The following is a 56,421-nucleotide window of genomic DNA, read 5'->3' as shown; positions in this document are numbered from 1 at the left end:
TACGATGTCAAAGGACACGAACGGCAGAAGGCGGCAGATTAAAATCGTATTTCTCCCGTATTTGTCAAAAAAGCCGTCGATCTGTTCCAGTCCGGCCTTGCTGGTGAGCTTTTCCGCCGCGTCGCGCCCCAGTACTCTGGCGATAAAAAAGCAGACGGCGGCTCCCGCCATGGCGCTCGTCCAGGAAAGGATTGCGCCCTGCCACCAGCCAAAGAGATTGGCGTTTGCAAAGGTGATTAAAAAGGCAGGCAGGGGCGCCGCTACGGACTGAAAAATCATCAGTGCAAAGGAAACGGCGGCCGCATAGCTCCCGTAGGAAGCCACAAACTCCCTGACGACGGTGAAATCCCCGGTGGCAAACATCGCTGCGATCTGTCCGCAGAGTGCTTTTACGGACGGGATAAAGAGATAGCTGAAAACTGCCGCAGCAATGCAGGCAATCACAATCCCTTTCCCGAGCCAGTTTTTCTGTTTCTTTTCCATTCTGTTCTCCCTCTTTTTCTATGTGATCATGTATTTTAAGCCCGCTTCAGGACGCCTTCCACATAATTTAAAAAGTCCCAGGACAGATATGCCTTTAACTTTTCAAAGGTGGACTGATTGAATAAGAGCCTATCCGGCCTCTGGTATTCCACCCAGGCCATGGCACACCAGGTCACACCCCGCAGGCAGGTGATGGGAATATACGTGTACGTCCGTTCCCGGATCCCTTCCGTGTCAAAGCGGCCGGAAACCTGCTTTTCGTACTGACGGATGAATTCGGCGGTCTCCTCCTCGCCAAGGATCACGTCGGTCTTCCAGAAGGTGGTGGTTGGCGCCAGGAAATGCCCAAGGTCCTGGGCCGGTTCGCCGTACAGGGGCTTTTCCCAGTCGATCAGAAAGTTTCCGCCCTGCTCCCCGCCTATCAGGAAGTTGGTGGAATTGAGCTCCGTGTTGATGCAGCAGGCATAGTCTGCCTTTTTTCCGCTTTTTAAAAGCCGCTCCCATCCCATGTCTAAGAGGCGGCGCAGCATGTCCTTTTTCTTCGCATCTTCTCCCGGCGCGTCCATGTAGACCTTTACCATGGCCTCGCACTCCTCAAGGACGGCCCTAAGAGGATCCTCCGGCCGCAGCAGGTGGGTGTCATCCCCCACCGGGACGCTGTGGATGTCCGCCAGGCAGCCGGCAGCAAAAGACAGTTCCGTCCGGTAATTTAATTCATGTCCCGGCAGAAATTCCATCACCAGGACGCCGTGGGGCAGCTTCTTCAGACTCCCGTCCGCATAGTACGCCCGCGGCGTGCGGCCGGAGTTCTCCAGAAGCTTTAAGGTGTCGTACTCGTACTGAATCTGGTTTTCCAGGTGCATCTGGCTCCCGCAGTTGACGCGAAGGAGCAGCTTTTTTCCTGTCACCGGATGGGTGAACAGGTAGTTTCGGTTATATTCCCCCTGGGCCAAGAGCCTGTACTGTTCCGTAACCTCTCCCGGAAGCCCCAGGGCCTTTCGGTACGGCTCCCAGGCCACATATTCTTTTAAGCCTTTGATTTCTTCCATTTCCCGCTCACCTCACATCCCGGTACAGCCGGTCGATTTTTTCAATGGGAACCTGATCCCGGTACATTTTCCGCATCCGGTTCATCTTCCACATAAACTTAAGCTTCGGAACCGTCCCCGCGGGGTAGCGCCTGTCCGACGTATAGATGCGGCGCTTCGCCATGCCGAGCCGGACGCCCATCTCCTTTAAGGTCAGGGAAAACTGATAATCCTCCATGATGGGGATCTCCGGGAACATGCCGGCCTCAAAGAACAGCTCCCGCTCCAAAAAAATCCCCTGATCCCCGAACATGACCTTCCGGTCCTTGATCCGGTGGTTGGAAATGACGCGGCAGGTGAACATGAAAAAGTTCCAAGAGTGATAGGCGATACCGAAGCACCCGGCCCTGTAATCGCGCATGACGCGGCGGATCTCCGCCAGGGGTTTTGACGGCAGCTCGCTGTCACAGTGGAGGAAAAACAGGATGTCCCCATGGCTTTTCATGGCTCCCGCATTCATCTGCTTCGCCCGTCCTTTTTCCGAATGAAGGAGCGAAAAACCAGGCCGGATAAGCTCTGTCGTCTCGTCGGTACTCCCGCCGTCCACAAACAGGATCTCGCACTTGTCACGCAATGGATCAAGCTGATCCTGGAGGGCTTCGATGGTTTTCGCCTCGTTGTAGATGGGGACGATGACGGAAATGGGGCTGGTTCTTGCCAGGTATTTTCCGGTGGCCGTCCCCTTTAATCGTTTATCCGCCCGCATTCTTCGCCGGTACGCCCGAAGATCTTCCGGCTCGTCCATGTCCGAAAGAGTTTTGATAAAGCCGGTGGAAAGGCCGGCCTCTTGGATGCTTTTTACCGTATCCTTGAGCACGGAGCCTGTTCCGTAGGTTTGATTCCGGAACATGCCGGGCGTCGGCTTTTTCATGCCGGCCAGGTAATAGCCGCCGTCCGTCGTCGGCCCTAAAACCACGTCGTGATGCTCCAAGAGGGAAAATGCCTGTTTCAAATCCTCTGCCTGCACCTCCGGCACGTCGGAGCCAAGAAGCAAGCAGGCGTCATACCCCTTTTCAAACACACGGCAGAAGGCGCGGTGCATCCGCTCCCCGAGGCCGTCGCCCTCCTGCGGGAAATATGACGCCCTGGCGGGAAGAAGCGGGCGCAGGATTTCTTCTTTTCCCACCGGCGTATAACAGATAAAAAGGTCTGCGCCGGTTTTTTCCGTCTCCCGCCCGATGTCCTTTAAAAAGCAGGCATGGAGTCTCGCGCACGCCTTTGGGGACAGCTCCGGCATCATCCTGGTTTTCGTCTTTCCGGGCAGGGGCGCCCTCGTAAATAAAATAATGGCTTTCTTCATTTACACCATGTTCTCCAGAATTTTTATGACGTCCTTCACGATCCGCGGACAGAGATCGAACATCAGGCCCTTTTCCAGCACCTTCTCCATCTCCCCGGGCTTTGAAATGTCATGGCCGAGAAGCTCCCTGCACATGCAGGACGGATATTTTTTCCCAAACTCTGCCTTAAATTCGGAGACGGCCTGGGACATCCGGCTTTTCTGCTCCTGATCGCCGTCTATGAAATGGCCGTACTTTAAGCCCAGCACCATCAGCGCCCCGGTCACGGCCCCGCAGGTCTCGCCGCACTGCATGCCGCCGCCGAAGCAGGCCGCCATTTTCCGCATGGTTTCTTTATCAAGCCCCGTCTGTTCTGCGAACGCTCCTGTCACCACCTGGGAACAGTCGATTCCGGCCAGAAAGGCCTGTTTGATTTCTTCCGTTGTCATACTCATCCTGATTCTCCTTTTGGTTCTCAATAAAATTTCATCGCCGCCCTGTTGAGCAGGGACTTTTTTGTATCCGGCTTTTCGCCGGTGTTAAGGATTTCCGTCAGCACATGGACGGCCTCACCGCAGCCGTTCCTTGAAAGGTTTCCGGCGCAGGAAGCGCAGTAGGTATAAACGCGCGCATATCCCCGTTCCCCGATTTTACGGGCCATGGCCCTGGAAAGCTCCGGCTCTTTTTTCCCGGCACAGCCGCCGAGGCCGCAGCACTGGGTATTTGCAAGGATTTCCGGCTCCTCCTCCAAAAACGGGGAAATCCAGGAGAGCCAGCGGCGCTTTTCCCTGTCCGGGCATGGGAGAAAGAATGCGGCCTTCCCCCTGATGGTTGTTCCCAGACCAAGGCTCTTAAGCTTTTCATAAATGCTCACCACCGGCACCGAAAGCCGCCCGTTTAAATAGTCATAGCAGTTGGGGCACACCATGACAACTTCCCTTGCCCCGCTTTCCTTTATGCTTTTTTCCAGCCGGCGCAAAATCGTTTCTTCTTTATTTTTAAGGCCCAGCTCTCCCACCGGCTTTCCGCAGCAGTCAAACAAGACGCCCATTCCGGCCTGTTCGCGCAGAAGCCGGATCATGACCTTTGTGGTTTCCGGATAAAAGGACGGAAAGTTGCAGCCAGGAAACAAAAGGCTTTCGCACTTTTTATGCCGCCCGTTCCGAAACATGTAATTTTCCTTTTCCATCAGAAGAAAGCCGTACCCTTTTTCCGCCGCCTTTCCATGGTTCTTCTCCGCCCGCTCCCGGCGCATCGTAAGCACGATGCCGCGCCCGTCGATGCCCAGGGGGCAGACCTCGGAGCAGACGCCGCAGAGGAAGCAGTGGTAGGACAGCTCCCGCAGTTTTTCCGTGTCTCCGATGTCCATCTGATATTTGGAAAGGAAGGCGCAGTGTTTCTGACAGAGATGGCAGTGTACACACCGGTCTGCGTCCAAAATTCCAGTCGTTTTTTCCATCGCTCTCCCCTTTTCTTAACAGGCAACGCTAGTTTTCCGTCTCACAAGCCGCGGCCCCATATTTTTTCTTAAAAAGCACGCCGAAGACCGTGACTGCCGCCGCAGTAAGAACGGCAATCCCAAAATACAGCGCCCGGTTCGTCTTATCCGCAATGCCTGCGGCGCCCACCGTGTACATGGCCGTCCCCGGCAGCATGAACACAAACGACCACAGGGAATAGGCCCCAAAGGAAATGTCCGTCACACCGTAGGCGAAATTCTGGAGATTATAGGGAAATAACGGAACAAGCCGCGTAATCATGAGCACAAACAGTTCATTTTTCCCCGTCTCGTCAAACAGCCACTTTTTTATGTGCCGGTTCTTCATCACCACCGGCTTGATACTGTCCTTTAAAAAGTACCGGCCTGCCAGAAAGGAAGCCATGGCGCCGGCTGTTGCCGCCGCCGCACAGCAGACAGTTCCTAAAACAGGCCCAAAAAGAAGCCCGGCCAAGATGGCAAAGGTGACGCCCGGCAGCGTTAAAAACACGCAGCCGATGACCGTGCAGGCCATATAAATTACAATTGCCGCCGCCAGATGCTCGTTTCGCAGCTCCATGAGCTCTTCCCAGAACCTTCCGCCGGCAAAGAACGAGGCCCAGCCGAACAGGTGGCTGCATGCGAGAACCGCAAGAACAGCGGCAAGAAATAGATAGACTTTTTTATGTTTCATCGTTGCTCTCTCATAAATTGTCATACGGTTTACGGATTTTGTCCCCGTTCATTATAGTGGAGGCCCGATTCGTTTGTCCAATCGATGAAAGCAATACTTAGATGTTCTGTTATTGTATTTTTCTATGCAAAATAGCCGCCCGGATTTCTCCGAAGCGGCCATACGCTGTTTTTCTTTCTTAATTTTAATAATGATATTTCCTGCGGTTTGCGATTAAAAAGAGCAGGGAGACGAAAAATGCAAGCACTTCCGCAACGGTAATCGAGTACCAGATGCCGTCCAGTCCCAGGAATACCGGGAGGACAAGAACGGACGCCACCTGGAACACCAGCGTCCGCAGGAACGAAATCGCCGCCGACACGCCGCCGTTATTGAGCGCCGTAAAAAATGAAGACGCAAAAATGTTCACACCGGCCAGGAGAAAAGAAAATGCGAACATGCGGAAGGCATGCTTTGTCAGTTCATAAAGCTCCATATCGTAGCCAACAAACACTCCCGAGAGCGGGCCTGCAAGCCCCCATGCGGCCGCCGTCATCAGCACCCCTGCGATGCTTACGACCGTAAAGCTCTTTTTCAGCAGGTTTCTCAACTCCATGTGGTTTCCCGCGCCATAATGGTAGCCGATGACCGGCGCCGTCCCGATGGTGTAGCCGATGAACATGGCAATAAAAATAAACTGGACATACATGATTGTGCCGTATGCGGCAACGCCGTTCTCCCCTGCGAACCGCAGAAGCTGCAAATTGTAAATCACGCTGATTAGCGAGGATGAGATGTTGCTCATTAACTCGGAGGAACCGTTGGCGCATGCCCGGAGCATGGCTCTGACGTCAAATTTCGCTTTTACCATCCGAAGCCGGCTGCTGTTGGGCCGCATGAAGTAAAGAAGCGGCAGAATGCCTCCGATGCACTGCCCGATTCCCGTTGCGATGGCCGCTCCCGCAACGCCCCACCGGAAGCCGGCGATGAACAGCGCATCAAGAACCATGTTTGCAATACCGGCCGCCGCCGTCACCGCCAGGCCAAGGTTCGGTTTTTCTGCCGCAGCTAAAAACGTCTGGAATACATTTTGCAGCATGAAGGCTGTGTTGAACAGCAGGACGATCCGCCCGTAGACGACGCAGTCCCCGATCATGGCCTCCGTCGCGCCAAGCAGATAAGAAATCGGCCGTATGAATACAATTCCAATCAGGGAAAGCAGCACGCCAAACACCGCCGTCAGCTTAATTAACATGGTAAAGTATCTGTTTGCCTTTTCCTCGTCTCCCTCTCCCAGGGTTTTTGCGATCAGGGCGCTGCCGCCGGTTCCGATCATGAACCCGACGCCGCCCAGGATCATGATAAAGGGCATCACGAGATTGACGGCCGCAAATGGTATTTTCCCGACGTAATTTGACACGAAAAAGCCGTCCACCACCCCGTAGATCGAGGTGAAAATCATCATGATAATCGGCGGAAGGCAGAATTTAAACAACTTTTTATAGGTAAAATGGCTGGATAATCGAATGCTCATGTCCCGTTCCTCTCAAACTCGTCAAAGCCTGCCCGCAGGCGATGGCTGAAATATTCCAGGGCCGAAACAAATTCTGGGGAGAACTTTTCCAGCGTGTCCATGATCGCCTGCTCTTCCGCAAGGTAAATGCCCTTTAAAAGCGTACCGATATATTCACGCCCTTTATCTGTCAGCACAATCATCTTTTCCTTGGCATGCTGTTCCCCGGTAAACGCAATGTACCCGTCAGTAAGCAGGTTTTTGACGATGGAATTGATCGTGGTGCGCGGGATAAGCCATTCGTCGCTGATTTCCTTCTGGGAATGGGGCTTCCAGTCATCCAGGGCGTAGAGGAAAGCCAGCGTGTTTTCGTTGATGCCGTAGTGCCTGGCTAAAAGGTAATAGACGCCGTCGATTTTATTTGTGGCGAGCATGATGCGCCGCACAGTTTCGTAATTGCTGTCCAAAATGGGGAGCCTCCTTTTTGATACGAAATCGTATTGAGTATTGTAGTACGATTTCGGATTGTTGTCAATGGGAGAATTTTTTGGATATGTAAAAAGTGCCGTTCCAAAATAAAAACTACCCTTCCGCACATAACTGAACTGCTTCCCGTCAAGTAGACAATCAAAAAAATATAATTTTTTTCTGCCAGTAGGTATCACCTGCTGGCAGATTTTTACGCTGCCTGTAAATATTTTTCGTGTTTCTCCATTGGTGTTACTATACCAAGCTTCCTCTGCAAACGTCTGTTGTTATAGTAATTGATATATTTCTCTATCATGACCACCAGTGATTCTCTGTCCATAAATCGTTTACCATAATAACGCTCCCGTTTTAGAATTCCCCAGAATCCTTCCATTGGTCCATTATCGATACACTTTGCTACTCTGGACATGCTCTGCATCATCCCTGCTGCTTCAAGTTTTGCATGAAAGGCTCTATTGGTGTATTGAAAGCCTCTGTCACTGTGAAACATCGGATGTGCATCAGGATTATCTTTGACTGCATCATCAAAGGTATCAAACACTAATGCATTACTATTACTGTCTCCAATACGGTAGGATACGATTCTTCGGTCATACAGGTCAAGAATTGCACTTAAATATACCTTGTGCTTTTCATTTCCGATATAGTAATGAAATTCCGTTACATCGGTCAACCACTTTTCATTCGGAGCTTCTGCCGTAAATTCACGATTCAGGATATTTTCGGCTATGTACTGTGGATTTGCAGCCTGTCTTGTACAGCTATCGTTTGCATATTTAATGGTGGATTTGATACCAAGTTTCCGGCAGATGCGCAAAACACGTTTATCATTTACATCAATGTCATGGTAACGCTCCAACTCATCACGGATTCTGCGATAACCCTTATCAGGTGATTCTATGTGGATTTTTTCTATCAGTTCCGCAATTTTTCGGTTTTCCTGTTCATTCTCTGACATTTCATGGTTCAGCCATTTGTAATAAGCCGCCCTTGAAACACCGCCAATCTTACAAAGCTCCTGTATCGGATAATCGTGTTCTTTCTGTTCTTCTTTGACAGCCTGATAGATATGCTCGTGGCGGATCAGGCTCAGCCCCGCCTCCTTTCGATTTCCTCTAATTTTTTTAAGAATGATAACTCCATTTCTGCACGTTGCCGTTTGGCTTTTTCCAGTTTCAACTCCGCTTGAAGCTTTTCCACCTCTGTAAGAGAATCTTCCGATTTTCTTTTGCCGCGGTTATCCTGTAATGCAGGAACTCCGCCTGTTTCGTATTTGATAGTGTAATTTCGTGCCTGCTGATAGGACACCTTAAAGTTTTCTGATGTTTCAGCATAGTTATGGCCATGGGAAATGCAGTAGGATGCAATTTCCACTCTTTCTTCAAACGTTGTTTTTCTTCCTTTGGTCATAAGACTACATCCTCCTGTTCTGGAAGCCTTCAGTTCCTTATGACCATTATACAGCGCAATCCATTGCCTGAGTGTACGAGTACTGGAAATTTTATATTTTTTACAAATATCACGTAGTGAACCAAGACCAGAAAGATACTCTTGTACGGCAATCTCTTTCTCGGCAGAAGTTCTTTTGGTCCATCCTTTGTTGTAAAAGGTTTCTGAACCCATAGACTGATAATTACGAATCCATTCTTCTAAAGTAGTAGGATGAATTCCTTCGCCTGTTGATACAGATGTAATACTATGTTTAGCTTCCAAAATAAGCTTTACCATTCGTAATTTATCTTCAGCAGAATATTTACGCATAAGAAATGCTCCCTCCTTGATAAACAGTTTTATTATTTCAACTGTCTACCTAGAAGGGAGCATATCAAACGGCCAAAAGGGTAGTTTTTGATTCTGCGTCTCAAATATAACGCCAATAACAGCAACTTTATTTATCTTTTTCTGAACCACAGACGGATTCCACACAATACTGCATCCGACGATTTTTCATAGCCTCCATACAGATCCCGCAGTCAAAACCAATAATGAAGCACCGGACTCCCATCGCGTAAAGTCTGTGAAACCTTTCCGGTGTTTCTGCATACAAAGTTGGAACCTTCCCATATTTTAAGGCAGTTTTCACGATCCGTTCCTCGGCAGAGGCGATTTCAGGCGATGTTGTCTCTCCTGGCATCCCCAACGCCTGAGACAAATCTGCTTTTCCGGAGGATATCATATCAATTCCCGGTACCTGCACAATCGCTTCCAGATTGTCAAGCCCTTCCCGGCTTTCGATCTGGACAATGGTATGAAGATGCTGGTTAGCCGCCTCCATATATTCTTTTCTGGAAAGGCCGTCGAACCGGATCCGGTCTGAAAATCCGTACATTCCCCTGTGGCCCAGAGGCAGGAACTTCGTCCTCCGTACAAAGGCTTCCGCCTCTTTCTTTTTTCCAATTCCCGGCATCATAACCGCCGCCGGCTCCAGAGCCAGCAGGGCATCCAAGTTTTCCATGGAGCCAAGCCGAATTTGCAGGGGAAAATCCAGAAGCCTCGCTGTCCGGAACATATTTTCCAGTGTTCCGGCACTGAAATTGACATGCTCTCCGTCCAGCCTTGCAAAATCATATCCCGCGGATTTCACCATTTCAAGAATCTGAGGTTCCGGTATGGTTATATAGAGTCCCCTGCTGACATGTCCCTGGCGTGCACGTTCTGCCAAATCTATCATAGCGTTCCCTCTTTTCTGTCCAGGGTTTTCAGATAGTTCTCCAGAATGAGACAGGCTTCCCGATAGGCCGGTACTCCGCCAAGGCTCATGGCCGCGGACAGAACTGCAAACAGTTCTTCTTTTGTCGCTCCATACTTCTCTACACAGTTTTTCCCGTGCGTTTCTATTGCAGGCGCAGACCGAAGCACGCATGCCATACCGAATATCAGAAGCTCCCGGTACTTCGGAGGGAGAATATTTCCCTGGTTTCCCATTTCGGAAAATTTCATGTACGCGTCCTTCATTCCCGGCCTCATCTCTTCCATTAGTTCCCAATGGTATGCCAATTAAATTCCCTCCTTCTTTTTTCCAAGCCAGCCAATCACCAATACAAGAATCAGTCCGGCCAGACCAATGATATCCGTAATCGTCTCCGGGATCAGCATCGCCACCGCACATACTACTGCCAGTACCCGCACTGGCATCTTAAGTGTCGAAAATATATACCCTTGTGTTCCAATCGCACAGAGAAATGTTCCCAACAGCGTTGTACAGCAGACCTGGAAAATTTCCATACCGGTTCCTACCATCAGAAGTGCCGGTTGATACACGAAAACAAACGGAACGAAGAATACAGGAAGTGCCAGAATACACGACGTCACTCCAACTTTCATTGGGCTGCATTTGGCAATTCCTGCTCCTACAAAAGCTGCAATCGCAACTGGCGGCGTAATGGCAGAAATAATTCCGAAATAAAATACAAACATATGTGCCGCAATCGGCAGGACGCCGAAATCAATCATCGCAGGAGCCACAAGAGCTGCCAAAAGCAGATAGCAGGCCACTGTCGGCATCCCCATACCCAGAATCAGCGAGGATACTGCTGCTAAAACGCAAAGCATCATAAGGTTTTCGCCGGCCATATTGACAATATAGGACGACAGAGTAATTCCAAGCCCGGTTGCGTTAAAAATGCCTACAATCAGGCCAGCCGCCGCGCACACCACTGAAATCGGCACAATGGCTTTCCCGCTGAAAACCAGTGCATCCACCAGCTTTTTCGGTGTAATCCGTGTATCCTTATTGAGCCAGGAAAGCGCAATTACCGCAATGGTACTGACAAGAGCCGACCACTGTGCCGATTTGTTGAAAACTGCTACCAGCACAAATAGTAGGACAATAGGGAGCAGAAGATACCCGCTTTTAAACAGCAGCTCTTTTAGCGGAGGCAGATTTGGATCTCTGTCCACACCTTTAATTCCCTTTCGGCGGCTGTACAGATCAACGGATATAAAAATGGAAAGATAGAATACGGCCGCCGGTATAATTGCTGCCTTCATGACTTCAAAATATGGCTTGCTTAACATCTCTGCGATGATAAATGCTGCCGCCCCCATGATCGGCGGCATGATCTGCCCGCCGGAGGACGCGGTCGCTTCTACCGCACCTGCGTAATGCGGCTCGAACCCGGTCTTCTTCATGAGCGGAATGGTAATAATACCAGTACCTGCCACATTTGCAGCCGCACTTCCTGAGATTGTTCCAAAAAGTGAACTGGACACAACCGCAATTTTCGCGGCACCTCCCGTAAACCGCCCAAATGCCAGAATCGTCAGATCCATAAATACCTTAGAAGCTCCGGATATTTCCAGAAATCCGGCAAATACAAGGACGGCGCCCACGGTTGAAACAATCGCACCCAAGGCAGTTCCCATTACGCCCTCCGTATAAAGGCCAAGAGTCCCTATCATCCGTTTAAAGGAAATCGGCGGATGGGCAATGGCCTGCGGAAGATATTGGCCGAACAGCAGGTACAGAAGGAACGCCCCGACCACACAGGTCAATGCCATTCCATACTCCAGCCACGTTGCTACCAGCACCGAAACTATCAGAAAAAAACCTGCCACGTAGTCCCACTGAATATACATTCCAAGCCGCTCTCTTGAAAGCGGTGTGGAATTGACATCAATATAGATCATGGAAAATGCTGTCAAGAGACAGAGAATGATATAAAAAATGGTACGGAATTTCTGCCCTTTCTTTTCTTCTAAAATCCCTTTTGCTAGAAAACACATGGGCAGCACCATTAAAAGATGGCGGCTTCGCCCTGTCAGCAGGTCATATCCAAAAAATGCATAGCTGATGGAGTACAGGGAAAGAAGGGCAGACAATACGTTTAAAACGGTCTGTGCAGGTTTTCCCTTCGTCTGCTTTTCTTCCATCTCGTTTCCCCCCCTTCTCTTATTCTTTAATCAGTCCCTCTTCCTTTAACCACGCAAGTGCACCGGGATGGAATGGGAATTCGTCATTGTTTGCATATGCCGCTTCGTAGTTGTCGTTGTTGTATCCCCAACTGTCCCCATAGGCATATAAGGTCGTCAGATCCATTCCGAAAACAATATCAAGAAATTCCTGTACATCCTCATCCGGTATATCCTTCCGGCAGATAATACAGCTGAAATTTCCAAAGGAGAGTACATCTTCTTCTACCCCTTCATAAGTTCCCGCAGGAATCGTTGCACGAATCCATTCCGGATGGGCATCCAGAATGGTCTGAAGTGTCTCCTCCGTCTGTCCCAGAATCCGAATCGGCTTCGCACTGATCATTTCCATGATATAGGACGATGGGTTCGGGCCGTGGGCATTGACTACGTCGATAATTCCATCTTTAATAGCCTGGGCCATTTCACCATATCCCATAGTCGTCACGTTCTCGAGGATTTCCACTCCCCATGCTCCATATGCTGCCTCATCCAGGGCATGTGCCGATGTTCCGGATGCCGTAGCAAGTTTGGCCCCTTTTAAATCAGCAATGGTCTGATAGGGGGAATCTGCCCATACAACAATCGTCTTCACTCCTGTATGGCCCAACATTACCACTTCGATATTGTCATACTTCGCACTTTCTGAATACTCCCTCTGGTTTGTGGCTGCCATATATCCTGTGTCATACGTGATAAATCCGAAATCTGCTTCGTTGCTCTGCACCATATTGATAACCTCTGATACGCCGTTGGCTGTCAGGGCTGTCACTGTGATTTTCTCAGACTCATTGTTAATCTCATTAGCCATAGCTGTACCAAATGTGAAATACTGAGCTCCGGAAGAACCTGTAAGCATGGTGTAGCTGTTCTTTTTGCCTTCCGCTTTTTCTCCTCCTGAATTTCCGGCTGTCTGGCCGGTGTTGCCGCAGGCTGTTAAAACTACCGATGCGGCAAGCAATACTGCCAAAAATCGCTTCATAAAATAACCCCTCCTTGAATCTTGCATTTATGGACATTCCCTTCGGCCGTTTCCCGGCCAGACTCAGGCATGCCCGCATACCCCTGTAACCTCATACTACCTTATACGGTACTCAAAGTAAAATATGAAAATACAATGCTTCCATAGGTATCTTGAATATAAAAAGGCATGCCGGATTCTTTTTTCGCATCCGTCATGCCTTCTCTTCTTACTTCATATTAGCCTTTTATTTCCCGCGCCTCTTTCAGGGAACCTCCGTTTCGGATGACTTCCGTCATCCTCTCTTCCCGTATCTGAATTCTCTTCGCCGCTTCCAGAACATCAATAAGCCTCTCCTTCGGCACGGAAACCACTCCGGTTCGGTCCATCACCACCATATCTCCCGGACAGATCTGAACATTCCCAATAAAGACTGGAACATTCACCCCAATGGTTTCAATATCCATGGCACTTTTAACCGGCGACGTACCGGCGCAGTACACGGGAAACCCCATCTCTGCAATCTCATCGGCGTCCCGGACACAGCCATTAGTCAGCTCTCCCACAGTGCCGCGCATGGATGCCCGGAGAGCCAGGATCGCCCCGCCTGTACATACATCCGTAATCCCATTCATATCAATCACAAGAAGATCCCCCGGCTGGCTTTCCTGATCAATGATCCCGCCCTGCCTTGCCAGATTTTTCCCGTCATAGGCCGTCCGGCGCCGCATCTGCTTTACCGTAAGGGCAAAACCTGCCGCCCTGGGCTGTGAGGGTTCCAAAGGATGAAAGCCTAAAACCGACCCCCGCCTGAGCCCCAGGCTGTCCATGGCATCGGAAAGATTCCCGGTTGGAATTTTTTCGTACTCCTTCCGCAGCCTTTCTTTTTCGTCTGCTGTCATACTTTTCTCCCGCCTTCCTATAAAAATCTGCTCAGCTCTTTTGCGGAGCCCAGGGTTTCCATAGTCATCACAGCCTTCTTTATGTCCTCCGCCCGGCTCTTTCCGATCCGTGGAATCATAATTTCATCATATTTGCCGTCCACATCTTTTGAAGCTTCCTCCAGATCCAGCTCATGCCCAAGAAGGTAGGTGGCGTTTGACTCACTCGTCCCATCCTTAAAATAAATCGTGGCGCGGCCGCCGCGGGACGGCGTGAATTCTTCATTCGGCACCATCTCCATCCTGTCGAGAAGATAAAGGACATCCGGATTTTTTACATTCTCATCCGTAAATGTCTCTATCGTCACCTGCCCAAAGACAATCTGTGCCGCAGCTGTAAACGGGATGCTGAATTTCCCCTGAAGCCCTGTCTCCGGGTGCGTCACACCTACAAGGCGGATGGCACGCGGATACGGCTCAAACACAATTTTTTCAATCTCCCTCACCGCAGCCGGATGCCTTTCCAAAATCTTCTTGCAGTTTAAGATCCCGCTGTGGGTCGGTGCACCGCAGGGATATCTTTTAAACCGCAGTTCGTGGACTGCCTGTGTCCCCAAAAGCCGTTCCACGATTTTTTCCGGCTCCGTCTTCTTTGCAGAGACATTATCCAGAAAATCCGTATCAAAAATATCCGCCCTTCCGGTAAAGCCCTTTTTCGCCAAAAGTGCCGCCATTAAGCCATGTTTCGCCGCCATCCCGGCCGCCATCGGTTTTGCCATCGTGCCGAAGTTAAGCTGGATTCCGCCCATAAGCCCGGCGCAGATTCCAAAACCATTGCACATTTCCCCGACAGACAGCCCCAGAATGGATCCGGCTGCGGCCATGGCTCCAAAAACGCCGATGGTACCGGTTGCATGCCATCTTGCAAGATTGTAGTGCTCCGGCATCATGGCAGCAGAAAGGGCCGCCATCACCTGCATGCCGCATATTGCTCCGCGAATCATCTGTTTTCCGTCTGCATCGACAGCCTCAGCAGCTGAAAGCACTGCCGGCAGCACAGGCGAACAAAGATGCAGGGACAAAAAGTCATGGATATCATCAAAATCAATGGCATGGGACTGGGTTCCATTGATGAGGGCTGCCGTGGGCGCAGAGGTCTTCTTTCCCTGTCCGATCATGACGCAGTCTCCATGAATGCCTTCCTCTTCAGAAAGTTCCAAAAGCTTTTTTACACTGTCCTCCGTAACCCCTGTCTCCGCGGCCGCCAGCCAATCCAAAAATGCAAGCTTTGTCATCCGGATATCTTTTTCCGAATATTCTGCCTGACGGCTGGACACAGCATATTCCGCCAGCTGTCTTGTAATTGCCATATCTCCCATAAACGCTCCTCTATCCATTTCTATTCAAAAAATCTGGCTCCCTGTGTCTTCGTCTTCAGCCGGTAGATCGTCTCGCATGCAAAATACAGCTCCGAACGATCCGGCCCGCCGAAGCAGAAATTGCGGCACTGTCCTGGTACATGGATTTCTCCGAGTTTTACACCGTTTTTGTCAAAAACGAAAACGTCTCCTGTGGCTGTCGTAAAGATATTGCCGTCCTTATCAATTTTCGTTCCGTCCGGCCGTCCGCCCACCTGGCAGACCACCTCTCCGCCGCTTAAAGTCCCGTCTTCTTCTACCTGGAACCTGCGGATTTCCTGCCTCGGCGTATCATTTACCAGCATGGTTTTTTCTCCGATTTCCATGCAGAGTCCGTTGGGCTGTTCAAAATCCTTTCTTGAAAGGACGAGCTCCCCGTTTTCCAGAATGCAGTACACTCCCTGGAATCCCATTTCCGGCTCTCTGGCAATTCCTGCCACCTTACTGGTACGTCCGTATAAAGGATCCGTAAACCAGATGCGCCCCCGGGAATCCACAATCACATCGTTGGGGCTGTTAAGCTGTTTTCCGTCATAATGGCTTGCCAGCGTAGACATATAGCGCCCGTCCGGTTCCATACGCGTGATAGAACTTGTCGCATGCTCGCAGGTGACAATCCGGCCCTCTCTGTCGATGAAATTTCCGTTGGAAATATTGCTCGGGAATTTGATCACCGTTGTCTCGTAGGTTTCTGGATCCCACTTATAAACTTTCCCCACTCCCATATCAGAAAAAATCAGACAATTCTTCTGAGGCCACCACATGATGCCCTCTGTAACCTTGTGTCCGACGGAGACAGGCTCTAACATCGCCTCGGTATCAATCAATTCATAAAATCTTGGATCATCTGCCTGAAATAACATGTCATTTCCTCCTCTTTATTTTTCATACAATTCACAGTAAATTTTATAAACCCGTGCCTCATCAAACGGGACAAAATTGTTCTTTAACAGACGTTCCTGCCCTGTCATAACTTCCTTTGCCCAGGATTTCAGCATCTCTTTGTCTGCACCGTATTCCTTTAACGTTCTCCGCACAAGGATTTTGTCCAGAAGCTCAAACATCCGGCTGTAAGCCTCGTTTGCCGGGCATCCCAAAACCGTGCTGATATGTTCCGCCAGATCGGCAATGGCGCCGTCGCTTTTTATTTCCAGATAATTTTCGATGACACCGCGAAACAGCGCGTAGTTGGACTCCCCATGGGGTACATGGAACGTACCGCCCAGCGGATAGCTCATGGCATGCACCGCCGCACAGCCGGCAGTTCCGAAGGCCAGACCGGCATAATTCGATGCAAGCAGGAAATCATCAAGCAGTTCTGTCCTGGCGCCCTGCCCTTCTTTTGCAATGATCTCATAGCCCTTCAAAATCAGCTCCACCGCACGGTATCCGAAAAGCTTTGTATAAGGCGTTGCCTTTGGAGACAGGCTGGACTCTGCGGCATGGACGAGGGCGTCGATAGAGCTGGCAGCAAATACGGGATAAGGCAGATTCTTTAAAAATTCCGGAATCAAGACAGCCTGATCGGCGTACATGGCGTCGTCCGCCAGTCCAAACTTTGTATTGCGCTTTAAAAATGCAAGAATGGCAATGTTTGTGACCTCGGAACCAGTTCCGCAGGTGGTTGGAACCAGGATCAGCTTCTTATCCTTTATGACCGGCAGTTCCCGGTCGTAAAGCTTCTCTACCGGATGGAGATGTTTTAAGGCAAACAGCTTTGAAATATCCAAAACCGTACCTCCCCCGATTCCAATCACTCGCTTGTATGTGCCGGGCATGGACTGTACATCTGCGGCCATCGCTTCCACCATCTCGTCGGTGGGCTCCCCGCTTCCGTACCTCTCCTGGTAAAGGACTTTACAAGTTAATCCCAAACCGCCAAAATACGGCTCATAAATATACTGATTCGTAATTACCAGATCTGTTTCCCCAAGGGAAAATTCTTCGGCAAACTGCCGTACCGTCTCAAACCTGTGAAGTTCCGGACGGAAAATAAGCTGAAGCATGGCAAAACTCCTTTCCGGCGGGATCGCCTTTTATTCATGCAGAAGCTCGTCCAGCGTAAGCATGGCGCAGCGGAAGGATGGAAAACCTCCCATCGTCAGCACCTGTTCGACGGTTCCGAGAACCTCTGCCTTTGTTGCCCCGTTTTCCAGAGCCAGCTTTGCGTGTGCCAGGATTACCGGTTCCTGCTTTAGAATACAGGCCATTGCTACATTCACCAGTTCCCGGTACTTTCTCTCAAGCTTATCATTGTCGTTTACCAAGTGCGTTCTCCACGAAGCAATCTTGTCATTTAATTCCGGGTCAAGTTCCCCCAGAATTGTCCAGTGGTTTCTTGCCATAGTGATTCTCCTTTTTCGTTTTTTCGGGTATGCGGACATTGACTGCCCTTATCTGGCTTTATTCTAACGAATTCACTAATTGCTGTAAAATATGGAATTCCAATAAAGCCATAGGGATTACCTATGGAAAAGGATTCGTGTGCCGGAGACTTTCATGCAGTAGGGAACGCGGTTTCCTATGAAACAAAAAATGCGCCCGGATGTTTCACCTGGGCGCACATGCGATAAGTTCTTTTATAAAGGCATCCACAGCCACATCCGGCTTTCGCTTCCTGCTTGTGAGGATGCCGAACTGAATTCTGGATGCATCTGTAATCTCCAACGGAAAAATAGCGCCGGATTTCACGTAAATGTCGTCAGCAAGGGAAAGATCCGGGCCAAACCCGACGGCTTCTGTCTGCATGACAAACCGCTTTATAGACTCCGGATTGTGGGTCGTCGAAAGTACATTTGGCGTTCCGTACTGACTGATCTGCTCCAGACAATACCGATGCAGAGAAAACTCATCGCCGTATAAAAACAACTGGAACGGCAATAATTCCCGAAAGGTAATCGTTTTCCGTTTCCGCAGCAGGGAACCGGCCCCAACATAGGCCATGAGCTTTCCATCGAGAAGATGTTTAAACTGAAATTCGCTGTCATCAAAGGAATTTTTGCCGTGCAGGGATACCAGCCCCAGACTGGTTTCGCCTTTCTGACAGTCTTTTAAGATTTTTTCCGTCCCCTCTTCCCGGATCCGGATCACGACGTTGGGAAAGGTCTTTCTGAAATTAGAGATCACTTTTGGAAGAAGGACTGTGCTCAGGGTTGGGATCGTACCAATGGTAATTCTGGTATTGATTTCGGAATTGTCCCCGGCTGTCAGTTTTTCAATTTCTCCGACACTCCGCATAATATCCCTGGCATGGCTGATCACCTGAAGCCCGAGAGGCGTCGGAACAGCCCCCGTCCGGTAACGGGTAAATAACGTCGCATTCAGCTCTTTTTCAAGGGCTGTCACCGCCTGGCTGATGCTGGGCTGTGCAATAAACAGCCGTTCGCTTGCCAGGGTGAACGAACCTGTATCTGCAATTTCTATAATATACCTTAGCTGTTCCAAGCGCATATCCCTACCTCCTGTGCTCTCACAAATACAATTTTAATCGTTTCGCAGTAAAATTTCAAGAAATTTTATCTGGCAATTCCCGTCTAGAGATAGGTATTGCCTATGGAAATATCCAAATTGAATATTTTACACCTTACCTTTTGTCGGTTTATAATAATCTCATCAGAAGGACGCAATGGTTTTGAATTTCCGGAAATTTCAAACGCATTGAATGACTTATCACAAAACAAAGGAGAATGTATTATGCCAACCTTCATCACAGCGCCATCCCTTCTGGCACTTATTCCAATGGTTTTGTTCCTGATCCTGACTTTGAAAGGCATGAACTATACCTTCAGTGTCGGCATCGCGGCAATCCTGGGCTGTCTTCTGATGGGACAGGGACCCGCACAGTTCGCGGGAATCCTCGTTGACAACCTGGGCGGAACTTTAGGCCAGGTCGGCCTCATCATCATGTTCGGCAGCGGGCTTGGACTCGTCATGGATGCCGCCGGAATCAACCAGGTCATCGTAAACTTTGTTGTTAAAAAAATCGGTGTAGACAGCGAACGCAAGGGGATTTTCGCCTGCTACCTTGTCTCTCTGATTATGGTATGCCTGATCGGCACCTTAAACGGCGGAAACGCCGTCGTTGCGCCGATTATCCTTCCGATTGTGGCTGCGGCCGGTTTGACTCCCACCACCGTCTGCTTCTTAATGTTCAACGCAGGGCTCGTAGGCGTTACCATCGGTCCCTTCTGTTCGGCTGTGGCTGCGGCTCTTGGCGTAAGCGGCTTAAGCTATCAGGACTACATGCTTTATGCGGCTCTTCCGTATTCTATTGCGTGGGCCATCGTCAGCATCGTCATGTCCTTCTACATTCAGAAGAGTACGAAAAAAGCCGGCGAAAAATATGATTCTGTGGAAATCCCTGAAGAATTTCACGCAACGCCGCGCCAGCGGAACGCATGTATCGCCTTCCTGGCCGCTTTTGCCGTCTGCCTCGTCTACGGCCTGATCGTCGGAAGCGATATGAAATACGTGATGTTTGTTATCATGTTCTTAAGCGTCATTGTCGGGCTCTTCATCGACCAGAAATTTGACAAAACCATCGGCCTCTTTGGCCGCGGCATGGGCAAAATGGGCGGCATGTTCCTCTCTTTCCTGCTGACAGGCGTTATGATTGATACCATTACCCTCGGAGGCGGCTGGGAAGCTCTTTCCAATGTCATCCTGCATGTGGTCGGCTCCAATGGAAAATATCTCCTGATGGTAATTGCCTCTTTTGTCGGCGGCTTTGGCGTCGAGGGTGCAGTCGTCACGCAGATGCAGATTATCCAGAGTGCCTTCTGGGACATTGCTTCCAGCATGGGTATCCCGATGACGGCATGGGCAAGCGTATTGATTGCGGCAGTCCGCATCACCTCCATCGTTTATCCATCCGCCAATTATGCAGCCCATCTGGGCTTCTCCCGCTCCACCAACATGAAGACCCTGCTGGTGGCCGGCTGGATTACTTCCGTTATCATGCTGGCGTTCGTACCAATCTGGGGATTCGTTGTTATGAATATTCTTCCTTAACATTGGTTTTTGATTTTCCCGCGGCACGTTTTAGGCCCCCTGAAAACGTGCCGCGGAATTTTTTAATTTTTGCCCATTCTCCCGCTCGCAAGCAGTTCTTTTGCCAGGCGGAGAAGTTCTTCATCCGTCTGTGAAACGAGGATCACATCCTGAACTTCAGGCACCTCTTCCATCACTGCTTTTTTTATCAATTCTTCCGTCGTGATCCTGGCAGACGGGCAGCCGGAACATTGTCCGGTCAGGCTGATTTTCAAAATTCCATCTGAATAATCAGCAAGCCTCACATTACCCTCATGTCTTAAAAGTGCCGGCCGCACCTTCTTATCTAGAACTTTCTCGATATTTTCCAGCATATGTTCTTCTCCTTTGCTTCTTCGATTGATATCGTCTGTATAAGCAATCTTTGTGCCAGCCTTCCTTTTCCCTCTGCTCAGGCCTTTTTCCTCTGCTTTTCGTTCCATATTTGGAACTTTTTCGCTTTTTGTTCCGTTTTTGGAACGCTTTCCTATGGGGAAGCCATAAAGAAAGACTGATTTTTCCGCATTTTCCATCCTGTTTCATCGTTGGCACACTAGTTGCTGTATCATATGACATCATTATTTCAGAAAGGAAGATCAAGCTATGGCACTTATGACAGGAGAGCAATATGTAGAAAGCATGAGGAGATTAAACCTTCGGGTTTACATGTTTGGAGAAAAGATCGAAAATCCGGTGGATCACCCGATTCTTAAGCCGTCTTTAAATTCCGTAAAAGCCACCTATGATTTGGCCCAAATGCCGGAATACGAAGAGCTTATGACGGCTTTGTCGCCTTATACGGGAGAAAAAGTAAACCGTTTTACCCACATCCATGAAAATACCGGCGATCTGATAAAGAAAGTGAAAATGCAGCGTCTCTGCAGTCAGAAAACTGCTGCCTGTTTCCAACGCTGTGTCGGTATGGACGCCTTCAACGCCGTTTTCAGTACCACTTTTGAAACAGATGAAAAATACGGCACCCACTACCATGAAAATTTCAAAAAGTTCCTTCGCTATATACAGGAAAATGATCTGACCGTCGACGGAGCCATGACGGATCCCAAAGGAGACCGCTCCCTGCCGCCTCATGCACAGGCAGACCCAGATCTCTATCTGAGAGTTGTTGAACAGCGCGAGGACGGCATCGTCGTCCGCGGCGCCAAAGCACATCAGACCGGCTTTGTCAATTCCCATGAAGTCATTGTCATGCCGACGGTTTCCATGGGGCCTGATGACAAGGATTACGCCGTTTCCTTTGCCGTGCCCACGGATGCCGAGGGAATTTTCCTGATTGTCGGACGCCAGTCCTGCGATACGCGGAAACTGGAAGAAAGCGAGATTGATGTGGGAAATGCTGAATACGGCGGAATGGAAGCCCTTGTGGTTTTCAATGATGTCTTTGTCCCCAATGACCGCATCTTTTTAAATGGTGAACATGAATTTGCGGGCGTTCTTGTAGAGCGGTTTGCCGGATATCACAGGCAGTCCTACGGCGGCTGCAAGGTTGGTGTCGGAGATGTCCTGATTGGCGCCGCAGCCGTAGCCGCAGACTATAATGGCGTCCCGAAGGCCTCCCACATTAAGGACAAGTTGATTGAAATGACCCATTTAAACGAAACCCTGTACTGCTGCGGCATTGCATGTTCGGCAGAAGGGAGACCGACAAAATCCGGAAATTATCTGATTGACCTTCTTCTGGCCAATGTATGCAAGCAAAACGTGACAAGGTTCCCTTATGAAATCGCGCGTCTGGCCGAGGACATTGCCGGCGGCCTCATGGTAACGGCTCCTTCCGAAAAGGATTTAAAGGATCCGATCATTGGCCCGTATGTCGACAAATATTTCCGCGGGGTCAGCCATGTCTCCACGGAAAACCGGCTCCGCATCATGCGGCTGATTGAAAATCTGACCCTTGGCTCCGCAGCCGTCGGCTACCGCACGGAATCTCTCCACGGTGCCGGCTCACCCCAGGCACAGCGCATCATGATTGCCCGTCAGGGAAATCTGGCTATGAAAAAAGAGCTTGCTAAGGCCATTGCAAAAATTGAGGACTAGGATACAGAAGGGAGAGACTGCTGTGAATTGGGAACTCGATTATCAAAAGAAAAAAATGGATGCAGACAAGGCCCTTGATCTGATCCGCTCCAACGACCGCGTTGTCATCGGACATGCCTGCGGTGAACCGTCCTATCTGGTCGATACGCTGGTGAAAAAAGCTGCCCAGTATGAGAACGTGGAAATCATCCATATGGTGCCTATGGGAAAGGCTTTATATGTACAGCCTGGCATGGAACGGCATTTCCATCACAATGCTCTGTTCGCAGGCGGCCCGACCAGAAACGCCATTGCGGAGGGACGTGCCGGCTACACACCCTGCTTTTTTTACCGGGTACCTTCCCTCTTTGCAGACGGAACGCTCCCGGTGGACGCGGCACTGGTACAGGCGTCACCTCCGGATGAAAACGGCTGCATGAGCCTTGGAATTTCCGTTGATTACACACTTCCTGCTGCTACATGTGCAAAAAAACTGATCGTACAGGTCAATAAAAATTACCCTGTCACCGGCGGAAACAGCCATATCCATGTATCAGCCGGCAACCTTGCTGCGATTGTGGAACATGACGCTCCGGTGCTTGAGCTTTTATCTCCAAAAGTCGGCCCCACAGAGCAGGCTATCGGTTCCTACTGCGCGTCCTTGATCCATGATGGGGATACTCTTCAACTTGGAATTGGCGCGATTCCCGATGCGGTCCTCCTTTTCCTGGGAGATAAAAAGGATCTCGGCATTCACTCCGAAATGTTTTCGGACGGCGTCGTTAATCTGGCAGAACGCGGTGTTATCACAAACCGGCGAAAAAAGACACATCCAGGAAAATTTGTCGCTTCGTTTTTGATGGGGACAAGACGTCTTTATGACTTTGTCAACCACAATCCGGATGTGGAGCTGCATCCGGTGGACTATGTCAATCACCCGGTCACCATCATGAAAGAGGACAACCTTGTCTCCATCAATTCCTGCGTCCAGATGGATATTACCGGACAGGCCGCCTCGGAATCCATTGGCTGTACGCAGATTTCCGGCGTAGGCGGACAGGTGGACTTCATCCGCGGTGCTGCCATGGCAAAGAACGGAAGGTCAATCCTGGCCTTTCCATCTACGGCATTAGGCGGTACCGTCTCCAGGATTGTCCCATTTCTGACGGAAGGCGCCGCAGTTACCACTTCCCGCAATGATGTGGACTACGCGGTAACGGAATATGGAATTGCAAAGCTTTCCGGAAAAACGCTCAGGGAACGGGCCCGCGCCCTGGTGGAAATCGCCCATCCGGATTTCCGCGATTCTCTGAAAGATGCCTGCGAAGAGCGCTTTCACACACGCTTTTGAGGAAATGTAAGAAGTATCCTCATTGTATTATCAGGTGTGGTATGGTAAAATCGGATTCATCAGGCAGATGCCGCATATCGTCAGGGAGGGTCGATTATGACAAGAAAACGAATTTCATCCGAAGCCTTAAGCAGCGAATTTCTCGATGCTATTATCGAGCACTCCTTTGACGGTATCTATATCACAGACGGCCAGGCCAATACCATCAAGGTGAACCGTTCCTATCTCACCATCTCCGGGCTCAGGGAATCTGAGGTTCTCGGTCACAATATGCGGGATCTCGTCAAAAATAAGACGATTTCTGCTTCCGGCTCCCTTATGGCATTAGAGCAGAAAAAGCCTGTGACAATCCAGCAGGATTTTAAAACCGGAAAGCGCGCCTTAATTACCAGCAGCCCGATCTTCGGTGCGGACGGGGAAGTGCTGCTTGTCATCACCAATGTCCGGGATATCACAGAGCTTTACCGTCTGAAAGAGCAAACTACGAAATTAGAGCACGAGGAAAGGAAACTGCGGCAGGAGCTCCAACACATGAAATCCGGTCTTGGGATTCCCGAGGGCATCATCGCCAAGGATCCGAAAACTGCAAATGTCCTGTCTCTTTTAAATAAGGTGGCTCCGATGGATACCACTGTCATTCTTCTTGGGGAAACTGGTGTCGGAAAAGAAGTATTTGCAAAATACCTCTGTCAGAACAGTCAGAGAAAGGAAAAGCCTTATATTACCGTAAACTGCGGTTCTATTCCGGCAAACCTCGTGGAAAGCGAGCTTTTCGGCTATGAAGGCGGCGCATTCACCGGCGCAGACAAGAATGGAAAGATGGGACTCTTTGAACTTGCCAATCACGGAACAATTTTTCTTGACGAAATCGGAGAACTCCCCCTTGATATGCAGGTAAAACTTCTGCGTGTGCTTCAAGAACAGGAAATCGAACGTGTCGGCGGTCGGAAGCCGGTTAAAGTGGATGTGCGCGTCCTGGCTGCCACCAACCGCAATCTGGAAGAAATGGTAGAGCAAAAATTGTTCCGTCAGGATCTGTACTATCGCCTGATGATCTTTCCGGTCCATATCCCGCCTTTGAGGGAACGCCCCGGCGATATCCTCCCGCTTGCAAAGCTGTTCCTGGAACGTCTGAATAAAAAATATGACATGAGAAAATATTTCTCCCGCCTGTCCATCGGGATGATGGAACAGTATGCATGGCCGGGGAATATCCGCGAGCTGCGGAATATTGTAGAAAGGGCTGTCATCATCAGCACCAGTGACGAGATTTCCCCGGATGCTCTGCATCTGTATCCGTATAAAGCACTGCCCCGGGATTTTAAAACTTCTCTCCCACCGACGGCAGATCTCAAATCGACCCTTCGGAACATTGAGTTAGAATACCTAAACCAGGCCTACGAAACATATGGAAATGTCCGTGATGCCGCCGCCAGCCTCAACATGGCACCGTCAACCTTCGTCAGGAGGCGGCGGCCGGACTTATTCCCTATTCCTGAAGATCCAAAAGCGTAATCACAATCCCATCGGCTCCAACCTCCGTCTTCCGCTTCACGATATCCTCGATCTGCGCCCGCTCCGGGTCGGTGATGGAGGCGGCGTTGATGACGACATCCACCTTCCCGTCGGTGATGCTGACGACCGGGTCGGAAAAGCCTTTCGCCTTTAAGAGCGTTTCAGCCGCGTTTTCCTTTTCCACGATTTCCGTCATCTCGATCATGCTCTGGATGGCCGTCTGTTTTTCTGTCTCCGAGATCATGTCGCTGCTTATGATTTCCATTAACGTCTCTTTATTCTTGGCCCGGATCTGTTCTCTGTTGAGCTGGACGCCGGCTATGTACTCGGAAACGCTGGTGCCGCCTGTGAGGACAGCCTCGCCGGGATTTTCCATACCGGCTTCTTCTGCCGCTTCACCGGCCGCGCCGTTATCGGCAACTTCCGTGGGGGCGGCGTTTTCCGACGATACGGTCTCTCCGGCCTCCGGAACTGCCGAAACCTCGCCCTCGGTGTCACTGTCCAGGCTTGCAATCTCCTTTAACGTCCCGTCGTCTGCCATGGGCTGTGCCTGATTTTCTGCCAGAATGTCTTCATCGGAGATTTCCATCATCCCGGCCTCGTACACTTCGCTTCCGGCCACCTCCTTTTTGGCAGAATAGTTGAGATATCCGGCGGCCGCGATCATGACTGCCAGCGTCGTGATAATTACCTGGTTTCTCCTGAATATCCGTTTCATTCCCATCAGACTCCTTTTTTCACCCTCTTTAATACTTTTATCTTATGTGCAGGCAGGCCGAATAATGCTTCCATGGCCTCAGAAATTTCCGCTTTTACGGCCGTGCTTCCGCCGCCGTCGGCGCTTATGACGATGCCGGAAAGCTCCGGCTTAAGCTCTTTTTCCACGATGGGGCCGCCGTCTGTCCCGCTCCCGCCCATTACTGTGCTTTCTGCGCTCTCCTGCTGCCTGGATAACCTCTGTGTCCCGTCAGGCTCCGACTCCTCCGTCACCGACGAGGACATGGTTTTATCCACATGGAAGACTTTCTCCTCCGAGGACTTTAACACCACCATCACGTCCACTTCCCCGACGCCTTCCACCTGGCTTAAAATCGCGCGGATTCTGTCCTCCAACTCCTTTTCATACTCGCTGTCGCCGTCCGAAACGGCCGTGCCGGCTTCCTGCGTCTTTATCTCCTGCATCTGTCCGGCAGTTTTCTCCTCCTTTTCCCCATTTCCCGTCGGCAGGGCGATGATAAACAAAAGAAGCCCTGAACAGAACAGGAAAATTAACTTTTCTTTATTGAGCTTCCAGCCTGATTTCAATAAATCCTTCTTCCAGTCCATAATACTCTCCTATCCGTTTCCTGAGCCCGGCAATCTCCCGGTTCGCTTCCATGCGGTGGTTTTCCTCTTCTTCTCTTGATAGGCTTTCGCCGCCTCCCAAAAGAGCTGCTTTCATCTTCACTGACAAAAGGGCACCGAAGTTTTCGCTCTCCCCATCTTCATTGAGCGCAATCTCCACGCTTTTGCAGACAAGGCCGCTCCCCTCCGCCATGGTTTTTAAATCCAGCTCCACCGCGGCCTGAAAGCTCTCCGTAAGCTTTTTAAGCCGTACCTCTTCCGCCTCCATAATTTCCCGCTTTAAAAGCTTTGCGTCGTTTTGGAACGTGATCCGCTCAAAGGCTCCTGCCATGCGCGCCTCAAGCCCTGTGAGGTCGGCAAATGGCCGGAACACTAACAGGATAAAAACCATGCCGGTAAAGAGCCGCAGATACTTTTCATACGTCTTATCCGGCAGAAGGTTTAAAACCACTGTCATGAGGATCAGATAAAACGCAAGCCCCCGCACCCACTCCATGATCCATTCCATCCAATCACCCCGCATAATACGCTGCATTCGTGGAAATGCAGAGAATTGCTATGGTCAGCACGAATAAAACCAGGGAATAACCCACCATTTTAAGGAGAATCCCATGTCCCCCGGCTACCTCGGAAATGCAGGCGGAAAGCCGCTTGTCACAGACCGGCTGGATCACGGCCGCCGTCCCGTAATAGAGCGCCATCAAAACCGTGAGCTTGATGACCGGCACCGCCGCCAGCACGAGAAGGACGATGACGCCGGCGGCCCCGGCCGTATTTTTTATGAGGATCCCGGAGCCCATGACGATCTGGGAGACGGCGCCTGCGCCTGCCCCGACGCCGGGAATCAGCTCCACAAGCCGCATGGCAGAGGCATTTTTTAAGGCATCTGCCTGCGGAAGCACAAGCCCCTGGATCAGGTGGAATCCCAAAATCAGTCCAACCATGGTTTTTAGCGTCCACAAAATAAACTGCCTAAGAAGCGATGTCATCCTGGAAATCATATCTTCCTTATATAAATTTCCTGCCAGCGCCAGCATCATGTACACCTTCATGAGCGGGATTAAAAATCCGGAAAATACCGCCTGGACGGCGCCGATGGCCGCAAAGGTGACGGTGCACATGGCCGACGATGTGACGGCCCCGCCTGCCATGGCTGCCGCCATGAAATAGGCCGGCAGCAGCACCCGCATGAATTCCAGGATGTTTTCAAAAACCTGATCCGCCACGGAAACACTTGCAAAAAAGCTGGCCGATAAAAACGTCATGGCGAGCAGGTAAACCACATAAAATCCGGTTTCCGACACCTGCCCGGAGCCAAAAATCCCGGAAAAGTTGGAAAAAATGGCCCCGATCACCGCAAGGACGGCAAGCTTTGCCATGAGCCCCATGTTGGTGCGGATTTCGGAAAACAGCGCTCCTTTTCCATTTTCCAAAAGGCCGGACGCCGCCGTCTGAAAATCCCCGTCCATGAGGCTTTTCATCAGCTCCCCGAAGGAAATCCCGTTTTCCGCCCCCAGGCTCTCGTCCAGATATTCCTGGATTTCGGAAACATCGAAGTCCTCTAAGGAAAAGCCGATTTCTTCCCCGCGCACCTTCATGGGAGAGACGGCGATAAGAAAAACGAAAAACGTCATGCTCCATAAAAAAATCCATCGTCTCTTTTTCATTCCATAAACACCTTAAGAGTCTCTAAAAGAGCCAATAACACCGGCGCGCTGACGGCCAGAATCGAGAGCTTCCCGAACATCTGGATCTGCGTGCCGAGAGAAAAAAATCCGGCGTCCTTGCAGATCCCGGCCGCAAACTCGGCGATGTAGGTGATCCCCACCATCTTTAAAAGCGTCCCGAGATAGATGTTCTGCACCTGGATGTAGCTTCCGATCTCCCTTGCTGTCTCCAGGATGATGTCGAGTCTCGAAATACCCAAAAAGCCGATGACAAGGGCCGCCGTTAAAATCAGGTAGACCGAATACTCACCCTTTAACGGCTTAATCTGGACAGCCAGCACCACTGCCGCAATCCCCATGACTGCCGCCTGAACGATTGTCATGCACCCGCCTCCCTACAATGCAAACAAGGTTTTGATGGTTTCAAACAGCTCGTAAATATAGGGGACAATCCAGAACAGGACAAGCACAAGGCCTGCCAGGCTCGTGAGAAAGGCCTGGTCTTCCCGCCCGCTGTGCTTTAACACCTGGCAGATGACCGATACCAGAATCCCCACTGCCGCAATTTTAAAAATCAGGTTTACCCCCATGCCATCCTCCTTACAACATGATTACCGCCAGGAACAGCCCGGCGGCCGCCCCCAGGCTTTTTAAGAGCTTCATCCTGGCGTCCATTTCCTTTTTTAAATACGCCATGGAATCCTCAAGCTGCTCTAAATATAAAAGAAGCGTCCGCTCCTGCATGTCCCGGTCGGCGTACCCTAACGTCTCCCCCAGGCCGCAGAGCGCCTGCATGTCCGCTTTTTCCATGGGAAAATCTGCCGGAAACTTCCCCGCCTCCTCCTTCCATAGGACGAAAAACGGCGTTCCGCGCTCTTTTTCCATCCGCTCCTTCACCCGGAGAAAGAAAAGCCCCGGTTCCTTTAAGTGCCCGCTCCGTCCCTCCAAAAACCGTCTGCCGACCTCAAAAAGCGCCTCCGACAGGGTGGAATTGGAGTAGAGGATCTCCCCTTTTAAGGCGTATGCAAGCTTTTTAAACAGCAAAAGGATTTCAAACCGCTCCCGCAGGCGCCCTGCCGCGAGGAAACCTGCCCCGGTTAAGGACGCGGCCATCAGCGCAATCCCAAGATACCTCATCGTTTATCAGCTCCCTCCTGTTTTCATCATAAATCCCGATGACTGTTCCGGGATGCGGGTTTTTCCCGAGCACCACGTACCGCGCGAACACCTTTTCCCTCACCATCTCGGAAATCACCGGTTTGTTTGTCAGATCGAAGACGGAGCTCCCGTGAACCGTCGCCAGAATCCGGCAGCCGCAGTTTGACGCCTGGCGCAGGGCCTCAAGATCTTCCTTTGTCCCGATTTCATCGACAGCCACCGCGTAGGGCGCCATGGAACGGATCGCCATCATCATTCCCACGGCCTTCGGGCAGCCGTCCAGCACGTCCGTCCGCATGCCAAGGTCACACTGGGGCTGTCCCAAAAAGCAGGCCGCAAGCTCCGACCGCTCGTCCACAACGGCTACGGAACGGCCTGGCCCATACCGGCTCCCGTCGGAGACCTGACGGATCATGTCCCGGAGCATTGTCGTTTTCCCCGCGCCGGGCGGCGAGACGAGAAGCGTGTTCACAAGGCCGCCGTTTTCAAAAAGGTACGGAAACACCGCATCGGCACAGCCCTTTTTCTCATGGGCGATGCGGATGTTTAAGCTGGAAATCTCCTTGATGGTGCGAACCTTGTCCCCCTCCAGGACGGCCTTTCCGCAAAGCCCCACCCGGTGTCCGCCTTCGATGGTGAGAAAGCCCTGGCGGATTTCGTCCTCGTAGGCGTAGAGGGAATGCCTGGCAAAGATTTCCAAAAGCTCCTTAAGGATACGCTTTTCTGCTCTCGGTGCTGTTTTCGCCCCGCTTCCCGAAAGAAGCCCCTGTTCCCCGAGCACCCATTCGGCGCCGTCGATGATAAGAAAAACTGGCTGCCCTGCCCGGATCCGAATCTCCTGGAGCCCCGCCGTGCCTGCGGCGCGCTCAAGGTATTTTTTAAGGTCTGCTGCCTCCATTGTCCCACGCTCCTTTATCTCAATATATGAAGATGGGGCGGGGATATGAGTGGTTTTTGGGACAAAAAAAGCTGCCGCACCAGGATTTTCATTTCCTGGCACAGCAGCCCTGTTTCCTATATATAGCCCATCGTCTCGGCAGGCCGTAAACCTTCACTAAACTTCCTGGCTTTTGCATCGCGTCAGAAAGGCTGCAAAGGTCATACTTCTGCGCCCTCTTTTTCAAGAAATTGTGCGACAGTCATGCACTTTGGGTGCTCTATGTCCAGACTAAGGAAGTCTTTGTCGCCGGTGAGGATGATGTCAACATCCGATACGATAGCCGCATTCAAAATTGGTTGGTCTTTTGCATCGCGTATCAGCTTTTCCGCATGGTCGACCGCAGGAATCAATTCATAGGACATTTCCGCCAGAAGCACTTCCGCATCCGGCAGATATTCCGGTGCTTTCCGGCCCAGGATATCCCGCAACTCCGTAATATTACGGTCACACAAGACAATTTCATGATTATCTGCAACGTAAAGCAAAGTCTTTGCCGGTTTTGAATGCGGAAATACCAATGCAGAAAATAAAATGTTCGTATCAATCAGTATCCGCATTTTACCGTTCCTTTCCGTAACGAACCTCATCTACCAGCGCCTGAATATCCTCCTCGCTGGAAATTCCCATCGTCTCAGCGGCACCTGCAAAAGCAACCTGTGCTTTGCGGATCGCCGCAGCAGAAGCATTGCTGACAACGATTTCGCCGTTCTGTTTTTGAAGGAACAGAATTTTATCACCGGATTTTAAACCGAGCTGACGTCTTATTTCCACTGGTACAGTGATTTGACCATTCGCAGAGATTTTCGCCAAATTCATATGAGTTCTCCTTTCTATTCTTTAGATTTCAAGTTTTCTTTATCCCCATTATCATTATATCCCATGCATCAGGGAAAGTAAACTCATCTGAACAGAAATTAAGCCCTCTGCCGCATCCGACAGAGAGCTTAAAAGGACTGGCACCGGACATCCTTTCATCAAATTCCGGCCGTCGCCACCACAAACCGCATGATGAGCATCGCCGCAGCCGCGTCGATGAGCGGTAGAAGGAACAGGATCCCGTGATATTTTTTGTTTGCGCCTGCCACCAGGATGATCCTAGCATAGCCGCCGATCAGCGTTCCCATCAGCATGCAGGCCGGCATCAGAATCGCGCAGTGCCCAAGTGTCAGGGTACCCTCGGCGTACATGAGTGCCGCCATGGAACAGCCGGAGGCTTTTGCAAAAAAGGCCGCCACCAGGACTGCCACAGCCGCTCCCGGAAGCCCGAAAACGCCCATAAACGGCTGGAAAACAACGCTGATTACATCCATAAGCCCCGAAAGCTTTAAGAACTGGATCAGAACATAGCCCAAAATCATCGCCGGCATGATGGAGTTGATCGACATGTTAAAGCCTCTCCGGCAATAAGATTTATGGATAATAATGAAAGTGTTTCAGTCCTTCGTCTCTATTCTATACAATTTTTAAGCTCACTGTATAGAAACCTTTCTTTAATTGTTTTGCTGTCCCCTCCTAAAGCATCAACAACGGCGAATGAAAATGGAAGAACCGTACCAGGACCGCGGCTAGTAATCAGTCGTCCTTTTTCATCCACTACCACTGTGTCTGTCACATAATTGGCATCTGTAAACAATGATTCCAATTTAGGATCAGGATACGAAGTCAATGTTTTTCCCCTCGTCACGCCTGCAAAAGCTAATACACTAGGAGCTGCACACATCGCCGCAAGATATCGATCTGAAGCATCAGCATAAAACTGAAGTAGTTTTAGCAGCCTCTCATCTGCCTTCATATTGTCCGTTCCACTCCATCCACCTGGAAGTATTACGGCGTCATATGTCTCATATTCTTTTAAAGAATCTGTCAGCACCTGATCTGCAAGAAGTCTCATACCATGCTGACATCTGACAATCTCGCCACATATGCTGACTCCATCACACCGAAATCCGGCTCTTCGCATTACATCTATGATGGTGGCCGCCTCGCTTTCTTCGCATCCATCCGCAAGAATCACCATTACTTTTTTTGTCATTTTTTCCTTCTCCATTTCTTTAGCTCTTACCTTTGTCCTTCTCTTTGAGGTAGGGACGAAGTGCACCACAGATTGCAGTAAATGCTGCGAAAATGCACATAGGATCAATCAAAATATCGTAAACAGCCGCTGCCATAGCTCCGTTCAGTGTAAGAAGTGCAAACAGCTGTACTGCCAGCAAGATAAAGCCTAAAATGAACGTAACTGCAATTGTAACTGTAAAGATTTTCTGTAAAAAATCATAAATTTGTTTCTTCATGATGTTCTCCTTTCCTTCCTCAGCCGTTATGCAGCCACAAACCCTGGAATAATCCCAACACAGTAAAAATAGACTAAAATAAAGCTTGGTACCGCATAAAGAAAAATTAAATCTTTAAAGCACGATTTCACATCCTCTAATCCGGCGATACCCCCTGCTACATAAAGAGCAGGTGTAGACGGCGGAATACAGCTTCCCATAGTGGCAAGTCCTAAAATAGAAGCGCCTGCCGCATATGGATTCACACCCGCTGCGATGAGACCGGAAAAAGCAATCGGTCCAATGGAGTTCATAATAACGGTCGGGCTTAACGGACCAGCGGCCAGAAAAATAATGGCAAGAATCACAAAGATCAAAAGGAGTTTATTGACATTCATGGACGCAAACAATGTCCCCATCTCCTCGGCAAGTCCCATTTTGGAAAGCACTCTCGCCGCAAAATATCCAAGAAGCAGCGTACTTCCGAGTTCTTTAAAGCGGCCGATGGAACTTCCTAAAAGCTCTGCCCATCCAGATATGCTGTGCGGCAAATATGCCCAGCCTTCGATTATAATTACTACACAGATCATCATAGGAAGCCAAGTCATCAAAGAAACAGCACCGTTTCCGGCAGAACCCCAAGTCTCCTGCGCTTTCAACCAGGTATTGAATGCTCCGGTTGTCACCATAACCGGGATAATTGTCCCGAGAAACATTGTAAGGCCGGTCCAATTTTTTCGGAAAGTTGGCCCCAAGGCCGGAATTGATTCTTTTGATGGTTTTGGAATTCCTGCACGACGGACAATATAAGCCGACTGAACCAACCTCAGAATTACCAGATAAAACCCGCATATCAGGCCTGCCAGATACATCTTTCCTGAAGCCAGCCCCATGGATACAAAAATTGGCCAGGATAAAATTATTGCAAAGCTGGAACTTGGCGGAATCACCGAGGTAAGTCCGGCATTTCCTGTCGCAATAATACTGGAATCCTCTCTGCTGAAACCGGTTTCATTCATCCAGGGAATAGTTACTGCCCCTATGGTCGCACAACCTCCCATAACAGAGCCAGCACAGACCCCATAGGCCGCAGAACCAAGCACATTGACATATCCCGCACCTCCCCGCAGACGGCCAAAGATCGAATTCAGAATATTTACAATTCTGCCTACCATCCCAGTACGTTCCATTAAAAACCCCATTAAGCCAAACATAATCAATGCGAATTCATTTTCCTGGGTGAAACTGTACTTAACGGAATCCACTGCATATACTGCAAAATTTCTTCCTGACATAAATAAAAGGACGATCCATCCAGCTAAAAGACTCGTGATGATAGATTTTTTCAATGCCAGCATGCACAGAACCACAACCACAAGATATACACCAAAGCAAATAACCGAATATCCTATCTCCATACATACACTTCCTTTCATTTCCCGCATCTTTCTGCAATGCTTTAACCTTCTCTGTCAATGTAAAAATGACTCCCATAAGTTTCCAGCGTCCGTTTCAGTATTTCGTCGTCTGGATGACCGTAAACTTGAAGCTTTCTGGAAGCATGAATCCCGAATGGCTTTAAATCCACCAGCATCTCTGCTTGCTTTAAAGCAATGCTGACTGCATCCAGAACAGGCACCCCATCTACACCAGTCTTCGTCAGGCCTGAGGCGTACGCCATAGAGAGAACACCGTTTGAAAACGGAAGCAGTACTGATGCGCCATCTGCAATAGCCCGGCGTGCCGCAGGAATAAACTTTTCCTTAAATGCCTCTGTTTTGTCATATGAGTGGTAGGCTTCCTCCCGCGGAGCCGGAAACCAATAATTGTTTGAAAGATATCTGCTTCCAAAACCATACTGTTCTGCCATCTGCCGGTATCTTTCACACAGATATTCTGATCCAGTTATGGCAGTAAAACGATATCCCATCATCGCAGCCATTAAACATGCGGACTGAAAAATTCCCACAACCGGTATATCCAAAATTTCTCTTCCCTCTGCCAGACCTCCATCCATGGGAAAAGCAATGACAAACGCGTCAAACCCTTCCTTCTTTGCTCTGTACATATTATTTAGAATCTGGTTTTTGTGATAATACTCAATAAATTTGTACTGTGCTAGTTTAGGCTCCATTTTAGGAAGCCCTATCACATAAACCTCTGTATCTGGCCTTACAACCTGCCGACAGCGCTCCTCCACCCGCTGTCCAAATTCATTATAAAAGTCTTCGTAGCGGTATGTACCGCCCATCTGATACCAAATTTTCATACCGTTCCTCCTTTACATAACCGTTTTTTTCGCTTTTACCGGAAGACCTACTATATTTCTTCTCAGTTCCCCATCCAAAACATCAGTGTAGTAGGCCAAAAACGCCTCGATATTGGCTGCCGGAACGGAGTAAATTGGTGTATGCGCCATTATCATGTGTACAATTTCTTTTGGCATTCCTTTTTCATAGGCCTTATGAGCTGCATAAATGCTGTGGGTTAAGAGCTTTCCGAGTTTTGTTTTGCCCACTTCTTCATCTTTTTTCCAATATTCCAGAAACTTACTTGCATCATGCAGAAGATCTCCTGCTATCAGAAAATCCATATTGAGACGAACCCCGTATGCCTCCTGAACACATTTTGCAAGTCTCCATGCAGCTTCCGTGCAGACTGCCTCATGGTGTATCAGAAATGTATTTTTCTTTGTCGGATCTGCATGAATCATCGGGACATCGTTCACATGCTCAAAGCTGCTTTCTGACAGCATCTCCTGATAAATTTCCAAAACATCCTCCTTCAGCTTTTCATTATGAATTTGAGCCAGGAGCATTTCAAATTCATCAATTTTGAAAGTACCGTCCATCCTGTACTCCTTTCTCCTATTCGGTATGGGTAATTAAATAGTTTTTGTCCTTTGCCCGCAGTGGGAGGCCTGCCATCTTACTGCATATATCCTCGTCAATTCTCTCACAGAAATACAAAATTAAGGCTTCCGGAGTTGTTGGGATCCTTCCTGTTTTTTCCGAATTGCTGATGATCATATGAATGACCTCCACAGGAATTTCCTGACGAAACGCCTCATTGATTCCAAAAAACTGATCTGCGTAAAGACGTCCTTCTTCCGTCTTTTGTACTCCGCCAACAACCGGATGATATTCTAAAATTTTACCCACGTCATGAAGCAGGCAGCCGGCAATCAGACAATCTCTGTCTATATCCAGCTCTTTATATCCTTTTCCATAGACTTCAGCCAAATTAACCGCATATTCCGTCACATTACATGTATGCTTTACAAGACTGATGGCCGTACAATTAATCCCTGATGGAATATCATAAATACTGTTCCACTCACTTTTATTAAATAAATTTTCCCAGACTGCCTGCACTGCAAAGCGAAGCTTTTCATCCTGAATTTTGGACAGATATCTTTGAAATTCCAGCAAAAATCCTTGCTTTTTCATTTTTTCCCTCCGTTCTATTTCAGCACCTTACGGATAATTTCCTCCATTTCCCGGTCATCTGCGTATGTCTTTTTTCTGCAAATCTCCATCATATTTTCATAAATTTCATCACTCTGTGCATCCGTAGCTGTGAGCCCCATAGCTTCTATCTTCACCGGGATTGCTCCATGACGCCCGGGCGGTGTTGTACCGCCCCAAATAATTTCACGTTTCTGCCCCAATTCCTCTGCTACAATGTTTTCAAAGACCAACCAGTCCCCTCGCAGGCAAAACGGGATTTTTCTACCTAGATAGGAATAGGCATATTCTCCTGTAATTGGTGCATTCTTTGGAATCGGAATACCATACAGTTCTTCCACTAATTTACTCAAACCATACAGCTTACTCATGTCAATTCCTGTCTCTATATTACAGAGAACCTTCAGAGCTGCCGCTGCCTGCTCCAAAGGCGCATTGCCAGTCCGATGTCCTGTTCCATTAATTGTCACATCAGCGCCCGCAGCTCCAGCTTTAATCCCCATTACCGTATTGGCAACAGCCAGGCCGAAGTCATTATGACAATGTACGAAAACTTTAATATCAGGACCGACGATCTCTCTTACATATTTTACAAGAAACTGCATGGTATCCGGCGTAAACCATCCTCTTCCATCATATACAGTCACTCTGTCGGTTCCTGCTTCTGCAAAACTTTTGTATGCTGTCATAAAATGATCCAAGCGATTCGTCCCCCCGCCTACACATGTCAACATACCCTTCGATTTTGCATACTGGATTGCATCACAGGCTTGCTCAAGGACCCTCTTTTCTCCATCTTCACTGTTTCCACGCTCTGAATTTCCTCGGATTCTATTGATGGATCCAACCAGATTTACCATGTCAAACCCTTCATCTGCCGCAATATCGATATTGTGCCTGTAATCCTTGGCTCGCACATTGATATGGCCTCCCAGTTTTATTTTTATGCCGTTTCGTTTCGCTTCCCTTAAGAATTCCACATGTTCCTTTGTATGCGGATAACCAATCTCTGCCTCCTGGATTCCAGCTTCCTCAAGCTGTTCCAGTATTTTCAAGGTAGTGGAAACACTGGGAAAAACCCCGACAGTGTTAAATCCAGAGCGCAAATCTTCCCTGAGTATTGCCTGAGATGGTTTCTCACTGTTTCCTGGAATTAACGGCGAATCGCCAATTTTGCTGCGAATCCATCGTTTCTGCGGATCCAAGATGGAATCTTCCATCAATATTTTTTCAGATAAATTTGCCATAGTATCCCCTCCATTTTTCTAAATTCGACGTCGGATTTCTTTGATATTTCTACTATACATATTTTTATTTTTCTTTTCGACATTTTTTCAATTTCTGAAACCATTTTCATTTTTTGAAAATATCAAGGAATTGGCACGAAAGTTTACATACTTTTTGGGACAAAAAACTGCCATACATATACCTTCCCGATTTAAGGAGGCTATGTGTATGGCAGTTTGTCTGGCCTTTTCTATATTTCTTTCTTATCCTGAAACTGTTTCAAACGATAATGGGCATAAGCCTGAGCAATAATGTCTGCCGCCACTTGAAGTTGATACGGATGGGACGGCTGGTTCTGCCTGGAAGAAAAATGAATCACCTCATTTAAGAATGCATTCTTTTTTACATAAGGATTCCCTGTTATGAAATAAATTTTAGGCCGTTTTATATTCGGATGGATCCTGTTCTGCGAATATTCATAGTCGAAATAAATCCCCGTATAGCTGAAAATGATGATTAAGTCCTCTTCATCGGCCTGCTCCAGATATTCAATCTGCTGTGAAAAATGTACCTTAGAATTCACCTGCTTACCCAGCATCTGCAAATCTGTCTGAAGATTCATGGCTACGGTTTCCGCTTTAAGCAAACCAAAGACAGAAACCTTTTTATGCATGTGGATATCATTCACCAGCTTTTCCACCTGGACCATATCCAAACTGTTTCCAACCCTGGAAATTCCTTCCAAAACCTGATCTACATAATCTTTTTTCTGCTTCTCGCTGTCCTCAGCCTGAGATCCGACTTCAAATTTCAAATCCGTCTCAGCAATCAGCTCCCTTAGTTCCGCAAAGTCATTTAATCCCATATCACGACAGAATCGACTGATGGAACTAGGCGATACAAAACACTTCCTTGCCAACTCTTTAATTGAGGTATTTCTCACTTCATCCAAATGCTCAAGAAGATACGCTGCAATTTGACTGTTTGTTGAATTCATAGACTGACTGGACACTTCAGCCAGAAGCAAAATCGGAAGTTTCCCATAAAACATCGGGCTTCCCCCTTCCATCACTTATGATACGGCATCCCCAGGCTGATCCGGTAGCTCCTGTAAATCTGCTCCAAAAGAATCACCCGCATGAGCTGGTGGGGAAACGTCATCCTGGAAAAGCTCAAGGAAAAATCGGCCCGCCGCATGACGGCCTCCGAAAGCCCCAGTGAGCCGCCTATAATAAACTGAATATGGCTTACGCCGCCGATGCCGAGGCTGTCGATTTTGTCTGCCAGCTCCTCGGAGCTCATCATCTTTCCCTCCACCGCCAGAGCAATCACATAAGCGCCGTCCTTCACATGGGAGAGTATCCTGGCGCCTTCCTTTTCCTTTACCTGTTCCGCCAGGGCGCCGTCCAGCCTGTCCGGCGTCTTCTCGTCGGCCACCTGCACGATTTCCAGCTTGCAGTAGCTTCCAAGCCGCTTTCCGTATTCGGCCACGGCCTGCTCAAAGAACTTTTCCTTAATTTTCCCGACTGCGATTACCGTAATTTTCATCGTTTCCTGCGGCCCTTTCTAAAATTCCAGAAGCATGTCGTACCACACGGCGCCGCCGTGAACGGACTTCGACACGCCGAGATTCCGGTATCCGAAGGACTCATAATAATGAATCAAACGAGCCTTGCAGGTTAAGATCAGTCCTTTTCTCTCCTTCTTTCCGGCGTCCGCAATCAAATGCCGCATCAGCGCAGCCGCAATTCCCTGTCCTCGGAATTCCGGCATCACGTCCAGCCCGAAAATGCTCTGATAGCCGCCTTTGGGATTATGTAAATTGCTGTCCTCGAACATTTCGTCACGGATCGTCTGTTCGTCGGTGACGCATCCGTTGATGAAGCCGATGATTTTTCCGTCATGGACAGCCACAAAAAAGCTCTCCGGAAACGTCCCGATCCGGCTTTCAAGGGCCTTCTTTCCTGCCGCCTCTGCCGCCGGGAAGCAGGCCGCCTCCACGGCCGTCACTTCTTCCAGGTCTTCGCTCTTTACTCCGCGTATGATAAATTCCGTCATGGGATTCTCCTTTTCTTATGCTCTGAAATAATAGCCGACGCCCCATTTTGTATGAACGTATTTGGGGTCGCTGGGGCTTGGCTCGATCTTCTCTCTTAAACGCCTCACATGGACGTCCACGGTTCGCACATCGCCCGTATCCATGGCTTTATTTCCCCAGACGTATCCGAGAAGCGCCTCTCTGCTGTACACCTTGTTGGGGTTCGTCACCAAAAGCTCTAAAAGGTCGAATTCCTTCGCCGTCAGGTTGATCTCCCGCTCCTTTATGAAGACACGCCGCCCCTCCCGGTCAAGCTTCAAATCGCCGCAGACTACCGTGTGGGTCTCCTGCTTTGCGCCTCTCCCGGCTTTCTTGGAATTGCGCCGCATGATGGCCTTGATCCTGGCTTTCACCTCCAAAATGTTGAAGGGCTTTGTGATATAGTCGTCGGCGCCGTATTCCAGGCCCAGGATCTTATCCATGTCGCCGCCCTTGGCCGTCAGCATGATGATCGGCATCTCGGAAAACTCCCGGATGGTCTGGCACACCTCAAGCCCGTCATGCTTTGGAAGCATCACATCTAAAAGCACCACATCATACTCTTTTGCCTTTGCCATCTCTATGGCTTCCTCGCCGTCATAGGCGCAGTCCACCTCATATCCGTCCTGCTCCAGGCTGAACCGGATTCCTTTCACAATCAGTTTTTCATCGTCAACCACCAAAACTTTAGCCATCTCTTCCTCCCACTTCAAACTGTGATACTGTCCTTTATCTTCTGAAACATGGCATCCTTGATGCCTGGGACGTTTTTAATCTCTTCAATCTTTTTAAAACCGCCGTTTTCCGTGCGGTAGCGGATAATGTCGCCGGCCCGGGACTCGCCGATGCCGCTTAATGTCATCAGCTCTTCTTTTCCGGCTGTATTGATGTTTACGGGGGCCGGCCCATCGGAACTGCTGCTGGAGCCGGAAGCCTCCTGGCCCGTAAGACGGCCGATTTCTTCCATGGAAAGGCCTTCTGCCTCCGCCTGAGTCAGAACCCGAAGCTGCATCCCGTCGCTCACCACGGCCGCCAGGTTCAAACAGTCGGCCGCCGCCTGTTCGGTGAACCCGCCGGCCGCCTCCAGCGCCTCAAAGGCGCGGCTCCCCTCCGGAAGCTCATAGACGCCGGGATTTTCCACCTCTCCGCAGACATGGACGTAAATGACAGGCGGGGCCTCGGATTCCGCCGTGCTTTGGACTCCGGCCGTCCTGCCGTCCGATTCTTCATCCGCAGGCGCCTTAAAAGCTCCATCCGGCATGCCATCTGTTCCCGCGCCGTCCGCCGGCGAAACGCTGTCTTTTCCGCCCGAAACTCCGTTTAAAACTTCTGCCGCCGAATCACCATCTTCTGCGGAAAGGAGAATTTCCTCCCCGCTTCCCGCAAAAAGCCCCTGCCCGTCTCCGGCTCCCCGAAAAAAGCCGTAATAAAGACCGGCCGCGGTCATAAACACCGCAGCCGCCGCGATTTTCCAATATTTTTTTAAATTATCCAACATGCGGCACCTCCCAAAGCGTTTTTTCTCCCGCTTCGGATGCCCCTGTTTTGCCTACTTCTATTCTATCCAAACATCCGCCCAAACACAAGCCCTTATTTCAGAAAAATCCGGAGGCACCATGGGAATCTAGTAACGGAAGATCACGATGCCTGCAATGGCGATGAGCGCCCCGATGAGCTTTTTCCACTCAAAACCGGCCCGCTCCACGCCGAAAAGGCCGAAAAGCTCGATGCCGTAGGCCACAATGATCTGCGTCACCACGATGAGAAGTGTCGCTTTCGCAGGCCCCAGGCCGTCCATGCTCTTGATGACCGTCCAGGTAATAAACGCCCCCATGACGCCGCCAAGCAGCATGTATTTCCGGTCCACCGAAAACATGCCCATGATCTCCCCGCGGCCTGTGAAAAAGTATAAAAGGACGCAGGTTACAAAGGCGGAGAGCTGTACCCATCCGGCAGCCGCCCAAATGCTGCTCTGTTTTGTGACCTCCGTGTTAAAGACTCCCTGTATGCTCATGAGAGCGCCGGAAATCAGCGCCACAAGAATTCCCCACATAAAAAACCTCCTGAAAATGAATTACCATTAGTATCTCATTTCCAGGAGATTCTATACTTTTCCAGAAGAAAAACGGTGCCTGCGCGGCTGCGTACACCCGTTTTACAGAAAGAACACTTCCGTCACATAGACGGCGGCGATGGCCGCGCAGGCCACGGTCACAAGGCCTCGCCTGAAATAGCTTAAAACCAGGGCCACAGCCGTTCCCACGAGGGCCGAAACCAGGCTTCCGGTGGACGTGAACACGTCGGGGAAGGTCATGGCGCCCAGAACGGCATATGGCGTATAATCCAAAAACGACCGGATATACCGGGATTTGATCTGCTTTCTGAATACCGTTAACGGCACCACCCTCGGCACATAAGTCACAAGTGCCATGATAAAAATGCAGATAAGAATCCGCTTCGTCTCCATATCAGCCTTCCTCCCCTGTCACATATTCTTCTTCCGCCTTCGGGAACAGGACGGCGCCTGCCCCTGCCCCGATCACCGTCGCCAAAATAATCCGAAAACCCGAGGATATAAAGGAAAACGCCGGCACATAAAGGAGCAGGCAGTTGACTGCCACGGCAATCACAAGAATCCACAGCACATGGACGGAGTCCCTGGCCGCCGGGACGATCAAAGCGATAAACATGCCGTAGAGGGCGATGCCCATGGCGTTCTGGAGCGCCTCAGGCAGCATGGACGAAATGCAGGCGCCCATGACCGTCCCGAAATTCCAGCCGAAAACCGGCATGGCAATGAGCCCGAAAAGATACGCCGCCGAGAGCCGCCCTAGCTTTAAGGAGGCCACCACGAAGGTCTCGTCGGTGACGCCGAAGCCAAAGCCCATGCGCTTTAAGGTGCCGATGCCGCTCTCTAACTTCTGTCCCAGAGACAGCGACATCAGCATATATCGTAAGTTGATGACAAAGGTCGTCATCGCAAGTTCCATGTATCCCGCCCCCGCAAGAATCAGGTTCGTTCCCGCAAACTGCCCTGCGCTCGTCAGGTTCGTGAGGGAGATGAAGCATGCCGCCCAGACGGGAAGCCCGCCGGAGACGGCGATAAAGCCGAAGGTAAAGGCCACCGGCGCGTATCCAAGGCCAATGGGAAGCCCTGCCTTTAATCCCCTCTTAAATTCCATTTTCCAGTTCATCCTCTGGTGCCTCCAGGTTTCATTATTCTGTCGTTACGGCCGGAAGGGAAGAAAGATCCCGGGATATTCCCCGGTCATCCGGTTCTCTTCGCAGACGATTTTTCCGCCGGCAATCACGGCTTTGATGCCGGCAGAAAGCCGGTTGGAGCAGACGTAGTCCGCCTCGTCGGAAATATTCTTCTCATCGAACAGCACGAGATCCGCGTCCATGCCGTCGGCGATCCGTCCCTTTGAAGCCAGATGGTAGGTGTCCGCCGGAAGCCCCGTCATTTTATGGATCATTGTCTCCAGGGACATGAGCCGCTGTTCGCGGACAAAAAGCCGGATGGCCCGCGGGAACGTGCCCCAGCTTCTCGGGTGGGTCTTGCCGTCCATGCTGATGGTGAGCCCGTCGGTGCCGATCATCGTAAACGGCGCCGAAACGATACGGAAAAGGTCTTCATCACCCATGGAAAAATAGATGGCGCTGCACTGGCTCCCGTTTTCCTCTACCAGGTCGAAAAACACCTCGAATGGGTCTGCGCCAAGCTCCCGTGCATACTCCGAAATCCGCTTCCCGTCTGCCTCCGGCCGTTTCGGGCAGCCGCCGATTAAGATCCTGTCAAAGCCGCCGCACTGGCGGTAACGGCCGTCCTCATAGGCCTCCATCTTTTCCCGGATTTCCTTCCGTATCTTCTTATCCTTTAAGGCGGACATGAGCCATTCCGTCCCCTTTGTGAAATACTCCGCCGGGATGCAGGCCGCAAGCTTCGTCATGGAAGCCGTATAGGGGTACACGTCCGCGGTGACGGAGAGCCCCTCGCTTCTGGCTTCTTCTATCTTTTTAAGCGTCTGTCCGGAAAGCCCCCAGTTTTTCTTCCCGCAGACTTTATGATGGGAAATATTTAAGGAAACTCCCGTGCGCCGGGAAACTTCCAGCACCTCGTCCATGGATTCCAAAATCCCCGAGCCCTCGTTCCGCATGTGGGTCGTGTGGATTCCGCCGTACCGCTTCACGACGGCACACAGCCTGGACACCTCATCCACGTCCCCGTAAGCACTCGGCGGATAGAAAAGGCCGGTGCTGATACCGGCGCAGCCGTTTTCCATGGCCTCTGTGAGAAGCTCTTCCATCCGGCGAAGCTCTGCCTCCGACGCCTTTCTATCGGAATTTCCCATGACCGCCATCCGCAGGGTCGAATGTCCCATGAAAACCATCATGTTGGCTGACAGTTCCTGACGGCCCAAAAACGCGGCAAACTCCCTCATGTTCCGAAATTCGCCCATGTGCTCCCGTTCCAAATCGCCGAGCATCAGCGCGTTGGCTGCGACCATGTCCTTTGTTTCCTCTGTCACCGGGAAAAAGCTGCTGCCGCACTGGCCGGCAATCTCCGTGGTAATCCCCTGGGAAGTCTTGCAGAGCCTTGCGTAGTCATGTCCGGCCACCAGATCGCCGTGGGAATGGACGTCGATAAAGCCGGGGCAGAGAACCATCCCCCGGCCGTCTATGGTTTTAAGGGCCTCCGCCTCCGTTCCGGCAAAGAAAATCGTTCCATTCTTTACGGCCACGTTCTCCCGCCTTCGCGGCGCGCCTGTCCCATCGATCACTTCCGCATGCTGTATCAGTAAATCGTACATCATTCCGTTCCTCCTCTCCATATTATCTGCCCTTTTCCTTCTTTTGTCAACGGAAGCCGGCATGATGCATATTATTCATTTTTCATTTATAAAAATTCATTTTCTGCTTGACTTTTCCGGAAACGGGTTGTATATTGATTAAAGCATCGAACCTATTAAAAAGCTCTGGAGGAGAAAGTTATGAAGGAAAAAGTAATTCTTGCATATTCCGGCGGTCTTGATACCACCGTTCTGATTCCGTGGTTACAGGAAAACTACGATTATGAAGTCATCTGCGTCTGCATCGACGTGGGACAGGGAAATGAGCTGGACGGCCTTGAAGCGCGCGCAAAATACTGCGGCGCATCCAAGCTTTACATCGAGCACGTGACCGACGAGTTCTGCGAGGAGTACATCGCTCCCTGCGTAAAGGCCAACGCGACTTATGAATACAAATATCTGATCGGCACGGCCATGGCCCGTCCGCTGATCGCAAAAATCCTTGTGGACATCGCAAAGAAAGAGGGCGCTGTCGCCATCTGCCACGGCGCTACGGGAAAAGGAAACGATCAGGTGCGCTTCGAGCTTGGCATCAAGGCGCTGGCTCCGGAAATGAAGATCATCGCTCCCTGGAGGACATGGAACATCCAGTCCCGCGAGGAGGAGTTAGAATACTGTGCAAAGCACAACATCGACCTGCCGTTCAAGGCTGACAACAGTTACAGCCGCGACAGAAACATCTGGCACATCAGCCATGAGGGACTGGAGTTGGAAGACCCGGCTGCCGCTCCCAACTACGATCACATGCTCGTCCTCGGCGTGACGCCGGAGAAGGCGCCGGAGGAAGGCGCAGAGATTACCATCTCCTTTGAAAAGGGCGTCCCGGTTGCATTAAACGGTGAGAAGATGAAATACGCTGACCTGCTTACAAAGCTCAACGAGCTGGGCGGAAAGCACGGCATCGGCATCACCGATATCGTAGAAAACCGTATGGTCGGCATGAAGTCCCGCGGCGTCTATGAGACTCCCGGCGGCACCATCCTGATCGAGGCCCACAAGCAGCTTGAGGAGCTGATCCTCGACAAGGAAACCCTGAAATACAAGAAGAACATCGACAACGAGTTTGCCGATGTGGTTTATTCCGCAAAATGGTTCAGCCCCCTGCGTGAGGCGCTCCAGGCTTTCGTGGAGTCCACCCAGGAGTACGTGACCGGCGAATGCAAGATGAAGCTCTATAAGGGCAACATCATCAAGCAGGGCACCACGTCCCCGTATTCCCTCTACAATGAGAGCATCGCTTCCTTCACCACAGGCGACCTCTACGATCACCACGACGCCTCCGGCTTCATCAACCTCTACGGCCTTTCCACTAAGGTTCGGGCGATGAAGATGGCGGAAGTGGAGAAGAATCAGAAGTAAGAGAAAAATGAATCTGGCCGCCCGGCTCCCGCATTTCCACGGATGCCGGGCGGCCTTTTTTGTCCCTACTCTCTTAATAAGAAGGTTCCGAGCCGCTCTTTCGTCTGCTTTCCGTATAACAGCGCCGGTTTTCCGCCCATGAACACATGGACGATCCCCTCCGGCTTCTGGAACGGATTTTCGTAGGTGGCCTTGTCGGTCACGGTCTCCGGGTCAAAGACGGTCAGGTCTGCCGTCATGCCCTCTTTTATAAACCCGCGGTCTTTTAAGCCGATGTACTCGGCCGACTGCCCCGTCATCCGGCGCACGGCCGTCTCCAGGCTGCAAAGCTTTTTCTCCCTCGCCAGCCGCAGGAATCTCGGGAAGGTGCCGTAGTTTCTCGGATGGGGCTTTCCCTGGTTGTCCTCCGGGGACAGGGATAAGGAACGCCCGTCGCTTCCGATGGAGAAATCGTTTTGGCGCAGCATCAGATCCACGTCCTCCTCGCACATGGCAAAGGAGATGCAGACAGCCCCCGCATCAGTCTCCACGGCCACTTTTGCAGCCGCCTCCGCCATGGAACAGTGAAGCTCCTTACTGATCTGCCAGATCGTCTTCCCGTCGGCCTGTTCAAATCGGCCGTCCGTCGTCACCACGAGAAGGGACTCTCCGGCTGCCTGATCACAGAAGGTCTTTTCCAGCTCTGCCATCAGACGCCCTCTCTCTTTTTCATCCTTTAGCATTCGCACGGCCGTCTGCCTTCCGCCCTGGATTGACCATTTGGGGAACGAATTGGTGATGCCGGAGGAAGACGCCGTATAGGGGTAGACGTCTGCCGTCACATGGATGCCCGCTTTCTGGGCCTCATGGACATTTTCGATGTACTCGGCCGCATGTCCCCAGGCGGCGCGGCCGCTGGCTTTAAAGTGGGCAATGTGGACATGGGCGCCTGTCTGCCTGTAAATCTCATACATTTCCTCCAGGGACTTCGGCGTCCCGAGGCCCTGGTCACGCATATGGGAGGTGACGATGCCGCCGTACCTGGCGACGATCTCCCCGAGGGAGCAAAGTTCCTCCTGATCCGACGACACGCCCGGCGTGTATCCAAGTCCCAGAGAAAGGCCCCATGCACCGGCACGCATGTCTGCGTCAAGAAGCTCTCTCATGGCATCCAGCTCCGCCTTCGATGCCTTTCTGTCGTCATAGCCCATGACGCCGCCACGGAGCGCCCCATGGCCGATTAACGGGATCAGGTTCGTTCCCATCTTCTTTCCGTCCCGCTTCACCTTCTTTAAAAATTCCGAAAAGGACGGCGACGCGTATTCCGCGGCTTCCCGGCCGGCAAATTTCCGCATCCAGGAAAGGTTTTCTGCCGGGCATGGATAAATCGTGCTGCCGCACTGGCCGGCAAGCTCACTCGTCACACCCTGATAAATCCGGCTTTCTCCCCGGTCGTCCACGAGAAAATACGTGTCCGAGTGGGAATGGATGTCGATAAAGCCCGGCGCCGTCACAAGCCCCTCTCCGTCGATCACAAGCTCTGCCTCCTCATGGATTTCCGGCGCAATCGCTGCGATTTTCCCGTCCATGACGGCCAGGTCTGCCCGGTATGCCGGGGAGCCGGTTCCGTCGATGATACGGGTGTTTTTGATGATAAGCTGATACATAATAACCCCTCTTTCCCCTTTTATTTCGCACAAATCTATCCTTATTATATCGGCTTTCCCGCTATTTGTACAGAAGATTCCCCTTGACAATTCCTCGCTTTCATGCAACAATCGTTATGTAACATTTGTTTTTTATCGTATAAGATGAGGAAATGTAAAAATGCCGCCGAAAGCGAAAATAACAAAACCCATGATTTTAGATACGGTCCTTGCACTCACCCGCACGCTCGGCTTCGAGGCCGTGAACGCAAGGAGTATTGCAGACAGCCTGGGATGTTCCACGCGTCCTATTTTCACCTGCTGTGAAAATATGGAGGAATTAAAGAAAGAATTCCTGGATTTCGCCTTTGCTTTTTATGAGCAGTATGCCGATGACTATGGAAAGGCTTTTCCGGTTGCGCCATGTCTTCGCCTGCCGCTCTCCTATCTCGCTTTTGCGAAGGAAGAGCCCCATCTTTTCCGGCTTCTGTTCGTCGATGCCATGGAGCTTGACATGAAGGCGGCGGACGACTTTTATAGGGAGCTTGGAAACGAAAAAAAAGCCAGGGAGTTTTCGGGACTTCTCGGCCTGGAACCAGTGCGGGGGCGGGAAATTTTCCTCGACCTTTTCCTTTATTCCCACGGCATGGCTGTCCTGATGGCCGCCGGGAAGCTCTCGTGGAGTCTTAAGGAGGCCGAAATGCGGCTTGAAAATTTTCTGGATGCCATGATTTCACAGGAAAAGGAGATGGAAAAGCATGACGAACCGGTATCTGATTGATTTTTACCGCCATTACGACGAGGACGGCCGCCTTGCGTCCCGGCACGGCTCCGTGGAATTTCTCACCACCATGCACTATATCGAAAAATATTTAAGGCCGGGCTTCCGGATCCTTGAAATCGGCGCCGGAACCGGGCGTTATTCCCATGCGCTTGCAAGGCGCGGCTATGAGGTGTCGGCGGTGGAGCTGGTGGAACACAACATCGAAGTGCTGAAAGAGAATACGGAAGAAGGGGAAAATCTCTCTGTTTTCCATGGAAATGCCCTGGATCTTTCGTTTCTTTCGGAGGAACAGTACGATCTCACGCTCCTTTTGGGGCCGCTCTACCATCTTTACACCGACGCGGACAAACGGCAGGCCATCCGAGAAGCCCTGCGGGTGACAAAGACAGGCGGAATTCTTTTTGCCGCATACGTCATCTCCGACGGCTGCCTGATCGACGAGGGCTTTCTTCGCGGGAACATAAGCGTCGCCGATTATGTGAAAAACGGGCTTTTAGAGCCGGAGAGCTTTACCGCCAGGTCAGGGCCTGAGGATTTGTTTGAGCTGGTGCGGAAGGAGGACGTCGACCGTCTGATGGCCGGCTTTCCCGTCGAAAGGCTTCACTATGCCGCCTCCGACGGCTGCGCCCTGTTACTGCGGGAGGCCATCGACGCCATGGATGAGGAGACCTTTGCGCTTTATTTGAAGTATCATTTCGCCGTGTGTGAGCGGGAAGATCTGGTGGGGATTACGAGCCATGCGGTTGATGTTTTCAGGAAGGTGGGATGAGGGAGCTGCCTGACCGGGAACTGACGGTGATTGTTTACGGCAGGAAGATGTGCTATACTTGGACTGATAAATGGTTCTGTGTAGGAATTTTCATGTAAAAAAGGGGAATTTTAATGGCAAAAATGACGGTATATCATGGCAGTTATATGCCAGTTGAGCATCCTGAGATTCGTCTTGGGAGAAATACCAAGGATTTCGGAACAGGGTTCTACTGTACGGTTATCAAAGAACAGGCACAAAGATGGGCAAAACGCTATGACACAAAAATCGTATCCATTTATGAAGTACGATTGAATCCGGATTTGAAGATCAAAGAGTTTATAGATATGACGGATGAGTGGCTGGATTTTATTATCGCCTGCCGAAGCGGCAAAAGCCATGATTATGATATTGTAATCGGTGCCATGGCGAATGATCAGATTTACAATTACATTTCTGACTATGTGGACGGAGCGATTACCCGCGAGCAGTTTTGGGTATTGGCAAAATTCAAGTACCCCACTCACCAGATCAATTTCTGCACCAAAGAAGCATTAAAATGCCTGGAGTATCGCGGATTTGAGGAGGTTCAAACGCAATGGTAGGATATGGACGGGAAAATCCAAAAGACAACGATTTATTTTTCACATGCAGTCTGATTGATTATATCGCACGGAAAACAAAAAATGAACGTGTTGAGGTTGTGAACCAGTTAGGAAAAAAGCGGCTCGCAAAGATTTACGAGCTCGCAGACATCTACCACAGTGACAATATTGACCGTGTCAGCGATGATTTTATCAGGGAAGCCGGAATCCAAACAGGCACTTTTGACAATGTAAAAACATGCGGCTATGCGATTCCGTCCCATTGGGACATTGGGAAAGTGTATAAACGGCTGATTAAAGGCGTGGCCCAGGAGGAACAATGCGGAATCCTGGAGGCATTATGGCGGGTCTACCACTCCTTTATCAGCGGAAAAATCGACGATTACAACAGCAGCATGTATTACGAAAATCCTTCGTATCTTCTGGAATGCTATCTGGAAAATAAAGTGATTTGACGGCTATTCCTGCCTCACACTCCCGTTTTGCCCATCCCTTCCTAAAAACCTCACAACCGCCCGCACCCCCTCCGCCGTATTCTCCATCTCACAGACGCCTCCGTGCCGCTCCAGAATCATCCGCACCAGGTAAAGCCCCAGGCCGCTGCCGCCGGTGCTCCGGCTCCGCGAAGGCCTCTTCCCGGTAAAAGGCCTCGAAAAGATGCGGCAGGGCGGCCTCTCCGATGCGGCAACGACATCCTTATGAAACCATTTTTAGAAATAGGATGCCGATTATTCCTACTACTTGGTTTTCCAGTAGCCAGTTTTATTAGAACCAATCCGTTCTATTAGCTGCTTCGATTTCAGTGCGGAACACAGACGATTAACCGTTCTCGGAGATTTTCCAAGTTCTACGGCAATTTCATTCACGGTTGCATTTCCGTTGCGCATCAAAATTCCAAGCACTGCTGCTTCCTGTTCACTTATTGCGCCATTTATCACGCCATTTATCGCGTCACTTGGCGCAATATTTCGATCCATACGTGACAGCGCCAGACAAAAATAAGACTCATGATTCTCGTAAGTAACAGCGACTTTCTGCCGTTCACAGGCAGAATAGATTTTCCGCAAACCGGATCCAAAAGATTCCACATCCTTGCAGCGATAAAGCACCTGGGCAATCACCTCGTTCCGCAATGCCGACGGCAGATCCCATTTTGCATAATCTGCCGGGGCATACTCACTGGCAAAAGAGCCAGGATTAACAAAGGCAATACGATTTGAATAGATGTCTACCTCATGTTGGACGGGAATATCATAGCGGGCATGTACAAAGCTATTGATTACAGCCTCACGGACAGCCTCAATCGGTATCTCAGGGATTTCATCCCGATGAATCCCATCCGGATTCAACACTACACGCCAACGAATATTTCTGACAACATATTTTACAGCCGCATCAATCAATTGGAAAAGATTTCCTTCTTCCCGGCAGATATCCAGAGATGTCTCTTTGTGCTCCGTTGCGAACACAGCCATTTTTAATGTTACAGGTTTATTTTTGGAAAAAAGAACTCGTCCGGCATTGGTAAGCTTCCCATCTCTTAACAGGTAAAGCTGTTTCAAAATTCCATCGACAGAAAATGAGAACTCTGGCAACCGCCCACATTTAACTGCTTTATCATAAAAGCTCTTTAAACTTTCCACATCAACGTCCTCGGCGGTTTCGATGGACAATTTATTTTCCCAATGATCCTCATATTCTTTACCGATCATCAGTCTGCGAAGTTCGGTCGGGGTCAGTTCACGATCCTCATCCGCAATGCGGATATAGTATCTTCCAAAAGCTGAATATGGTATGTCGCTTCCCTCGAAAGCAACATGAATCACCTCAACACCATCTATTTCTTCAATCCGGACAGAAGGAAATATCTGCGGTTTGATGGATTCAAAGATTTTTCAGGAAACATCCCGCACCGTAGAATCCTTAATTTCAAATTGGTTTGGCGTTCCATCATTTTTAATTCCCAGAAAGAGGTCTCCCTTTTTATGCTTGTTCAGAATGCTGGCTATGGAGATCATCCTCTAAAAACCTCACAACCGCCCGCACCCCCTCCGCCGTATTCTCCATCCCACAGACGCCTCCGTGCCGCTCCAGAATCATCCGCACCAGGTAAAGCCCCAGGCCGCTGCCGCCGGTGCTCCGGCTCCGCGAGCCGTCTTCCCGGTAAAAGGCCTCGAAAAGATGCGGCAGGGCGGCCTCTCCGATGCGGGCGCCCGTGTTTTCCACCGTCACGGCAGGGACGCCTTCCAGTCTCCCGCACCAAAGGCGGATTTTGGCTCCCGCCGGGGAATAAAGGGACGCGTTGGAAAGGAGATTTCCAAAGGCCTTTTCCAAAAGGGCGGCATCCCCGGAGACAAAAATTCCAGGCGTCAGGGAGGTTTTAAACACCTGTTCCCGCTGCGCCGCAAGCTCCGAGTAAAGAGCCGCCTGTTTTTCCAGAATTCTTGACAGTTCCACCGGCTCTTTCTTCACCGTTTCCGCGCCGGCTTCCATGCGGGCGATGGAAAGCATCTCTTCAATCAGCTTTTCCATCCGTCCCGTCACCTGGAGGGAGCGGAGCAGGTACTTGTCCCGGTCTTTGTAGATATCCACGCCCTCCAGCATGCCGGAAAGCTGGCCTTTTAAAATCGTGACCGGCGTCTTAAGCTCATGGGAGGCGGCGGAAAAGAACGCCATCCGCTGACGGTCCAGCTCCCTCTCCCTCTCCACTTCTCCGCGCAGAATGCGATTAGCGTCTTCTAACTCTTTAAGAGCGCCGGACAGCCTGCGTGCCATCTGATCCAGGCTGCGGCCCAGCTTCCCGATTTCGTCCTGCCGTTTTTCCCCGCATTCCCACTGAAAATCCAGTTCTGCCAGCCGTCCGGCGATATGGCTTAAGCGGACAATAGGCCTGGTAATGTACCTGGAATAGACGAAGGCGCAGACGACCGAGAGAAAAAGCAGCAGGACAAACAGCCACGGCGCCATCTTTATGAGGGCCCGCACCGCCATGTTTTCCGCCTGCATCCGGGGCGTGACGTGAAGGACGTACCGTTCTTCGCTGCCTGCAAACTGCACGTCGGCCATGACCGCGCTCTGTTCCGACATGGTGACGGACACGGTGCCGTCTGCCCCGCTCCCGCCCGGCGCCTCTGCAATGACCGCGGCGATTTCCGTCCCGCTTTCTTCCTCATAAACCGGAACGACAGACAGGCTGGAACCGGTGTCCACCGGCATCCCGTAACGATCCGTCACGGCCGCGTCGGCACCGGCGGAGCGGATAAACGAGTCGATAACAGCGCCGCTTTCTTCCAGTTCCACTTCTTTTAGCTGTTTCACAAGGTTTTCCGTCTGCCGCATTAAGTCGCTGCTCATGACGGCCGTATAGGTAACAGGAGTTACCCATGCGATCAGGCCGAAGGTAACGGCCGACGCGGAAAACAGGATTACCGCCGTTATAAGAAAAATGCGGATGGTCAGGCTTTCACGGATTTTCTTTCGCAGCACGGTAGCCAATCCCCCTTACGGTTTCAATATAGTCACGCCCAAGCTTCCGGCGGAGATTTTTCATGTGGCTGTCCACCACGCGCTCATCGCCGAAAAAGTCATAGCCCCAAAGCCTGGAAAGCAGCATTTCTCTCGTAAACACGCGCCCCGGCTCCGAAAGGAACGTGTACAGAAGCTCAAACTCCCTGGCCGTCAGATCCAGGGGCTTTCCGCCTGCGATGGTCTCCCTCGTATCGAGATCCATGTCCACATCCCGATAATGAAGGCGGTTCCCCGTCCCCGTGCCCCCGCTCCGACGCAGGATCACGCGGATTTTCTCCAACAGCACCGGCATGGAAAAGGGCTTCGTCACATAATCGTCGATGTCCATGCCGAAGCCGCGGAGCTGTTCCGCCTCCCCGTCCAGAGCCGTAACCATGAGAATGGGCACCTGCGACTTTCTGCGGATCAGCTCACAGACGCCGAAGCCGTCGATTTTCGGGAGCATCAAATCTAAAAGGACAAGGTCGAAAGACATTTCCTCAAACATCGAAAGTGCCGCCACACCGTCCCCCACCGCATGGGGCTCATAACCGGCTTCCCGGAGATAGGCGCAGAGAAGCTCCTGGATATCCGGCTCATCTTCTGCAATTAAAATTCGTTTCATAACAATCACCTGTCCATCAGTATAGCATGGAATTATGAATTTATGATGGAGAAACCGGCACAGATAAAAATTTTCCGGACATGGCCAACGCCGGAATGCAGAATCTCCACATAAAACACATAAAAATTCCAGCCCTGCTCCATAAAAGCCTGGTATCCTTCCTGTATTCTGAAAGAAAGGATTGTGAACATCATGGAAATTGCCATTCAGAACGTCAGCATGACGTACCAAAACGGCAGGCAGGCTTTAAAGGATTTGAACCTTACCCTGCGCGCGCCGAGCCTCGTCGGGCTTTTAGGCCCCAACGGAGCCGGGAAGTCTACTCTCATGAAACTTTTGACGGCCGCTCTCCTGCCTACGGCTGGCCAGGTTCTCATTGACGGCTCGCCGCTCCCCAAAGCGGAACGCAGGCTGAAGGCGCAGCTCGGCTGCCTGCCCCAGGACTTCGGCCTGTTTGATGAACTCACGGTGGCGCAGTTCCTTGACTATATGGCCGCCCTTAAAGAGCTGAAGAACCAGAAGGACGCCGTCAGAGAAGCCATCTGCGCCGTCGGCCTGGAGGAAAAAGCACGGGCAAGAATCCGCACCTTATCAGGCGGCCAGCGCCAGCGCGTCGGCATCGCACAGGCATTGTTGGGAAACCCGCCTCTCCTGATTCTCGATGAGCCCACGGTGGGGCTTGACCCGGAGGAGCGGCTCCGCTTTCGGAACCTGTTCTCCCATGCGGCGCAGAAACGCCTTGTACTTTTGTCCACCCATATTATCGAGGACGTGCAGTCGGTCTGCGGCCAGATCGTCGTCCTGAGCCACGGAAACGTCCTGTTTTCCGGAAGCCCGGCTGAGCTGATCCGGCTCGCCTGCGGCCATGTGGGAACCTTCTGGGAAGACGAAGCGCCAAAAGGGCATGGTCTTTCCATCACCGCCAGGGTCAATACCAGCCAGGGCATCCGCTGCCGGACGGTATCCCCCGAGCTCCCGGATTTTGCCCGTGCCGAGGAGCCGACACTGGAGGACGCCTACCTCTATCTCCTTTCAAAGGAGGCCGCAGAATGAAACGGTTTTCTCTTCTCTCCCTGGAATTTCGGCGGCTTTTAAAAAGCCGTCTCACCTGGCTTATCCTGCTTTTAACCATGGTTTCGCCGGTTCTTGGCCTGATCCTTTATAAACCGGCCTCTGCAAAAACCATGCTTTCCATGTACCTTGCAAACCCGGCCATCGCCGGCGGTGCGGCAGGCGGCCTGCTTTTTGGCTTTCTCACGATTTACGAGCTGAACCGGACATCCCAAAACCGCATGGAAGTGCTGACGGACGCAGTGGTTTCCCCGCTTTTCATGGCGAAGGTGCGTCTTGCGGCCCTTCTTCTTACGGCGGCTCTGGCGGCGGGGATTACGATGACGTTCTGGTTCCCTATAAGCCGGCGCCTGATCGGCTCTGTCTTTGACGAAAGCGATTTTTTCCTTTCCTTCCTGATTTTTATGGCCGCCTCCCTGCCGCTCTCGGTTTTTTCGGCCGCCGCTGCCTGCCAGTTTACGAGGCGGGCGGATCTCTCGGCTGTGGTTTTTCTGGCCTTTTCCGGCTTAAGCCTCACCGTCTGGGCCGGTCACTGGCAGCTCTCGTGGCTGAATCCCTGCGTCTGGGCTTTGTCCGATGACTTCTCGAACTTCCGGATTTTCCGCTCCGTATCCTACATGCGGCTCACCTGGCTTTTGGCTCTGTCCGGCGCATGGATTTTGTCTTATCTCAGCATCCGCCGCTATGGGCTGGGATTTACCGCCTCCTTCCGACAAAATCTCCGGCATATCGGACGGCCGGCCGCTACATTCGTCCTCCTTGCCGCCGCTGCCGTTTCTTTCGTCCGGCAGCCCATGGTGGATCATGAAAATCCCGGCCAGACCGTGATGACTTTTCTCGAACTTCCATGGCTGGAGGACGTCGTCTGCACCGGGCGCTCTGCCCAGGTTTTCCCGGATACCGGCGCCGGAACCGTATCCGGCCGGGCCGCCTTCCGGTTCCAGAACACCTCGGGACAGGCCCAGGACGCCGCCTTTGGGATCAATCCCGGCTACGCCGTCACCTCCGTCCGCGCAAATGGACGGGAAGTTCCCTTTTCCGTCAGCGGCTACCAGGAGTTTAACGAAGCCATGCTGACCGCAGAAATCCCGGCAGAGACAGAGGTGGAGCTGACGGTGGAGTACGGCGGGTTCCCGAAAGAGAGCCGCAGCCTCTCCGCCATGCAGGGCCGCTTGGAAATCAGCCAGGAATACCTGTGCCTGGAAAATGCTGCCCTTTCGCCGCGCCTCCTCAATGTGATGCCCGACGAAAACCTGTATCCGGCGGCCGTGGAAATCACGCTGCCAAAGTCCATGACCGTCATCCCCTTCCGGACGGGCGAAGCCAGAATTATCTCGGAACATGCGGACGGGACTGCCACCTGGCGCTATGAATACAACGGCACAGGCGGCATCCTCTACGCCGGGGACTATGTCCGGCAGGTCTTTGAGGCCGGGGGGCTGTCCATTGAGTTTTACTACGGCCGCCGCCATCAGGCCGTCATGGAGGCGGCCAATGCCTCAGAAGCCGTGCAGGCCGTCGTCTCCTACTGCTTAGAGCATTACGGCCTTCCCTCTTTCGGCGCAGACGGCTCGCTCAAGCTGGTGCAGAGCCGTGTTTCGGGCGGCGGCTATGCCACAACCGGCGCAAGCCTTCTGGACGAAGCCGATTTTACCGCCGCAAACTTAAGCGACACCGGAAAAGGCGCCGTCCCCGGCGAAGTGATGATTCATGAGCTGGTGCACCAGTGGTGGGGGCTCGGCTGCATGTTCGATGCCTCGGAGCCGGAAGGCACCTGGTCGGCAGAAGGGCTCACGGTTTATACCACCTGGCGCATCGTAAAGGAGCTTTACGGCGAGGCCTATGCAAGAGAGCACTATGTAAAGCAGTGGCAGGAGGCGGTGGAGGATTATTACCTGGATTTTTATGTGCGGAATCCGGAATATCTGGACATGCTGCCGGAGGAGAAGAAGCTTCTCATCACGGAGGATCTGGCTTATGTGCGGCGGTACTGCG

The 56,421-nt window shown here is 51.0% G+C and carries 63 protein-coding genes and 1 pseudogene (2 of these 64 cut by a window edge); 11 read left to right on the top strand and 53 right to left on the bottom strand.

The window, feature by feature from the left end; translation table 11 throughout:
• The 20 genes from KE531_14895 to KE531_14800 form a co-directional block, all read right to left on the bottom strand.
• Positions 1–483, bottom strand: partial view of a TVP38/TMEM64 family protein gene (locus tag KE531_14895; protein ID MBR9954876.1) — the 5' portion only. It extends 222 nt beyond the left edge of the window; the window shows 483 of its 705 coding nt (coding positions 1–483); its start codon is at positions 481–483; its stop codon lies beyond the left edge, outside the window.
• Positions 484–518: 35 nt separating this feature from the next.
• A complete protein-coding gene (locus KE531_14890; protein MBR9954875.1) occupies positions 519–1,532 on the bottom strand; it encodes an aminoglycoside phosphotransferase family protein in 1,014 nt (337 codons plus the stop codon).
• A 7-nt stretch (positions 1,533–1,539) separates the two neighbouring features.
• Entirely contained in the window at positions 1,540–2,871 is a 1,332-nt protein-coding gene (locus KE531_14885) for a TIGR04283 family arsenosugar biosynthesis glycosyltransferase (GenBank protein ID MBR9954874.1), read from the bottom strand.
• Positions 2,872–3,300 (bottom strand): C_GCAxxG_C_C family protein, encoded by a 429-nt coding sequence (locus KE531_14880; protein ID MBR9954873.1) that lies wholly within the window; start codon positions 3,298–3,300, stop codon positions 2,872–2,874.
• A gap of 26 nt (positions 3,301–3,326) precedes the next feature.
• Positions 3,327–4,310: a (Fe-S)-binding protein gene (locus KE531_14875; GenBank protein MBR9954872.1), complete on the bottom strand. Its 984-nt coding sequence runs from the start codon at positions 4,308–4,310 to the stop codon at positions 3,327–3,329.
• A 28-nt stretch (positions 4,311–4,338) separates the two neighbouring features.
• Positions 4,339–5,046 (bottom strand): TVP38/TMEM64 family protein, encoded by a 708-nt coding sequence (locus tag KE531_14870; protein MBR9954871.1) that lies wholly within the window; start codon positions 5,044–5,046, stop codon positions 4,339–4,341.
• A gap of 160 nt (positions 5,047–5,206) precedes the next feature.
• A complete protein-coding gene (locus KE531_14865) occupies positions 5,207–6,535 on the bottom strand; it encodes an MATE family efflux transporter (GenBank protein MBR9954870.1) in 1,329 nt (442 codons plus the stop codon).
• Positions 6,532–6,948, bottom strand: a complete 417-nt coding sequence (locus KE531_14860) for a MarR family transcriptional regulator (protein ID MBR9954869.1) — start codon at positions 6,946–6,948, stop codon at positions 6,532–6,534. Before KE531_14860 ends, KE531_14865 begins: the two co-directional genes overlap by 4 nt.
• A gap of 245 nt (positions 6,949–7,193) precedes the next feature.
• Positions 7,194–8,123, bottom strand: a complete 930-nt coding sequence (locus KE531_14855) for an IS3 family transposase (protein MBR9954868.1) — start codon at positions 8,121–8,123, stop codon at positions 7,194–7,196.
• Positions 8,093–8,764 (bottom strand): transposase, encoded by a 672-nt coding sequence (locus tag KE531_14850; protein MBR9954867.1) that lies wholly within the window; start codon positions 8,762–8,764, stop codon positions 8,093–8,095. Before KE531_14850 ends, KE531_14855 begins: the two co-directional genes overlap by 31 nt.
• A 127-nt stretch (positions 8,765–8,891) precedes the next feature.
• Positions 8,892–9,674 carry a hypothetical protein gene (locus tag KE531_14845; protein ID MBR9954866.1) on the bottom strand — a complete coding sequence of 261 codons (783 nt, stop codon included), beginning with the start codon at positions 9,672–9,674 and terminating at the stop codon, positions 8,892–8,894.
• Positions 9,671–10,000 carry a carboxymuconolactone decarboxylase family protein gene (locus KE531_14840; GenBank protein ID MBR9954865.1) on the bottom strand — a complete coding sequence of 110 codons (330 nt, stop codon included), beginning with the start codon at positions 9,998–10,000 and terminating at the stop codon, positions 9,671–9,673. Before KE531_14840 ends, KE531_14845 begins: the two co-directional genes overlap by 4 nt.
• A complete protein-coding gene (locus tag KE531_14835) occupies positions 10,001–11,875 on the bottom strand; it encodes a TRAP transporter fused permease subunit (GenBank protein MBR9954864.1) in 1,875 nt (624 codons plus the stop codon). It abuts the gene before it with no gap.
• Positions 11,876–11,894: 19 nt separating this feature from the next.
• On the bottom strand, positions 11,895–12,896 hold the full coding sequence (locus KE531_14830) for a TAXI family TRAP transporter solute-binding subunit (protein ID MBR9954863.1): 1,002 nt from the start codon (positions 12,894–12,896) through the stop codon (positions 11,895–11,897).
• A 218-nt stretch (positions 12,897–13,114) separates the two neighbouring features.
• Positions 13,115–13,777, bottom strand: coding sequence for a hypothetical protein (locus KE531_14825; protein ID MBR9954862.1), 663 nt, complete (start codon positions 13,775–13,777; stop codon positions 13,115–13,117).
• A gap of 17 nt (positions 13,778–13,794) precedes the next feature.
• Positions 13,795–15,135, bottom strand: a complete 1,341-nt coding sequence (locus KE531_14820) for an MmgE/PrpD family protein (protein MBR9954861.1) — start codon at positions 15,133–15,135, stop codon at positions 13,795–13,797.
• 20 nt (positions 15,136–15,155) lie between these two features.
• The gene (locus KE531_14815) at positions 15,156–16,037 is read right to left on the bottom strand and encodes an SMP-30/gluconolactonase/LRE family protein (protein ID MBR9954860.1); all 882 of its coding nucleotides are present in this window, start codon (positions 16,035–16,037) and stop codon (positions 15,156–15,158) included.
• 15 nt (positions 16,038–16,052) lie between these two features.
• Positions 16,053–17,180, bottom strand: a complete 1,128-nt coding sequence (locus tag KE531_14810) for a 4-hydroxybutyrate dehydrogenase (protein ID MBR9954859.1) — start codon at positions 17,178–17,180, stop codon at positions 16,053–16,055.
• Between the two features lie 30 nt (positions 17,181–17,210).
• Positions 17,211–17,519, bottom strand: a complete 309-nt coding sequence (locus KE531_14805; GenBank protein ID MBR9954858.1) for a carboxymuconolactone decarboxylase family protein — start codon at positions 17,517–17,519, stop codon at positions 17,211–17,213.
• Between the two features lie 205 nt (positions 17,520–17,724).
• Positions 17,725–18,624: a LysR family transcriptional regulator gene (locus KE531_14800; protein MBR9954857.1), complete on the bottom strand. Its 900-nt coding sequence runs from the start codon at positions 18,622–18,624 to the stop codon at positions 17,725–17,727.
• Positions 18,625–18,867: 243 nt separating this feature from the next.
• On the opposite strand from KE531_14800, the gene KE531_14795 reads away from it, so the two are divergent.
• Positions 18,868–20,184 carry a hypothetical protein gene (locus KE531_14795; protein MBR9954856.1) on the top strand — a complete coding sequence of 439 codons (1,317 nt, stop codon included), beginning with the start codon at positions 18,868–18,870 and terminating at the stop codon, positions 20,182–20,184.
• Between the two features lie 62 nt (positions 20,185–20,246).
• Here the strand turns inward: KE531_14795 and KE531_14790 are convergent, their stop codons facing one another.
• The gene (locus tag KE531_14790) at positions 20,247–20,537 is read right to left on the bottom strand and encodes a NifU family protein (protein MBR9954855.1); all 291 of its coding nucleotides are present in this window, start codon (positions 20,535–20,537) and stop codon (positions 20,247–20,249) included.
• Between the two features lie 268 nt (positions 20,538–20,805).
• On the opposite strand from KE531_14790, the gene KE531_14785 reads away from it, so the two are divergent.
• From KE531_14785 to KE531_14775, 3 genes are all read left to right on the top strand, one after another.
• Positions 20,806–22,257 (top strand): 4-hydroxyphenylacetate 3-hydroxylase family protein, encoded by a 1,452-nt coding sequence (locus KE531_14785; protein MBR9954854.1) that lies wholly within the window; start codon positions 20,806–20,808, stop codon positions 22,255–22,257.
• A gap of 22 nt (positions 22,258–22,279) precedes the next feature.
• Positions 22,280–23,587, top strand: a complete 1,308-nt coding sequence (locus KE531_14780) for an acetyl-CoA hydrolase/transferase family protein (protein ID MBR9954853.1) — start codon at positions 22,280–22,282, stop codon at positions 23,585–23,587.
• Between the two features lie 96 nt (positions 23,588–23,683).
• On the top strand, positions 23,684–25,102 hold the full coding sequence (locus tag KE531_14775; GenBank protein MBR9954852.1) for a sigma 54-interacting transcriptional regulator: 1,419 nt from the start codon (positions 23,684–23,686) through the stop codon (positions 25,100–25,102).
• Here KE531_14775 and KE531_14770 read toward each other — a convergent pair.
• From KE531_14770 to KE531_14640, 27 genes are all read right to left on the bottom strand, one after another.
• Positions 25,077–25,826 carry a SpoIIIAH-like family protein gene (locus KE531_14770; protein ID MBR9954851.1) on the bottom strand — a complete coding sequence of 250 codons (750 nt, stop codon included), beginning with the start codon at positions 25,824–25,826 and terminating at the stop codon, positions 25,077–25,079. The two genes, KE531_14775 and KE531_14770, sit on opposite strands and share 26 nt — an antisense overlap.
• Positions 25,826–26,428, bottom strand: coding sequence for a stage III sporulation protein AG (locus KE531_14765; GenBank protein MBR9954850.1), 603 nt, complete (start codon positions 26,426–26,428; stop codon positions 25,826–25,828). The genes KE531_14770 and KE531_14765 overlap by 1 nt, the downstream gene beginning before the upstream one ends.
• The gene (locus KE531_14760) at positions 26,382–26,954 is read right to left on the bottom strand and encodes a stage III sporulation protein AF (protein ID MBR9954849.1); all 573 of its coding nucleotides are present in this window, start codon (positions 26,952–26,954) and stop codon (positions 26,382–26,384) included. Before KE531_14760 ends, KE531_14765 begins: the two co-directional genes overlap by 47 nt.
• 4 nt (positions 26,955–26,958) lie before the next feature.
• Positions 26,959–28,113 (bottom strand): stage III sporulation protein AE, encoded by a 1,155-nt coding sequence (locus tag KE531_14755; GenBank protein MBR9954848.1) that lies wholly within the window; start codon positions 28,111–28,113, stop codon positions 26,959–26,961.
• Complete coding sequence (locus tag KE531_14750) at positions 28,110–28,496, bottom strand: stage III sporulation protein AD (protein MBR9954847.1); 387 nt, start codon at positions 28,494–28,496, stop codon at positions 28,110–28,112. Before KE531_14750 ends, KE531_14755 begins: the two co-directional genes overlap by 4 nt.
• Positions 28,497–28,508: 12 nt before the next feature.
• On the bottom strand, positions 28,509–28,703 hold the full coding sequence (gene spoIIIAC, locus KE531_14745) for a stage III sporulation protein AC (GenBank protein MBR9954846.1): 195 nt from the start codon (positions 28,701–28,703) through the stop codon (positions 28,509–28,511).
• Between the two features lie 10 nt (positions 28,704–28,713).
• Positions 28,714–29,250 (bottom strand): stage III sporulation protein AB, encoded by a 537-nt coding sequence (locus KE531_14740; GenBank protein MBR9954845.1) that lies wholly within the window; start codon positions 29,248–29,250, stop codon positions 28,714–28,716.
• Complete coding sequence (gene spoIIIAA / locus KE531_14735; protein MBR9954844.1) at positions 29,165–30,169, bottom strand: stage III sporulation protein AA; 1,005 nt, start codon at positions 30,167–30,169, stop codon at positions 29,165–29,167. Before spoIIIAA ends, KE531_14740 begins: the two co-directional genes overlap by 86 nt.
• A 200-nt stretch (positions 30,170–30,369) precedes the next feature.
• The gene (locus KE531_14730; protein ID MBR9954843.1) at positions 30,370–30,768 is read right to left on the bottom strand and encodes a putative toxin-antitoxin system toxin component, PIN family; all 399 of its coding nucleotides are present in this window, start codon (positions 30,766–30,768) and stop codon (positions 30,370–30,372) included.
• Position 30,769: 1 nt separating this feature from the next.
• The gene (locus KE531_14725; GenBank protein ID MBR9954842.1) at positions 30,770–31,027 is read right to left on the bottom strand and encodes an AbrB/MazE/SpoVT family DNA-binding domain-containing protein; all 258 of its coding nucleotides are present in this window, start codon (positions 31,025–31,027) and stop codon (positions 30,770–30,772) included.
• A gap of 158 nt (positions 31,028–31,185) precedes the next feature.
• Complete coding sequence (locus KE531_14720; GenBank protein ID MBR9954841.1) at positions 31,186–31,596, bottom strand: nucleoside recognition protein; 411 nt, start codon at positions 31,594–31,596, stop codon at positions 31,186–31,188.
• Between the two features lie 62 nt (positions 31,597–31,658).
• Positions 31,659–32,258, bottom strand: a complete 600-nt coding sequence (locus tag KE531_14715; GenBank protein ID MBR9954840.1) for a DJ-1/PfpI family protein — start codon at positions 32,256–32,258, stop codon at positions 31,659–31,661.
• Between the two features lie 4 nt (positions 32,259–32,262).
• Entirely contained in the window at positions 32,263–32,502 is a 240-nt protein-coding gene (locus KE531_14710; protein MBR9954839.1) for a hypothetical protein, read from the bottom strand.
• 26 nt (positions 32,503–32,528) lie between these two features.
• Positions 32,529–33,899, bottom strand: coding sequence for a TRAP transporter large permease subunit (locus KE531_14705; protein ID MBR9954838.1), 1,371 nt, complete (start codon positions 33,897–33,899; stop codon positions 32,529–32,531).
• A gap of 41 nt (positions 33,900–33,940) precedes the next feature.
• Positions 33,941–34,750 carry a hypothetical protein gene (locus KE531_14700; protein MBR9954837.1) on the bottom strand — a complete coding sequence of 270 codons (810 nt, stop codon included), beginning with the start codon at positions 34,748–34,750 and terminating at the stop codon, positions 33,941–33,943.
• A gap of 12 nt (positions 34,751–34,762) precedes the next feature.
• Complete coding sequence (locus KE531_14695; GenBank protein MBR9954836.1) at positions 34,763–35,332, bottom strand: hypothetical protein; 570 nt, start codon at positions 35,330–35,332, stop codon at positions 34,763–34,765.
• A gap of 16 nt (positions 35,333–35,348) precedes the next feature.
• Positions 35,349–35,930, bottom strand: a complete 582-nt coding sequence (locus KE531_14690; GenBank protein MBR9954835.1) for an HD domain-containing protein — start codon at positions 35,928–35,930, stop codon at positions 35,349–35,351.
• 14 nt (positions 35,931–35,944) lie between these two features.
• The gene (locus KE531_14685) at positions 35,945–37,195 is read right to left on the bottom strand and encodes a hypothetical protein (protein MBR9954834.1); all 1,251 of its coding nucleotides are present in this window, start codon (positions 37,193–37,195) and stop codon (positions 35,945–35,947) included.
• A gap of 230 nt (positions 37,196–37,425) precedes the next feature.
• The gene (locus KE531_14680) at positions 37,426–38,226 is read right to left on the bottom strand and encodes a MurR/RpiR family transcriptional regulator (protein MBR9954833.1); all 801 of its coding nucleotides are present in this window, start codon (positions 38,224–38,226) and stop codon (positions 37,426–37,428) included.
• 17 nt (positions 38,227–38,243) lie between these two features.
• Positions 38,244–38,723, bottom strand: coding sequence for a 23S rRNA (pseudouridine(1915)-N(3))-methyltransferase RlmH (gene rlmH, locus KE531_14675; GenBank protein ID MBR9954832.1), 480 nt, complete (start codon positions 38,721–38,723; stop codon positions 38,244–38,246).
• An 18-nt stretch (positions 38,724–38,741) separates the two neighbouring features.
• Positions 38,742–39,233, bottom strand: a complete 492-nt coding sequence (locus tag KE531_14670) for a GNAT family N-acetyltransferase (GenBank protein ID MBR9954831.1) — start codon at positions 39,231–39,233, stop codon at positions 38,742–38,744.
• Positions 39,234–39,248: 15 nt separating this feature from the next.
• Entirely contained in the window at positions 39,249–39,947 is a 699-nt protein-coding gene (locus tag KE531_14665) for a response regulator transcription factor (protein MBR9954830.1), read from the bottom strand.
• 14 nt (positions 39,948–39,961) lie between these two features.
• The gene (locus tag KE531_14660) at positions 39,962–40,750 is read right to left on the bottom strand and encodes a helix-hairpin-helix domain-containing protein (protein ID MBR9954829.1); all 789 of its coding nucleotides are present in this window, start codon (positions 40,748–40,750) and stop codon (positions 39,962–39,964) included.
• Positions 40,751–40,876: 126 nt separating this feature from the next.
• Entirely contained in the window at positions 40,877–41,305 is a 429-nt protein-coding gene (locus tag KE531_14655) for a DMT family transporter (GenBank protein MBR9954828.1), read from the bottom strand.
• A gap of 102 nt (positions 41,306–41,407) precedes the next feature.
• Positions 41,408–41,719, bottom strand: a complete 312-nt coding sequence (locus tag KE531_14650; protein MBR9954827.1) for an AzlD domain-containing protein — start codon at positions 41,717–41,719, stop codon at positions 41,408–41,410.
• A 1-nt stretch (position 41,720) separates the two neighbouring features.
• Positions 41,721–42,446: an AzlC family ABC transporter permease gene (locus KE531_14645; protein ID MBR9954826.1), complete on the bottom strand. Its 726-nt coding sequence runs from the start codon at positions 42,444–42,446 to the stop codon at positions 41,721–41,723.
• A 33-nt stretch (positions 42,447–42,479) separates the two neighbouring features.
• Entirely contained in the window at positions 42,480–44,066 is a 1,587-nt protein-coding gene (locus KE531_14640; GenBank protein ID MBR9954825.1) for a D-aminoacylase, read from the bottom strand.
• Positions 44,067–44,243: 177 nt separating this feature from the next.
• On the opposite strand from KE531_14640, the gene KE531_14635 reads away from it, so the two are divergent.
• Positions 44,244–45,461: an argininosuccinate synthase gene (locus KE531_14635; GenBank protein MBR9954824.1), complete on the top strand. Its 1,218-nt coding sequence runs from the start codon at positions 44,244–44,246 to the stop codon at positions 45,459–45,461.
• A 65-nt stretch (positions 45,462–45,526) separates the two neighbouring features.
• Here KE531_14635 and KE531_14630 read toward each other — a convergent pair whose 3' ends face one another.
• Positions 45,527–47,107: a D-aminoacylase gene (locus KE531_14630; protein ID MBR9954823.1), complete on the bottom strand. Its 1,581-nt coding sequence runs from the start codon at positions 47,105–47,107 to the stop codon at positions 45,527–45,529.
• 160 nt (positions 47,108–47,267) lie between these two features.
• On the opposite strand from KE531_14630, the gene KE531_14625 reads away from it, so the two are divergent.
• The 4 genes from KE531_14625 (at position 47,268) to KE531_14610 (ending at position 49,678) form a co-directional block, all read left to right on the top strand.
• Entirely contained in the window at positions 47,268–47,867 is a 600-nt protein-coding gene (locus KE531_14625; GenBank protein ID MBR9954822.1) for a TetR/AcrR family transcriptional regulator, read from the top strand.
• Positions 47,845–48,639 carry a class I SAM-dependent methyltransferase gene (locus tag KE531_14620; GenBank protein ID MBR9954821.1) on the top strand — a complete coding sequence of 265 codons (795 nt, stop codon included), beginning with the start codon at positions 47,845–47,847 and terminating at the stop codon, positions 48,637–48,639. Before KE531_14625 ends, KE531_14620 begins: the two co-directional genes overlap by 23 nt.
• A 113-nt stretch (positions 48,640–48,752) precedes the next feature.
• A complete protein-coding gene (locus tag KE531_14615) occupies positions 48,753–49,223 on the top strand; it encodes a DUF3990 domain-containing protein (GenBank protein MBR9954820.1) in 471 nt (156 codons plus the stop codon).
• A complete protein-coding gene (locus tag KE531_14610) occupies positions 49,217–49,678 on the top strand; it encodes a hypothetical protein (GenBank protein ID MBR9954819.1) in 462 nt (153 codons plus the stop codon). Before KE531_14615 ends, KE531_14610 begins: the two co-directional genes overlap by 7 nt.
• Positions 49,679–49,681: 3 nt before the next feature.
• On the opposite strand, the pseudogene KE531_14605 reads toward KE531_14610, so the two are convergent.
• The 4 genes and pseudogenes from KE531_14605 to KE531_14590 form a co-directional block, all read right to left on the bottom strand.
• Positions 49,682–49,904: pseudogene (locus KE531_14605) on the bottom strand (sensor histidine kinase).
• Positions 49,905–49,960: 56 nt separating this feature from the next.
• The gene (locus tag KE531_14600; GenBank protein MBR9954818.1) at positions 49,961–51,049 is read right to left on the bottom strand and encodes a winged helix-turn-helix transcriptional regulator; all 1,089 of its coding nucleotides are present in this window, start codon (positions 51,047–51,049) and stop codon (positions 49,961–49,963) included.
• A gap of 157 nt (positions 51,050–51,206) precedes the next feature.
• Positions 51,207–52,709: a HAMP domain-containing protein gene (locus tag KE531_14595; protein MBR9954817.1), complete on the bottom strand. Its 1,503-nt coding sequence runs from the start codon at positions 52,707–52,709 to the stop codon at positions 51,207–51,209.
• Entirely contained in the window at positions 52,687–53,355 is a 669-nt protein-coding gene (locus KE531_14590; protein MBR9954816.1) for a response regulator transcription factor, read from the bottom strand. The genes KE531_14595 and KE531_14590 overlap by 23 nt, the downstream gene beginning before the upstream one ends.
• A gap of 192 nt (positions 53,356–53,547) precedes the next feature.
• On the opposite strand from KE531_14590, the gene KE531_14585 reads away from it, so the two are divergent.
• On the top strand, positions 53,548–54,408 hold the full coding sequence (locus KE531_14585; GenBank protein MBR9954815.1) for an ATP-binding cassette domain-containing protein: 861 nt from the start codon (positions 53,548–53,550) through the stop codon (positions 54,406–54,408).
• A protein-coding gene (locus KE531_14580; GenBank protein ID MBR9954814.1) for a hypothetical protein crosses the window boundary here: on the top strand, positions 54,405–56,421 show its 5' portion. It continues 173 nt past the right edge of the window; 2,017 of the gene's 2,190 nt are visible here — the first part of the coding sequence; it begins with the start codon at positions 54,405–54,407; its stop codon lies beyond the right edge, outside the window. Before KE531_14585 ends, KE531_14580 begins: the two co-directional genes overlap by 4 nt.

The organism is Eubacteriaceae bacterium Marseille-Q4139 (genome assembly GCA_018223415.1).
GTDB lineage: Bacteria > Bacillota > Clostridia > Lachnospirales > Lachnospiraceae > CABSIM01.
The sequence above is the reverse complement of the archived record's forward strand: the minus strand, read 5'-3'. Positions and strand labels throughout refer to the sequence as shown.

Coding starts and splice junctions, on each gene's coding strand:
- KE531_14890 (MBR9954875.1), bottom strand. CDS start 1,532: ATGGAAGAAATCAAAGGCTTAAAAGAATATGTGGCCTGGGAGCCGTAC.
- KE531_14885 (MBR9954874.1), bottom strand. CDS start 2,871: ATGAAGAAAGCCATTATTTTATTTACGAGGGCGCCCCTGCCCGGAAAG.
- KE531_14880 (MBR9954873.1), bottom strand. CDS start 3,300: ATGACAACGGAAGAAATCAAACAGGCCTTTCTGGCCGGAATCGACTGT.
- KE531_14875 (MBR9954872.1), bottom strand. CDS start 4,310: ATGGAAAAAACGACTGGAATTTTGGACGCAGACCGGTGTGTACACTGC.
- KE531_14870 (MBR9954871.1), bottom strand. CDS start 5,046: ATGACAATTTATGAGAGAGCAACGATGAAACATAAAAAAGTCTATCTA.
- KE531_14865 (MBR9954870.1), bottom strand. CDS start 6,535: ATGAGCATTCGATTATCCAGCCATTTTACCTATAAAAAGTTGTTTAAA.
- KE531_14860 (MBR9954869.1), bottom strand. CDS start 6,948: ATGCTCGCCACAAATAAAATCGACGGCGTCTATTACCTTTTAGCCAGG.
- KE531_14850 (MBR9954867.1), bottom strand. CDS start 8,764: ATGCGTAAATATTCTGCTGAAGATAAATTACGAATGGTAAAGCTTATT.
- KE531_14845 (MBR9954866.1), bottom strand. CDS start 9,674: ATGATAGATTTGGCAGAACGTGCACGCCAGGGACATGTCAGCAGGGGA.
- KE531_14835 (MBR9954864.1), bottom strand. CDS start 11,875: ATGGAAGAAAAGCAGACGAAGGGAAAACCTGCACAGACCGTTTTAAAC.
- KE531_14830 (MBR9954863.1), bottom strand. CDS start 12,896: ATGAAGCGATTTTTGGCAGTATTGCTTGCCGCATCGGTAGTTTTAACA.
- KE531_14825 (MBR9954862.1), bottom strand. CDS start 13,777: ATGACAGCAGACGAAAAAGAAAGGCTGCGGAAGGAGTACGAAAAAATT.
- KE531_14820 (MBR9954861.1), bottom strand. CDS start 15,135: ATGGGAGATATGGCAATTACAAGACAGCTGGCGGAATATGCTGTGTCC.
- KE531_14815 (MBR9954860.1), bottom strand. CDS start 16,037: ATGTTATTTCAGGCAGATGATCCAAGATTTTATGAATTGATTGATACC.
- KE531_14810 (MBR9954859.1), bottom strand. CDS start 17,180: ATGCTTCAGCTTATTTTCCGTCCGGAACTTCACAGGTTTGAGACGGTA.
- KE531_14805 (MBR9954858.1), bottom strand. CDS start 17,519: ATGGCAAGAAACCACTGGACAATTCTGGGGGAACTTGACCCGGAATTA.
- KE531_14800 (MBR9954857.1), bottom strand. CDS start 18,624: ATGCGCTTGGAACAGCTAAGGTATATTATAGAAATTGCAGATACAGGT.
- KE531_14795 (MBR9954856.1), top strand. CDS start 18,868: ATGCCAACCTTCATCACAGCGCCATCCCTTCTGGCACTTATTCCAATG.
- KE531_14790 (MBR9954855.1), bottom strand. CDS start 20,537: ATGCTGGAAAATATCGAGAAAGTTCTAGATAAGAAGGTGCGGCCGGCA.
- KE531_14785 (MBR9954854.1), top strand. CDS start 20,806: ATGGCACTTATGACAGGAGAGCAATATGTAGAAAGCATGAGGAGATTA.
- KE531_14775 (MBR9954852.1), top strand. CDS start 23,684: ATGACAAGAAAACGAATTTCATCCGAAGCCTTAAGCAGCGAATTTCTC.
- KE531_14770 (MBR9954851.1), bottom strand. CDS start 25,826: ATGGGAATGAAACGGATATTCAGGAGAAACCAGGTAATTATCACGACG.
- KE531_14765 (MBR9954850.1), bottom strand. CDS start 26,428: ATGGACTGGAAGAAGGATTTATTGAAATCAGGCTGGAAGCTCAATAAA.
- KE531_14760 (MBR9954849.1), bottom strand. CDS start 26,954: ATGGAATGGATCATGGAGTGGGTGCGGGGGCTTGCGTTTTATCTGATC.
- KE531_14755 (MBR9954848.1), bottom strand. CDS start 28,113: ATGAAAAAGAGACGATGGATTTTTTTATGGAGCATGACGTTTTTCGTT.
- KE531_14750 (MBR9954847.1), bottom strand. CDS start 28,496: ATGACAATCGTTCAGGCGGCAGTCATGGGGATTGCGGCAGTGGTGCTG.
- spoIIIAC (MBR9954846.1), bottom strand. CDS start 28,703: ATGGGGGTAAACCTGATTTTTAAAATTGCGGCAGTGGGGATTCTGGTA.
- KE531_14740 (MBR9954845.1), bottom strand. CDS start 29,250: ATGAGGTATCTTGGGATTGCGCTGATGGCCGCGTCCTTAACCGGGGCA.
- spoIIIAA (MBR9954844.1), bottom strand. CDS start 30,169: ATGGAGGCAGCAGACCTTAAAAAATACCTTGAGCGCGCCGCAGGCACG.
- KE531_14730 (MBR9954843.1), bottom strand. CDS start 30,768: ATGCGGATACTGATTGATACGAACATTTTATTTTCTGCATTGGTATTT.
- KE531_14725 (MBR9954842.1), bottom strand. CDS start 31,027: ATGAATTTGGCGAAAATCTCTGCGAATGGTCAAATCACTGTACCAGTG.
- KE531_14720 (MBR9954841.1), bottom strand. CDS start 31,596: ATGTCGATCAACTCCATCATGCCGGCGATGATTTTGGGCTATGTTCTG.
- KE531_14715 (MBR9954840.1), bottom strand. CDS start 32,258: ATGGAGAAGGAAAAAATGACAAAAAAAGTAATGGTGATTCTTGCGGAT.
- KE531_14710 (MBR9954839.1), bottom strand. CDS start 32,502: ATGAAGAAACAAATTTATGATTTTTTACAGAAAATCTTTACAGTTACA.
- KE531_14705 (MBR9954838.1), bottom strand. CDS start 33,899: ATGGAGATAGGATATTCGGTTATTTGCTTTGGTGTATATCTTGTGGTT.
- KE531_14700 (MBR9954837.1), bottom strand. CDS start 34,750: ATGAAAATTTGGTATCAGATGGGCGGTACATACCGCTACGAAGACTTT.
- KE531_14695 (MBR9954836.1), bottom strand. CDS start 35,332: ATGGACGGTACTTTCAAAATTGATGAATTTGAAATGCTCCTGGCTCAA.
- KE531_14690 (MBR9954835.1), bottom strand. CDS start 35,930: ATGAAAAAGCAAGGATTTTTGCTGGAATTTCAAAGATATCTGTCCAAA.
- KE531_14685 (MBR9954834.1), bottom strand. CDS start 37,195: ATGGCAAATTTATCTGAAAAAATATTGATGGAAGATTCCATCTTGGAT.
- KE531_14680 (MBR9954833.1), bottom strand. CDS start 38,226: ATGTTTTATGGGAAACTTCCGATTTTGCTTCTGGCTGAAGTGTCCAGT.
- rlmH (MBR9954832.1), bottom strand. CDS start 38,723: ATGAAAATTACGGTAATCGCAGTCGGGAAAATTAAGGAAAAGTTCTTT.
- KE531_14670 (MBR9954831.1), bottom strand. CDS start 39,233: ATGACGGAATTTATCATACGCGGAGTAAAGAGCGAAGACCTGGAAGAA.
- KE531_14665 (MBR9954830.1), bottom strand. CDS start 39,947: ATGGCTAAAGTTTTGGTGGTTGACGATGAAAAACTGATTGTGAAAGGA.
- KE531_14660 (MBR9954829.1), bottom strand. CDS start 40,750: ATGTTGGATAATTTAAAAAAATATTGGAAAATCGCGGCGGCTGCGGTG.
- KE531_14655 (MBR9954828.1), bottom strand. CDS start 41,305: ATGTGGGGAATTCTTGTGGCGCTGATTTCCGGCGCTCTCATGAGCATA.
- KE531_14650 (MBR9954827.1), bottom strand. CDS start 41,719: ATGGAGACGAAGCGGATTCTTATCTGCATTTTTATCATGGCACTTGTG.
- KE531_14645 (MBR9954826.1), bottom strand. CDS start 42,446: ATGAACTGGAAAATGGAATTTAAGAGGGGATTAAAGGCAGGGCTTCCC.
- KE531_14640 (MBR9954825.1), bottom strand. CDS start 44,066: ATGATGTACGATTTACTGATACAGCATGCGGAAGTGATCGATGGGACA.
- KE531_14635 (MBR9954824.1), top strand. CDS start 44,244: ATGAAGGAAAAAGTAATTCTTGCATATTCCGGCGGTCTTGATACCACC.
- KE531_14630 (MBR9954823.1), bottom strand. CDS start 47,107: ATGTATCAGCTTATCATCAAAAACACCCGTATCATCGACGGAACCGGC.
- KE531_14625 (MBR9954822.1), top strand. CDS start 47,268: ATGCCGCCGAAAGCGAAAATAACAAAACCCATGATTTTAGATACGGTC.
- KE531_14620 (MBR9954821.1), top strand. CDS start 47,845: ATGACGAACCGGTATCTGATTGATTTTTACCGCCATTACGACGAGGAC.
- KE531_14615 (MBR9954820.1), top strand. CDS start 48,753: ATGGCAAAAATGACGGTATATCATGGCAGTTATATGCCAGTTGAGCAT.
- KE531_14610 (MBR9954819.1), top strand. CDS start 49,217: ATGGTAGGATATGGACGGGAAAATCCAAAAGACAACGATTTATTTTTC.
- KE531_14590 (MBR9954816.1), bottom strand. CDS start 53,355: ATGAAACGAATTTTAATTGCAGAAGATGAGCCGGATATCCAGGAGCTT.
- KE531_14585 (MBR9954815.1), top strand. CDS start 53,548: ATGGAAATTGCCATTCAGAACGTCAGCATGACGTACCAAAACGGCAGG.